Genomic DNA, 57,671 nt, shown 5'->3' with positions numbered 1-57,671 from the left:
GTAGTGGTGGCGGGTTCTGCGTTTAAAGCATTCACAAGGGTAGTAACTGACTTTCTTGAGAGCACAAATGATGAGCTAACACTAGTGGGCACTAGGCACAGTGCACGCAGGGGTGTGGGAGGCTCTTCAAAAGTGGAAAGTGGACGGAATTTTTTATGTACGAAAAATTATTGGTAATGGTTACCAAAACTGGATACTAGGTGAGAAAGCACACAAGTGCAAGGGTTGAACGAATAAATATTTATTGGTGGTGCGTGTTTTTAAGCTGGTAGGGGAGGGTAAAGCCGCATCGAACATGGGTTGATAAGGGCTATCTATCTGCAGGAATATTTTTAAGCTGATGGAAGTTTCTGGTTGGTATCGAGGGACTGGGCGCGGGGTTGAAATCAGACTCTGGCACGATAGAAAAAAATTTTGATGCTGCTACATTGGGCACGGAACGTCATTTTTTTATCCCCGTATTCACACAATCACGTTCGAATGCAGACGTTCACCGCCCAGAAACATTGATTGCTTTGAAGGAGCAGGCTTACAACACCATGACGACGCCACAACCTGAAACCAGCCCCGACTACCCACCAAAGTCTGCTGCACACACCCAACCGGGGTTTCCCCCGGCGCTTGAAGTGCAGGGTTTAAGTAAACGGTTTGGAAACAAGATCGCAGTCAATAACCTCCATCTGACTGTTCCCAAAGGCGTAATCTATGGAATCGTCGGGCCCAACGGTGCCGGTAAAACCACCATGCTGAACATGGCAACTGGGCTGCTGCGCCCCGATTATGGGCAGGCGTTTATCTGCGGGCACGATATGTGGAACGATCCTATCCCCGCGAAACAAGCCATGGGGCTACTCGCCGATGGACTGCCGGTATTCGACCGCCTTACCGGTGCGGAATATCTCGAATATTTAGGTGCACTGCGTGGCCTGGATGCTTCCGAAATCACCAGCCGCGCCAAAGATCTGTTGCGCGCGCTTGGACTCGAAGAAGCCTGGGATAAGAAAATCATGGACTACTCCGCGGGCATGACCAAGAAAATCCTGCTGGCTGGTGCACTCCAGCACAATCCTGAAGTGCTGATCCTCGACGAACCACTCGAAGCTGTCGACCCAGTGTCCGGTCGCATCATTCAGCAAATCCTCAAAACCTATGCCAGCAGCGGTGGCACTGTAATCTTAAGCTCCCATGTCATGGAACTGGTCGAAGGCCTCTGCGATCAAGTGGCCATCATCCACCAAGGAACAGTCCGCGTGGCAGGCCCTGTTGCCGAACTTCGCGGAACACAGGCGAATCTCACCGACCTTTTCATCTCCGTTGTTGGCGGTGGCGAACTCGCCGAAGGCAGCCTCGGCTGGCTGCACCAACACCACAGCACCAATGGTGAGAACACTCAGAGTCAGGACTGAGCGCATGGACACTAACGCACACAACAACCACTCAGCGATCACACCTTCGCTGTTCTCCAGCACGCCCACGCCCCCGCACGGGGCAGGCGGGGGCGTAGCGGCGTCGACAAGCACTGGAGCTACTCGCCCGAAATCGCTGACAAAAACACTGCTACGCCTACACCTCGTGCTCTGGCGACGCAGCTTGAGTAGCAACAAAGCCTCACTGTGGATGAATATTTTTATCCTCGTCTACTCCATGATCGGACTGCTCTCGTTTAGCGCCCTCATGTATTTCGAAATGACTGACGGGCGATTATCCGCACTCACAGGGGCAATCGCGGCGGGCACACTCGTCTACCTCATGGCAGCAATCATGATCCCCTCCGGGGAAGGGCAACTGCAACCAGAATCTTTCGCAGTATTGCCGCTGAGCGAAAAAGATATCATGCCCAGCTTGATGATCATGCAATTTCTGCAAACCCGCGGCTTTGTTGCACTGATCTGTACCACGGTGACCACCGTTGTTGCCCTGCTTGCGTTAAGCCAGCAGCAACTCCTGACACCCATCATTGTGCTGATCACCATCATCGCCATGGTGATGTCACTGGCCGTAGTGATCGTCATTGCCGAAACCGTGGCCATCATCCTCGCCCAAGGCTCAGTCGCGCTGGCAAAGAAAGACAAACGCGCCTACCTCGCCGCTGGTGTAATGATCTTAGGCTGGTTCGCCTACATGATGCTCATGAGCCAAAACCCTGTCGACGGGGCGCTGAGTGCCTACGGCAACTTCCTGCGCTGGACACCCATCGCCTCTGCCGGCGGGATGGTCACCACCGCTGCACAAGGGCACTGGGGATACTTCCTAGTAATGTTCGCCATCACAGCACTCACCATCGCCTGCGGTGCCTATGCGTGGGTCAAATCCACCAACAAACGCCTCATCGCCCCACTTGGCGACGGCGGTGCAGGCACCGGAAGCAAGAAAAACACCCAGGTTGAGAAAACACCTTTTAACACCCTCCTGCTTCCGCGACTGAGCCCCAGCCTCTTCAACTACATCTACTCCCGCGCACTGCGCTACCACCTGCGCGATTCCCGCCTCATCATCAACATCGCTTTCGCACCAGTGATGGCACTGTACTTTTTGTACATGGGATTTATTGGCAATTCCAGCTACCCATACGTCGGTGTCGCCGTCTTGGCCCTGGTATCAACTATGGGATCAACCAATATCTTCGGCTACGATGGGCCAGCCAACTGGACCCATCTAGTAGCAGGCGTTCCCGCTCGCACACTACTGGCCGGGCGCTACTTAGCTTCCGTCACACTCGAATTCTGCATGTTCATCATCTACACACTCATTGTGATCGCCTTGAAGCCAACCATGCTGACGTTCATGGTGGTCGGTCTTGCCATCGGCGGGCTCATGAGCATCATCGCCATCGCCATGACCCTGGCAGTACGCAACCCATTCCCCGTGGCAAAACCAGGAACTAACCCATGGCAAGATCGCTCCGGCTTTTCCGCCGCAGCATTCATCAGCGCATTCGCAGGATTCCTGCTTGTGTGGATCCCACTAGCACCCGGCCTAGCACTGGCAATTTTCGGCTATATCAACGAATCAATCCCCATCACCCTCGCAGGCATCGCACTGTCGTGGGCAATCGGCGCGGGCGTACTCATCCTCGCCATCCGCCGCAACACCGCCTACCTCGAACAACACTACGTGGAGATATTTAATAAAGTACGCAGCTACGTCTAAACAATACGCACCCACCACCACACCGTGACACACCCAACCCTGATTATTAACGCGCGCCGCGCTTGTGCGTGCAGGGTTGGGTTTGTTTTTGCTTGCTGGGCTTAAGCAGTGTGCGGTGGTGGTGGTAGGATTTGGGGGAAAGTGTGAGACGTGTGCACATTTGCTGTTAAGAATCTACCCTTCTTGTTGATTGCACAACTTTTTCTTCCACATCACTGAATTCCTCATGTTTGCTACTGCGCTCGTGCGCACGAGTAACGAGGTGTTGGGGGTGTGGGGGTCTCAACCTGTTTGAACGAATAAGGAGTAATCGTTTCCCGTGTCTAGCCCTATTGGTCTTGGTTTGCCCGATGCACCACTTCCTACCTTGGCGCCGCGTCGTAAGACTCGCCAGTTGATGGTGGGCAACGTGGGGGTGGGGTCCGATTACCCTGTCTCGGTGCAGTCGATGACGACTACGAAGACGCATGATGTGAACGCGACGTTGCAGCAGATTGCCCAGCTGACTGCTTCTGGTTGCGATATTGTGCGGGTGGCGTGCCCGAAAACTATCGACGCCGAAGCGTTGCCGATTATTGCGAAGAAGTCTCCGATTCCGGTGATTGCAGATATTCACTTCCAGCCGAAGTACATTTTTGCCGCTATTGATGCTGGTTGTGCCGCGGTGCGCGTGAATCCTGGCAATATTAAGGAATTTGATGGCCGTGTGAAGGAAGTGGCGAAGGCTGCTGGTGCGGCTGGTATCCCAATCCGCATTGGTGTGAATGCTGGTTCTTTGGATAAGCGGTTGATGGAAAAGTATGGTCGTGCAACCCCTGAAGCGTTGGTGGAGTCGGCCCTGTGGGAGGCTTCGCTGTTTGAGGAGCATGGTTTCGGCGATATTAAGATTTCGGTGAAGCACAATGATCCTGTGGTGATGGTGGAGGCGTACCGCCAGTTGGCTGCCCAGTGTGATTATCCGTTGCATTTGGGTGTGACTGAGGCGGGGCCTGCGTTCCAGGGCACGATTAAGTCGGCCGTGGCGTTTGGTGCTCTTTTGTCTGAGGGTATTGGCGATACGATTCGTGTGTCGTTGTCGGCTGATCCGAAGGAAGAGGTCAAGGTTGGCGACCAGATTTTGCAGTCGCTGAACCTGCGTGAGCGTGGCTTGGAAATTGTTTCTTGTCCTTCTTGTGGCCGCGCCCAGGTGGATGTGTATACCTTGGCTGAAGAGGTGACTGCTGCGCTTGATGGTATGAATATTCCGTTGCGTGTGGCTGTGATGGGCTGCGTTGTAAACGGCCCTGGTGAGGCTCGCGATGCTGATTTGGGTGTCGCTTCCGGTAATGGCAAGGGCCAGATTTTTGTCAAGGGCGAAGTGATTAAGACGGTGCCTGAATCCCAGATCGTGGAAACATTGATCGAAGAGGCGATGAAGATCGCTGAAGCCGAGGGCTTGGAAATCAAGGAAGGCGCACAGGCGAAGGTTTCTATCACCCGCTAACGCAGCGTACATCCCCCTGAAATTTATTGAGTTTTTCTCACCAGGGAAATGCGTATGAAACGCTGACCTGTGGTTTTGGAGGGGGTTGGTGGGTGTGTCGTAAGCGCGGCAATGCACAAAACAAAACCCCACAGCCAATTGACTGTGGGGTTCTCCTGCGTTGCCGGGAATCGAACCCGGCGAAATCACCAAATCAACGCGCTAATACTGGGCTAGATTTTCGAACTGCTCCTCATATGGATCGAAAACTTCCGCCGACTCCGCCCCCTCGACTCGACGCATATGCTCTAGCCCATCCTCGTAGTCTTCCAATCCTCCCCAGAAAAGCTCCACATCCCAATCTGTGTCGCGAATTATGCTGTCAAAGATTAAGGAAAGCAGCTTTATCTCTCGAACCTCAGAAGATTTAGACCCGCTGACATAAAACTCTCCGTACGCCCGTCTATCGTAATCCGGAACGTCAACAACGTATATGCAAAAAGGATCAAGACCTGATGCGTCCGCCACTTGACGCACTATGTGACGCGCCAGTGTTAAAGCGTCCTTTCGAACACCCGAGAGCTTACGAATAATCACGCAAGGATCAACGGACATATGACTCTCCTTCCCAGAAAAATAGGCTTTCTTTACCTACGGCTACGACTCTAGCCACTGTGTGACAATTATTGTGTGAGAAAAGGTGAGAGGAGGGGGAATTTTTCTGCCGTAGTCTCGACATGGCGCACATCAGTGAGCTCATCCAATATGAGCAAAAGCGTTGAGGGTTTGGTGGGTGGGGCGTGACTATCATCAAAACACCGCACTTTTCCTGGCTGTGTAGTGCTTGTGATGGGTAAGAGAAATATTAATTCGACATAGAGCAAGTGCTACATGTAAAACCGCAGGTCAATTTTTGCCCGGTTGGCTGAAAGTCGAATCAGTAATTTTGAATCAATCCCCATGTATTCATAGGTATGCTTTCGCCTTGCGTCATACCTAGAAACTTCGCTCATTCTTAAGGCGACTCTGCATTCCTTAGGTGATAACTCTGAGTAGATGCATTTTACTGGTGAGAAAACCTCACTGCATGAGATAGTGGAAGAAAACCGCTTGTAAAGGGATGGGAGCCCTGCGAAGTGGGGAGCGGATTTATATTTACGTAAATTCGGTTTCAATGTTGGTAAGCGCCATTGTCAGGCGCAAAGCAAATACTATTTTTCTGGTGCGTATGATACAAGGATGAACGGTTTATGACATCGGAATTTGCCACGCTCGTCACCACCTATTTTATTGAGCGCGAAGAAAATCTCCTCGCTGCTCAGCAGCGCTATATTGAACGGGTTGATGCAGTACGCGCACTCACAAAAGTGCTGTGGGTTTCTGAAAATATCACCCACGAGGATATTCCCATCATCAAGGAACATCTATTGGTTGACTTAAACGAAGATCGACGAGCCATTGGTCTCGAACCAGCAGATGAGCAGGAATGGGAACTATATAGCTTTGTCACAATTGTGGAACCGGTGGCAGAGCTTGCTGGGCCAGACGCCAGTGTTTCACGCTTGTGGTTCGACCTTCGCTTGGCAGACGAAGAAGAATACGCACGATCCTTTATTAGCTGGACGCGGCTCCAGGAACTTTCTTTAACAGGGCAAAAGCTCCCCAACGGAAGAATTGGGGGCTAAAAACCGATAGGGAAAAACTGGTGTTTAAAAAGGGAAGGGGTTAAGCGTTTTTGGGCCCGCATAACCCACGGGTCATTTGGTACTTGTGAAACAAGGGGTGAAATCATGGATAGTGAATGTGCAACTCTAGTGACTACGTATGTTCTCGCACGCGAAAAGGATATTGAAACAATACAAAGACACTACTATGAGCGTGTCGATTCCCTCAGGGATACCGCGCAAATACTGTGGGTAACCGAAGACTTCACCAGAGAATCCGAACAGCTCATGTCTCGCATTCTCTTCAGTGAACTGCAAGAAGCACTCACAACTGCCAGCTTTCCAAACTTCAATGACAATGAATGGGATCTGTACAGTTTTGCCACCCTGGTCAAAACCAGCACGGATGTTCACTGTCCTGATGCTTTCCCATCAACACTGAGCGCTCGTTTGTGTATTCACCACGAAGACGAAGCAGAACTGCCGATACCCAGCCGCACGAGAGTGCACATCCTTTCACGCACAGGAAACGTACTCCCCAACGGGAGTGTATTTCGCTCAACGAAATTCGGTGTGGTTCCCAAATCCGTAAGGCACTAAGTGTTAGTCTGTGCTGCATGAACAGAGCTTCGCTGCAGGTAATTGCGCTGGTGTTGGCGGCGTCGATAAGCATGCTTGTGCTCACAGCATGCACACCCAAACCAGCATCAGCAAAACCAGTAGTAGAAGAATTCTTCGCCCAACTCACGCAACAAGAATTTGGCAACGCCGCCCAATTCACCGACCAGCCACCCCAAGTCACCGCCATGCTCACCAAATCGTGGGAAGGGCTGCAAGCTGAAAGTGTCAACGCCGAAATCCTCGACATCGACACCAAAGAAACAATCGCCACCGCCACCTACAAACTCACCTGGAACCTCCCCAAAGAGCGCGAATTCAGCTACGAAACCCGCATGGTCTTAAACAAAATCAACGACCAATGGTCCATCCGCTGGCAACCCACCGCACTACACCCCACACTCGGCGCCAACCAACACCTCGAACTGCGCGCAATCAACGCCCAACGCGCCAGCGTCATTTCCTCCGATGGGGCAGAAGTTCTCGTCCCCGGCAGCGTCTACCGCATCCTCGTTGACCTCAACGAAACAGGCGACCGCACAGGAACCGCCTACGCCATCGCCGCAGCCCTAGAAAAAGCAAAAACACAATACGACAACGTACGCACCATCGACGCGACAAAACTCGCCGAAAACTTAAACAAAGCCCGCGGCATCTACTCCGTAACCACCGTGGACAAACTCCCCGGTGCGGAAGTCAAAGCCCAACTCGACGGCAAACCAGGAATCAGATTCAACGAAGAAGCCGCCATGGTCAGCACCGACCCCACCTTCGCCCCCGACATCATCAGCCGCGTCGCAGGACTCGTCAACGACAGCCTCGACGGGGCAAACGGGTGGCGAGTCGCTGCTGTCACCGACAACGGTGCACTCATCGACGACATCGTCTACCACGAACCTAAAGTCGCACCCGCCGTACGCATCAGCCTCGACCACAAAGTGCAACAAGCAGCCGAAGAAGCCGTGAACCTGCGGGCTGAAATGCAAGCCATGATCGTGGCCATGAAAGCATCCACCGGCGAAATCCTCGCAGTCGCCCAAACCGACAAAGCCGACGAACAAGGCGACGTCGCACTCTCCGGCCTCTACCCACCAGGCTCCACCTTCAAGATCATCACCGCCGCCGCAGGAATCCAAGACAAAGGCCTCAACCCCGGTTCCATCGTGCCCTGCCCCGGCTCCATGAACCTCTACGGGCGTACCGTAACCAACTACAACGGCTTCAGCCTCGGCAACGTCCCCCTCCAACAAGCCTTCGCCCGATCCTGCAACACCACCTTCGCCGAAATCTCCACCCACCTGGACAAAGGTGAACTCAAACGCATCGGCGCGGAATTCGGGCTTGGAATCGACTACGAAATTCCCGGACTCTCCACCATCACCGGCCAAATCCCCGAAGGGGAGACCGCATTAGATAAAACCGAAGCAGGCTACGGCCAGGGTTTAACCCTCGTCAGCCCCTTCGGCATGGCACTAGTATCGGCAACCGCAGCCCGCGGCTCCACCCCAACACCCACCCTGATCAGCGGTTTTGAAACAAAACAGAGCGCACAATCACCCGCCCCGCGCCCAGAAACCATCGAACAACTCCGGGCGCTGATGGGGGCTGTCACCGAACCAGGCGGCACCGCCAGCGGAATCAAAGCAGGCGGCAAAATCTTCGGCAAAACCGGTGAAGCCGAAATTAACCAAGGCTCCCACGCCTGGTTCACCGGATACCGCGACGACATAGCCTTTGCCACCCTCATCGTTCTCGGCGGGGGATCCGAATCCGCCGTGGCCATCACCGACCGCTTCTTCAGTCGCCTCGACGAACTTCACGCACCACCAGCACCCTAGCGTGTAAAAAACACGGACTCCCCCTTTCGGTACCAGCAGTGATCCACGTATAGTAGAAAATGTTTATATACAAACACAGATAAAGTGTGTAGGCATGCGCAGTGCTACGCCGTGATGGGAGGCGATGTGCAGCGATGGGCACGGGAAAAGGAGGCAACGATGCGCACAACTAATCCACGAACAAGCCAAACAATAGAAACAAAAACTACACGCAGGTTCGACACAGGCACTGAACTCAGCTACCCGCTGTGGGGTAAATTCACAGGAATTGAATTTGGTGCGGTGCCATTCATACTCGGCTACATCTACTACATGCTCGTGGGCAATGGGGATAAAGCTGTCAGCCAAGTCGTCCCCATTACCGTCCTGATCGCCTTTAACTCCACCTTCTGGCTCAGCTACTACTTCAAACGGAAAACCGGAGAGCTCACCAACGGCCAATGCGGTGTTTTGCTCATTACCCCCTTCCTTACTGGGGCAGCCGGATTCTGGGGATTATGCGCACTCGCAAACATCGTGTAGCAGCAGCAACGCAGTTGGTAACAGGGGAGTAGATGGGGGCGTCGACAAGCAAAAGGAGTGCACTTCTTAAGTAGCTGCACCGACGCGCTACGATAGAAAACATGTCTGTACGCACCCCACTGGTTCCAGGAACCCCAACCCCCATCCGCGAAGTCCCCCCACACATCGAACGCCCCGAATATGTGTGGAAGAAAAAAGTACACGAAAACTACGGCGAACCCTTCATCCAAACCCCCGAAACCATCGAAGCCATGCGCGAAGCCGGCAAAATTGCCGCCAATGCACTCAAAGAAGCAGGCAAAGCAGTACAACCTGGGGTCACCACAGACGAAATCGACCGCATTGCCCACGAATACATGCTCGACCACGGAGCCTACCCCTCCACCTTAGGCTACCTAGGTTTCCCGAAATCCTGCTGTGTGTCGCTCAACGAAATCATCTGCCACGGCATCCCCGATAGCACCGTGATCGAAGACGGCGACATCGTCAATATCGACGTCACCGCCTACAAAAACGGAGTACACGGCGACACCAACGCAACCTTCCTCGCCGGAAACGTCAGCGAAGAACACCGCCTCCTCGTTGAACGCACCAAAGAAGCCACCATGCGCGCCATCCGCGCAGCAAAACCTGGCCGCCAAATCAACGTGATCGGCCGCGTCATCGAATCCTACGCCAAGCGCTTCGGCTACAACGTTGTGCGCGACTTCACCGGGCATGGTGTGGGCCCCACCTTCCACAACGGACTTGTCGTGCTGCACTACGATTCCGACATGTACACCGACATCCTCGAACCCGGAATGACCTTAACCATTGAGCCAATGATCAACCTCGGATCGCTGGATTACACCATTTGGGAAGACGGCTGGACCGTCCAGAACAAAGACCGAAAGTTCACCGCCCAGTTTGAGCACACCCTCGTGATCACCGACAGCGGCAACGAAATCCTCACCCTGCCCGACGAGGACTAAACCGCCTTCCGCAGCACCGCGCAATCACCACCCCCACATAACCACGGCCTTTTCACGCTCACGACCGCGTGTTGTGCGCCAGGGTTGGGGGGTTGACGGGCGTGTTGGTTGAGGGCGCTCAGATGCGCGGATACTCGGGCGCAGCGGGCAGTGAGTATCGGGAATGTGCTGCTTGGGGCATTAGGAGCGGGGAAGTGCAACCTCAGCGCGCTTGGGGGTGCAGAGGTGTGGTTGATCGACAAAGTATAAAGAGAAAGCTGAATAATGGTCGCATTTCTTGTTGCTGGATGTACATCCGATGCCGGCAAGTCCGTTGTTGTGGCTGGACTCTGTCGCGCCTTCGCACGTCGCGGAATAGCCGTTGCCCCCTTTAAAGCACAAAATATGTCCAACAACTCCGCCGTCACCGCCGATGGTGGTGAGATCGGCCGCGCCCAAGCACTCCAAGCCTATGCCTGCGGGCTGGAACCGGACACCCGTTTCAACCCCATCCTGCTCAAACCCGGCTCAGACCGGCGCTCCCAGCTCGTTGTTCATGGCAAAGCTACTGGGGATGTGAGTGCACGCAGCTACATCCATCACCGCACCGAATTGCGACAGGTCGCAGCCCAAGCCCTAGCAGAGCTGGAAAAAGACTACGATCTTGTTATCTGCGAGGGCGCAGGCTCACCCGCGGAAATCAACCTCCGCGCCACCGATGTTGCAAACATGGGACTAGCGGAAGCAGCAGACCTTCCCGTCTACCTCGTCGGGGATATCGATCGTGGGGGAGTGCTCGCTCACTTCTTCGGCACTTACCACATCCTCGATCCGCAGGATCAAGCCCGCATCCGCGGCTTTATCGTGAACAAATTCCGTGGCGACACACGCATTCTCACCCCAGGCCTTGACGAACTTTTTCAGCGCACCGGCGTACCCACCTTAGCAGTGCTGCCCTTCATTAACGGGCTGTGGGTGGATGCTGAAGATTCCCTCCAATCCACCATTGGCAGCAGCATCGGCCCCTCAACACCGGCGCTGGGCAGCCAACGCATCCGGGTTGCCGCCATCAGGCTGCCGCGGGTATCCAACGCCACCGATGTGGAAGCGCTCGCCTGTGAACCTGGGGTGACGGTGAGCTGGAGTGTCGACCCTGACTATATTGCCGAAGCTGATCTTGTTGTCATCCCCGGCTCGAAAACCACCATCAGCGACCTTGCATGGCTGCGTAGCACCGGCATTGCCGAGGCGCTGATTCACCGTGCCGCCACACACCGTCCGATCCTGGGCATTTGCGGCGGCTTTCAGATGATGTGCACAACAATTACCGACCCAGTGGAGTCCGGCAGCACTCACCCTGTGCGTGGGCTGGAGCTTTTCGACGCCGACATCACCTTCCGCCCCACCAAAACGCTCATCCGCCACCCAGGTGGGGCCTACGAAGTCCATCACGGGCAAGTCACACGAAACGCCGAACAACCGTGGATAGGTGCGGAAGGCTGCACCACAAACGCACTGTTTGGAACTCACCGCCACGGACAGTTGGAAAATGATGAATTTCGCCGCGACTTCCTGTCACACATCGCGAAATTAAGTGGAAAAACAGGGTTTGTGTGCAGCCCGAATACCAGTTTCAGTGGGGAGAGGCTTCGTCAACTCGACTTAATCGCCGACGTAATCGAAAAAGAATGGGATCTTGACCAGTTATTAGCCGAGGTCGGTTACACAACCACGAGCACAGAGTAAAAACCATCAGCTGTGTAAACACTAGTCATAAGTGCTAACGAAACTAAGCATGAGTGCTGAGGATACTCAGCATGAATGCTGAAAATGCTAGAGCCCTGGGGTTTCTGTGGGGTGTGTTGGCCGATAGAATAGCCCCGCCCCCACGCCGAGGACAGCTGCGCTCATCACACCCCACAACAAGGCATGAGGAAGCGGTGGCAGCACCGTTAAAGCTGTAGCGGCCAAACCCGCCATCACCACAGACAACACCCCAGATGAACCAGCAGCAAAGACATGAGCAACTGTCTTGTCCTGCGCCCGCATGATGAACACGCACGCCACCGCAGCGGCAAGCGATACCGGAACCGCGCCTACTAGGCTCATCACTGTTGCATGCACCAAACTGTCATTCAATGTTGCCCACGTAGCCAGCAACGCTCCTCCCACCAATGCCGTTACCCAAGGCAAGAAACGAATTGGCAACTGGGCCAAACCGCCCAGTAAAGCTGCGGCAGCCGCCACCGGCATCGCAGTGGATACCGCCCCAATACTTAATGCATTCAACACTGTGGCATTACTCAACTTTGCTGAAGCAAGAACTATACCCACCAGCAAAATGACAAAACCCCCGCACACGCTAATCCACCGCGCCCATTTCTGATCCGACGGGTGACGCAGCATAGCAACCGACGTCGCAGCGCCCAAGGCCACACCCAGCGCCAACAACAACGCCGAAGCTCGGCTCGATACCAACAAATAGTTGGCAAAAACAGCAAGATAAATAGCCACAGCCGAAGCCAAACTCACAGTGGCCGAACGCGCAACACACCGCGAGGAAGCGGAACCAGAATTTTGAACAGGATCAGGATGAGCACACATAAAAGACAGTGGTGAACTTTGCACAAAGTAAAAGACGGCAAGGGACAAGGCACAACAATAAACGCAAAAACACCCACAGTACCCCCCCAAGCCCACAGCGCTGTGAGGACAACACCTTTTTCAAGACGCAACGGCAGGAGGTAACAATCGCAAGTGCCCCATTAAATCTACGCCACCAACACAGCGCAGTTTGTGCCCAACACGCACCAACCATAAAAGTGGGCGGCGCAGGCGCACAAGCACCGACACCGCCCAGAAAGAAAAAGCTGTGAACAGGCTAAACCCTGGAAAAGAAACGGTTGAACTGAACTTCAGCTTGAGGTTGGCTAAAACTCCAAACCGAGCAAAGCGTTTTCCGTCAACTCAGTGAGAGCAGGGTGAATCCAATACTGGCCACGCGCCAACGTGCGCACGTCCAAATCAAACGCCATCACCGTGATTAGCTGCTGGATCAGTGTTGCAGCCTGTGGGCCAATAAAATGCGCGCCCAACAACGTGCCGGTTCCACGATCTGCAATCAACTTCACAAAATGCTCGGTATCTTCCATCGCCCAACCATAAGCAACATCACCATAGTGTTGAATCTTGACAGTGATATCAAAACCTTGCTCCTCAGCCTGCTGTTGAGTCAGACCCACTGTCGCAATCTGTGGCTGTGTAAACACAGCTGCTGGCACATGCTCATGAGGCATGGCAACTAAATCATCAGGGTGAAGCAGATTGTGACGCACCGCGCGCGCCTCAGCATTAGCAACATGCTTTAACTGGTAGGGGGAAGATACATCACCACACGCCCACACGCCTTCAGCGGTCGTGCGACCAAACTCGTCGACTTTCACCCGCGCACCATCCATGGCGATACCCGCAGCTTCAAGATTCAGCTGATCCCCGTTTGGTATACGGCCGGTAGCAACCAACAAGACCTCGCCAGAGGCAGTCTCACCATTATCGAGGGTGATCGACACACCGGCGTCGGTTTGCTCCAACGTGGTGATGTTCACGCCCAACCGGGTATCCATTGCCTGTGCTGTCAGCTCAGTAATGCGCTGCGAAATATCCGCATCCAAGGTGCGCAGCAGGCGCGGGGAACGATTGATCAAGGTCACCTTCACGCCGAGGGAAGAAAATACGTGGGCGAACTCAAGCGCGATAAAACCACCACCGAGCACAACCATGGACTCTGGTAGTTGCTCGAGGCGCATAATATTTTCGTTGGTGTAGTACTTCACCCCGGACTCAAGGACCTGGCTGGGGATTTGCGGGCGCGCACCAGCGGCGATAATAATCTGATCACCCGTAATAATTTTTTCCTGCTCGCCTTGAGCAGTTTTGATAGTTTTAGGTGCAACGAAGCTAGCGTGGCCGTCGTACACATCAATATTTGGTGTTTCATCGCCACGGCGATAAGCCTCACCGCCACGCGCAATGGGGTCGATGCGCGCATCAAATACGCGGCTAACAATTGAGGGCCAATCAACGCCAAGGAATTTGGACGTGATCCCGTACTTTTCAGAGGTGCGCACAACGTGAGCAATCTCCGATGCGTACACAAACATCTTAGTCGGGATGCAACCGACATTTAAGCAGGTGCCACCGAAGGTGCCCTTTTCAATGATGGCAATCTTCTTGTCATCAAATTCAGGCCCAGGAATCGAGTTGCCTGAACCCGTGCCGATGATAATGAGATCGTAATGTGCCGAAACAGTCATAATCAGGAGAGATTCTTTCTATACCTTATAAATGCGAATATTCATGAAGTCCCGCATGCCCCACAGTGGTGCCTGTGGGGCACACAGCGGTGGTGCGGAGGGGTCGAAAAAAGTGTAATGGAAAGCATGCCTAAGAAAGCAACCGCACATGTACTTGTATGCCCCAACTGGTGTTATGAACACTTGGTGTTAAGCCAATGCGCTGCAACATCTAGCGCATGATTACGCACGGGTTCGGTAGATAAGAAGAGGTCGTGCATGCCGTCAGGAATTTGAATGATTGTGACATCTTGGGCGGTAAAAGGAGCCCACTTCTTAATCTGGTGCACATCCAACACAGTGTCTGACACATGCGATTCTGGGCTATAGGGCTTGGCGAGCCGCGACTTGTCAGAGCACAAGGTGAGCACCGGAACACCACAGTCAAACTCGTGGCGGTGTAAACGCTTCTGGCACTTGACTACAGCACGCATCCAACCGTAGTGCTTCTCGCAGCCACCCAGGGGTTTCATTTCAAGGTCGAAATCCCATTCCCCGTGATGGGACACATGTAACGTGGTGCCGTAGGTACCCAAATTGCCGGCACGCATTACCGTCTTCGGGCGTTTCTTGCCCACAAGATTCACGATGGGTGTCATTGCTTTGACCACCAATGCCGGTGCCATTATATCGAACCACGGGGAATTCAGTACCACAGCGTGGAATTTGCGGTGCAGGGAGGGATTAGTGCGACGAATATAGTCCATCCATTCCACCGCGATCAGGCCACCGGTGGAATGACCCATGAAGATCAGTGAATCGTGCTGGGTGGCAATGAGTTGGGCGATGCGATCGAGGTCGCGGTTGTACAGGTCGATATCGGAAATAAAGTGCCATGTTTGGCCTTCGGTGCGGGATCGCCCGCACTTGCGAAGATCTACTCCGTAGACGGTGTAGCCGTGATCGGCGAAGTATTCGGCAACGTGGCGGTGGAAAAAGTAGTCCGTCATGCCGTGGACATAAATAATGGCTGGCCTTGAGCCATCTTTACTGCTTGGCAGGTGCCGAACGATGGTTGTGCGAATATCAGTTTCCCCATCAGGGTCGGGCCCAAGATCGAGTGAGAGCATTTCAAAATCTTCGCCCAGCATGTCTGGCTGCCAGTCGGCTTCGGACAAGTGAAGAGGGGAGTGCTGATTATTGTGATTCATGAATCACAAGTGTAGCTGTGAATCCGACAGTATAGGAAAACCAAGTAAGTCCTTATATAACCACGTCAGATATAGTTTTGTGGTGAAACTCAAGACGGATAAAGCCGTGCCAACTTCTGCTGGAATCCTTGTGTGTTGTCTATGAATTAGCGGTGGTTTTTCTTATGGAGGTAAAAAGCTTCTCGTTTTTGTGGTGGTGTGGGGATCTTGCATATGTGGTGAGGTGGGGATCTTGCTTATGTGGTGCTGTGGGGATAGTTCGTGCATGCACATGTGAGCTCTGCTGGGGTTGGTGGGCTAATGGTGCCTGAATGCGGCGTTCGGGGTGCGATGGTGGGGGTGCGATGGTGGTGAAAAATTGCATTCTCGGCGTTGAAACTGTCAGGGTTATGAGGATCACGGGTGTAGTTGATTGGGGATGACTATGCAGGGGTGTGTACAGCATTTCAGCCATTTGGGGGTAATGGGCTGGGGTAGTTGACCAGCAGGTTTGTCACAGTGGTGGAATTAATGACAAAGAAGTTCGCCGATTTTAGTACCCCCGATTGAAACAGGCGTACACTCTAACGCTAACGGTGTGATTTGTTCACGCCTTTTTAAAGTTGCCTTTCCACTCAAAGCTACTTGGCTTTAATCGGTACCCCCTCACACGTGAATTGTGCGGATGTCGTTTGGGGCTTTGAGTTTTGGGCGAGAACGTGGAACTTTCTGAAGCCTCGCACGCGGCAATTTCCGTGCCGGTGTGGAGGGAAACAAAGCGGGAAAATAATTTAAGGGAAGTTTGAAATGTCAGATTCCACGACCAACGCGAAAATCGTTTCTGATGAGGTAGATGTAGCCCTCATCGGTGCGGGTGTGATGAGCGCAACCTTGGGTGCAATGCTACGAACCCTAGAGCCAAATTGGTCACAGGTGGTGTTCGAGCGCCTCGACGCACCAGCAGAGGAATCCTCCTCCCCGTGGAACAATGCAGGTACTGGCCACTCGGCACTGTGTGAGCTCAACTACACGCCTGAAGTCAATGGACGCATTGAAATTAGCAAGGCCATCGATGTTAATGAGAAGTTCCAGATATCCCGTCAGTTCTGGGCATATCAGGTAAAGCAGGGGGTTTTGTCGGACCCACGCGAGTTCATTAACCCAGTTCCTCACGTCTCCTTCGGTCAGGGTGAAGATCAGGTTGAGTACCTGCGCAAGCGCTTTAACGCACTGTCGAACCACCCACTGTTCCCCGGGATGGAATTCACGGAGGATCGCGCCCGCTTTGATGAAATGCTTCCACTGATGGGCGAGGGTCGTGCGGCAACAGACAAGGTTGCCATTTCGTGGATCGACAGCGGTACTGACATTAACTACGGTGCACTAACTAAGCAGTTCCTCGCTGACGCGCAGACTGAGGGCACTGAGATTCGTTACGGCCAAGAAGTGGTGAAGATTCGTCGCGACGGCAAGAAGTGGAAGCTGACCGTGAAGAATCGCCACACCGGGGATGTCTCCGTCTTCCGCGCAAACTTCGTCTTCGTCGGTGCAGGTGGCATGGCTTTGCCACTGCTGCAGAAAGCGGGCATTCCTGAGATTCGTGGTTTCGGTGGTTTCCCAGTGTCCGGTCAGTGGCTGCGCTGCACCAACCCAGAAATTGTGGAGCGTCACTCCGCGAAGGTCTATGGTAAGGCATCTGTGGGCGCGCCCCCAATGTCGGTTCCACACCTCGACACCCGCATTATCGACGGCGAAAAGGGTCTGCTGTTTGGCCCATACGCTGGCTGGACCCCGAAGTTCTTAAAGCAGGGCTCCTGGTTCGATCTGCTCAAGTCCGTGAAGGTCACCAACGTTGCTTCCCTGCTCAGCGTTGGCGTCAAGGAGTTGGGTCTGACCAAGTACCTCGTGACCGAGCTGCTGAAGGATCAGAACGCCAAGATGGAATCCTTGCGCGAGTACATGCCCAACGCCAAGGATGAGGACTGGGAGCTTGTGACCGCAGGCCAGCGCGTGCAGGTCATCCGCCCCGTTGTTGGCCCATCCTTCGGCTCCTTGGAGTTCGGTACCACCTTGATTAGCCACAACGATGGTTCCATCGCGGGCCTGCTGGGTGCGTCCCCAGGTGCGTCCATTGCGCCAGCTGCCATGATTGAGGTTCTGGAGCGTTGCTTCGGTGACCACATGGTGGAGTGGGGCGACAAGATCAAGGAAATGATGCCGTCCTACGGCGTGAAGCTTGCTACCGACAAGAAGCTGTTCACCGAAATGTGGGATTACACCCAAGACGTGCTCAAACTGAACTAAAGCGTATACCTGCGGTCATGAAGAATACTGTCCGCATCACGAGTTGATACCCCCGCACCACCGCTTGACGTTAATCTCAGGTTGTGGTTCGGGGGTTTTGCCTCAGCTACCCCCTGTAAAGTGTAGGCCCAGCCACATGGCGCCTACAATGAGGATTTTGCATCCGTTTTCGTGAAAGGTTGTGTTTGTGCGAAACACTCAAACAACGTCATTTCCCTTCTCCGCAGTGGTAGGTCAGGAGCGACTTCAACTGGCTTTGATCCTCACCGCGATCTCCCCGCGCATCAGTGGTGTGGTGATTAGGGGCGAGAAAGGAACCGCGAAAACAACGACAGTGCGTGCTTTTGCCAAGCTGCTGGGCGGTGCTCCTTTGGTGAATCTTCCCATTGGCGCCACAGAAGACCGTGTGGTTGGCGCACTTGACCTTGAAACCGTTTTGACCACCGGCAAAGCCACCTATCGACCGGGGCTTCTTGCCGAAGCTAATGGTGGCGTTTTATATGTGGATGAAGTGAATTTGTTAGCCGATCACCTCGTGGATGCGCTCCTCGATGCGGCAGCAACCGGCAAGGTCACGATTGAACGCGATGGTATTTCCCATTCCGCCGACGCCAATTTCGTATTGGTGGGCACCATGAATCCTGAGGAAGGGGAGTTGCGACCACAGCTGCTCGATCGTTTTGGTTTGTCGGTCGATGTTGCGGCGTCGAAAGATGTGGCGGTTCGTGCGGAGATTATCCGCCGTCGATTAGCGTTCGAAGCTAACCCGCAGCAGTTTAGTGAATCGTGGGTTACACAGGATGAGGAGATTGCGCAGCGTATCTCTCATGCCCAACAGTTGCTGCCGAAGGTTGAGCTCAGCGATACCGCGCTTGAGCGCATAGCCCACGTGTGCGCCGCATTTGAGGTGGATGGTATGCGTGCGGATCTGGTGATCGCACGTACCGCGAGTGCGCATGCAGCATGGCAGCAGCGCAGCACGGTGGAAGATGAAGATATTCGCGTGGCTGCGGAATTGGCGTTGCCGCACCGCAAGCGCCGCAACCCTTTCGATGAGCCGGGTTTGGATGAGCAGCAGCTCGATGAGGTGATGGAGGATGCGCAACAGCAGCACCCTGAACCTGAGAATGAGCCCGCCCCTCAAGAGCCGGAATTCTCAGACTCCCCGCAGCCAGAGCCTGAGAATGAACCTGATGCGGATGGGGAGGTGGGCGGTGCCGATCAAGGCGCCCCCTTTCCAGGTTCGTCAGCTGCGCCGCAGCGGCCGTAACGTACAGGAGGCAGCACCGGGGCGTCGTCAAGCGGCGTATACCCGGGTGGGGTCGGCGGTGCGTGCGAGCACAACGGGGCACGGATTTCACCTTGTGGGCACGCTGCGTGCCGCCGCCGACCGAGGTGCGCGCATTGAGAACGGGTGCGTCAAGTTCCAGCCTGAAGATGTGCGTGGCGCGGTGCGGCGCGGCAAAGAATCGAACCTGATCGTGTTTGTTGTTGATGCCTCCGGATCAATGGCTGCGCGTGATCGCCTGTCCGCAGTCACAGGTGCTGTGCACGCCTTGCTTGGCGACGCCTACCAGCGCCGCGATCGTGTTGCGGTGATCAGCGTGCGGGGCAGCCAGCCGGAGTTGCTGCTGCCGCCCACCTCCTCCATCGACATCGCACACCGGCGACTCAACCAAGTCAAGACTGGGGGACGGACTCCATTGCCCGAAGGGCTGCAGCTTGCCCATGAGGTGATCGAACGCGAACACCGCCGCGAGCCGGGCCGCCGCGCCATCATGGTAGTGCTCTCGGACGGTCGCGCCACCGGCAAATCTGGGGTGCAGCACCTGCGTCAAGTCGCGGACACAATCGCACGTCGCGGACTCACCGCAGCAGTGGTAATCGATTGTGAAAACACCGCGCGCATCAAACTAGGGCTTGCCAAAGAGCTTGCGCACAATCTCGGTGCGCCCTGTGTTGAGGTTGCCGAGCTCAACGCTGATGCGGTGACCGGAATCATCAGCGCATTCTAAAGGGCTGGATTAGACTATGAAAAAACCTGCACAAAGGAGAACACACTGATGCCTCGAGGACAAGTAGATCCAGCCAACATCCCCGACGATGGCCTGACCACAAGACAGCGTCGCATGCTCCCCATTACCGCCGTGCACACGGGGGAAGGTAAAGGGAAATCTACCGCAGCCTTTGGCATGGGGCTGCGTGCGTGGAACCAAGGGATGAATATTGGAGTGTTCCAGTTCGTGAAATCCGCGAAATGGAAAGTGGGCGAAGAAGCCGTTTTTAAACGCCTGAATCAGTTACACGAATTAACCGGCGAAGGTGGAGCTGTGGAATGGCACAAAATGGGGGAGGGCTGGTCCTGGTCGAAGAAAGCGGGAACGGAGGAAGATCACGCCCGCGATGCCGCTGAAGGCTGGCAGGAAATCAAACGCCGCATCAATGCGCAAGCACACGACATGTATATCCTTGACGAATTCACCTACCCCATTAAGTGGGGATGGATCGATGTGGACGATGTTGTCGACACTTTGAAAAACCGACCCGGCAAACAGCACATTGTGATGACAGGGCGCGACGCTGACCCCAAGCTTATCGAGGTCACAGACCTTGTCACTGAAATGACCAAGATTAAGCACCCCATGGATGCAGGCCGCAAAGGCCAAAAGGGTATTGAATGGTAACCACCACCGCTTAATGGGGTCGATTTTCATCTTTCCTCAAGGGGCTGGGCACACCGTAGTGTAGTTTCTATGACTTCCTCGCCCACCCCCGCTACACCGGGCTTGTGCATTGCTGCTACCGCATCTGGCACTGGTAAAACCACCATCGCCACGGGGCTCATCGCAGCTTTAGCTCGGCGCATGAACGTTGCCCCCTTTAAAGTTGGCCCCGACTATATTGACCCCGGTTACCACACATTAGCCGCTGGTCGGGTGGGGCGAAATCTCGATTCTGTGATGTGCGGCCCCGACCTGATCGGCCCGCTTTATGCCCACGGCTCCCGCGGGGCCGATATCGCGGTGGTTGAGGGTGTCATGGGGCTTTTCGACGGCCGCATTTCCGACGGTGCCGGCTCGACCGCCGATATCGCCCAGCAACTCGGGCTACCAGTCATCCTCGTGGTGGATGTGCGCGGCATGAGCCAATCAGCAGGCGCACTTGTTAAGGGATTTGCCACCGCCCGCGAAGGAGTGCGGGTAGCCGGTGCGATCATCAATATGGTGGGCACTGCGCGCCATGAACAAGTGTGCCGCGAAGCCATCGAAGCTGAAGGAATTCCCGTGGTGGGAGCGATTCCACGTCAAGATAAGGTGGAAGTCCCTTCCCGTCACCTCGGATTGATCACGGCAGCAGAACGCGGTGCCCAAGCAGTCGAAGCAGTTGCCATGATGGCAGATCTCATTGAACGCCACATCGATATGGACATGGTGTGCGCGCTCGCACGCTGCAGCTACACGGGGCCTGAGTGGGACCCGAAGCAGCAACTGCACCGTGTGGAGGGAAATCCCACCGTTGCCATTGCCGGTGGCCCAGCCTTTAGCTTCGCGTACGCTGAGCACCAAGAACTCCTCGAAGCAGCAGGAGCGAAGGTGCTTCGCTTCGATCCGCTACGCGACCCATTCCCTGCCTGCGATGGTCTGATCATCCCTGGTGGTTTCCCAGAAGAGCATGTGGAAAAGCTTTCGGCGCGTGCCGATCTGCGCGAAGCGATCACAGCACACGTTAGTGCGGGCAAGCCAATTCATGGCGAATGCGCTGGATTATTGTGGCTTCTGTCCAGCCTCGATGCACACCCTATGCTCGGAATCATCGGCACTCATGCCGCGATGGGGCGCAGGCTGACCTTGGGGTATCGCGAGGCGGTGGCGTTAACCGATAGCGTGTTATACCGCGTGGGCGAACGCATCACAGGGCATGAATTCCACCACACAGCGCTCACGGAAGAAACCGTTAATGGTTTTGATACTGCATGGGGTTGGCGGGGCTGGGATGGGGCAAAGAAGCTCGAAGGCTTTGTTTCCCCCACGGTTCACGCCTCTTACCTTCATATTCACCCTGCTGCAGCACCGCATGCTATTGAACGTTTCGTTCGCGCGTGTGTCGGTGATCGTGCCGTGCTGGCTTAAAGCCGGTTTTACGCACACGCGCAGCAAAGAAGACTGGAGATAAGCAGAAGGTTGGGGTTGAGTTGAAGAACTGTGGGGAGGGGGTACCCCCCTCCCCAGAAATTGTGAACCTATTAATGTCTATGGATTAATTCAAAAATAATAGTTAGAGTTTCAGCGACGCAGGCAAAAATTGACCTGCGATTTTACAGGTAGCAGTCGCTCTATCTCTAACTCATACGTATCCCTTGCCTCGGGCACGGGCCTGCCGTAGAAGTTTAAGTCCCACAGAAAGTGCGATGCGGCCCGAACTCTTCGGGAGTAGGTTGCTCAAACTCCACCCAGTTCGGGTTGCGCTGGTAGGGATTGCATACGACTTTAATCAGCTGGTCTAACAGATCGCGGTCCTGATGCCGAACATACTGCTCCAAAGCATGTTCAACCATGTGATTGCGCGGAATATACACGGGGTTGATTCCACGCATAAGTTCCTTATTGGGGTTAAGGCTTTCCCAGCGTAGGCGCCAGGCATCGAATTCTAAAGCGAAAGCACCGGCGTTGACCTCCTTATTCTCGCTGAGTGCACGCATCGATGTGGTGATATCCAACTGGGAGTGGTGTAAAAATGCGATCCAATCAGAAGATACTTCAGCAGATAGTGCTGGATCGGCGTGGCTGATCCCCAATGCCTGTGCAAGCTCATCCATCCACACGTCATGGTAGTTGGCACCAAAATTATTCATTTCTTTTTGTGCAAATTCCATACCAATCAAGGGCAGGAGGCATTCGGCCAAACGGGCTAGATTCCAGCCTACAATCGCAGGCTGGTTCCCAAACTGATAGCGACCTTGAGTATCAATGGAAGAAAACACCGCCTGCGGATTATATGTATCGGTGAAAGCGCAGGGGCCGAAATCAATCGTTTCCCCCGAAATCGTGGTGTTATCCGTGTTCATCACACCGTGGACAAACCCGAAGCGCATCCACTGCGCCACAGTTCGCATCTGCGCGCGCACCACCGCCTGGAAAAACTCCTGATAGTTCAACCCTGGGTAGTGGCGTGCAATTGCGTAGTCGCACAAGGCACGGACGTTGTCCTCGCCTTGGCGGGCAGCGAATTGGAAGGTGCCTACCCTGATGTGACTCGCAGCTGTGCGCACCAAGACAGCACCGTTTTCAGGAAGTTGCCGCTGAATTTTCTCACCGGTGGAATACACCGCAAGTGCCCTGGTGGTCGGTATCTGAAGATGGTGCAATGCTAAAGAATAAATCACTTCACGCCACATCGGTGCCAGCGGGGCTTTCCCATCCCCGCCACGGGAAAAGGGGGTGCGGCCTGACCCCTTGAGGTGGACGTCGATGAGCGTGCCGTCTGTGTGTGTCACCTCAGCGGCAAGCAGCGCGCGGCCGTCGCCAAGCATTGGCAAAAACTGGCCAAACTGATGCCCCGAATACGCCATCGCCCAGCCGGGTTGGGAAAGAAAATCAGCAACCTGTCCAGGAGTCAACCGAAGGTCGGATGCTACATCTGTTGCGAAAAACTCTTCCCGCAGCTCAGGAAACTGCGCTGGGCTCCAGTGCTGACACAAAAATGGAAGGTGCGTTGCAAACTCTGACTCTCGCTTCATTACTTCACTGTAGCTGTGACTATGCTTAAACACCATGACTGACAGCTTTGACGCACCGGCAACCCCCGTCGCCCTCGTTGGCGGTGGCCCCGGCGCCTGGGACCTCATCACACTGCGCGGCCTCAACCGGCTCAAAGACGCCGACGTGATCCTTGCCGACCACCTTGGCCCCACACCCGAACTCGATCGACTCTGCGACCTGCACACTAAAGAAGTCATCGACGTGTCAAAGCTGCCCTACGGCAAACAAGTTGCTCAAGAAAAGATCAACGAACTGCTGCTCGCTCATGCCCAAGCGGGTAAAAAGGTTGTGCGGCTCAAAGGCGGCGACCCCTATGTTTTCGGCCGCGGCTTCGAGGAGCTTCAATACCTCGCCGAACACGGTATCCCCGCCGAGGTTATTCCGGGTGTGACCAGCGCAATTTCGGTTCCCGCGCTTGCTGGGATTCCGGTTACGCAGCGTGGTGTCGTCCACAACTTCACCATTATTTCCGGGCATCTTCCCCCTGATCATCCCCACAGCTTGAATAATTGGCCAGCACTTGCCCGCACTGGTGGAACACTGGCAGTGATCATGGGTGTGAAAAATGCGCGTGCGATCACTCTCGCGCTTATCGACGCCGGACTTGCTGCACACACACCTGCCGCCGTGATCCAGGAAGGCAGCACCGAGACTCAGCGCACGTTCCCAGCGACGCTGGAAACGCTTGCTGATGTGATGGACGCCAACAGCATTCAACCCCCTGCTGTGTATATCATCGGGGAAGTTGCTGCGTTTTGCACCAGCTAAATGATGAAAAACACGCGCCTTGAGCACTCAGCTAAGGCGCGTTGCATTTTTCGTGCACCAGGTTGCGATGGTGCTCACTCTCGTAGGCTGTGCACACCTAGGGGGTGACAACGAGCGTGAGTTCACGGGTTCCGTTGTGTTCAATCACTAGACCCGCCTGCGTTGCAATGGTGCAGAGATCGTCAATCGTGTGTGCTTCCACAGGTGATTCGGCAAGTACACGGGCTAGGATGCCCTTGTAGTGCTTATTAAAGTGGCTGACTACCTTTCGGCTACCGTCTGGCTGAACGGATTCCACGCGAATAGTCACAGCATCGGCAATCTTGCCCAATTGCTGGTAGGTGCCAGAACGCATGTCGATAATCAAACCCTCATAGGCGCTCAGCGCCTCCGTGATCGCTTTGCCCCAACGCTTCTTCATCGTCGGAGCAGTAGCGGTGGAGTTGTGTTCCGGCAGCTTTGTGCCACCCGAGAGTCGATAATGAGGGATGAGATCGGTGGCCATCACAATCCCGAACAGCGCGTCGCCCACAGCAAGACGTGACCACGCATCGCGCGATAAAGAGTGCGCATCGAGGGCGTCGTAAAGCACCCCTGTAAAACGCAGAATCGCAGGCATTGTGGGGGAAGAAAAAAGTGCACGATTCGACTCAGCCTCTGCGCGCAACTTCTCCGAAATCCCAAGAACGTCAAGTGCCTGATCCACATCGAGCGCGGCAAGATCTGCAGCGATGCTGCGCCGGACTGGGTTAAGCGATGGGAAGCTTAACGTGTCAAAATCGAGCGGGGCTTCTAAGCCGCCATGTGCTTTCGTTTCGGAAGGGGGGAGGATGATCAACATAACGTACAACTTACAACGCACAGAGCACACACCACGAAAATAATGAATCACTTAACTGCGACTGATAATTCAGGGGCTGGCGGGAACTGGACTAGGCTAGTGAAGAACGTGACGAACAAGATGCGTCACAAGCAAAAACTTCTAAGTGGGGATTCTTAGTACTCGTGGGTACAACGCAAACAGAACAATCAAGGCGCATGAAACAGCCAGATGGCTTGATTCAACGCCGCGCACACAAACACACGCTCAGCACGCGCAGAACCAGTGCCGCAATCGCCGATCACATGCTGGCAGTGCGCCCGAAACCAGCCATCATGCATGCACAACCCGCATCAATGATGAATAAAGGCCTGCCGAAGATCGCCCAACATGTGTACTGTATGGCAAGGCGACCACGCACCAGATGCGGGTTTCCACTGTGCGTTGAATCTGTTGGTGCTAACCAGTTAAGGAGCGTTGCGTGAATAACCCCACGACCGTACAAGCAGATTTGGTCACACCTGTGCAGGTGGACACAGCAGAAACTGCGGCGGTAGCAACGCGTGAGCATCCAGCCGGAAACCAGGGGGCGCAGTCGCAGGTAGTCACACCGAAGCGGTATCGGATTCGACGAGTCCCCGCGATCGATGGGTTGCGTGGTCTTGCCGTGCTCGTGGTGGTGCTGTACCACTATTTTGGCGATTTCGCCCCCGGCGGATTCCTCGGTGTGGACATGTTCTTCGTGTTGTCCGGCTTTCTTATTACCTCCTTGCTGATCCGCGAGCACAGCGTCTTTGGTCGGGTCAACCTCAAACAATTCTGGGTTCGGCGCATCAGACGCATCCTGCCCGCCGCAGTGGTCGTGCTTGTTATAGGTACCGCGGTTTCTGGGCTCGTCGGTGGTGATCCCAGTGTGAAACTGGGCAGCCAGTTCTTTGGCACCTTATTTTTTGCCAACAACTGGGTCCAGATTGCTGGCAGTCAAAGTTACTTTGCTGATTCCGGGGTGCAAATTTTTGCCCACTATTGGTCGCTTGCCGTTGAGGAGCAGTTTTATGTGCTCTGGCCATTGATTTTTGTGGTTGTTGCGTGGGCGGCACGGGGAATTAACGCAGCGCTGAAGCTCGTCGTGCTGTTTGTCGGCGCGGGGTCGTTTGCAGCAATGCTGTGGATGTATGATCCGGCAGCTGATCCCACGCGCGTGTACTACGGCACTGATACGCACTCCTTTGGTCTGCTCATTGGTGTATCTGTGGCATTGTGGCTGACCACTACTGATCAGGATGAGCATGCTGATTCTTGGCCGGCGAAGTCGTCGGTTTTTTCCCGTCTCACCCCAACCTTGGGTGTGGTCGCACTGCTGGGCTTGTTGGTGATGGTGGGCTTCGTCCCCGACACCGCAGTATTTACCTACCGTGGCGGGTTGCTGTTGGCTTCCTTCTTGACCGCGGCGTTGTTGGTGACTGTTGTGCGCGAAGTCGGCCCAGCGCATTCCATCATGTCGGCTGCTGCTTTGCGGTGGATTGGTGAGCGTTCATTTTCCCTGTATCTGTGGCACTGGCCCGTGTTTGTTGTGTGTGCACAGTTGGTGCATCGTTGGCAGTGGGGCTGGGACGGGTGGCTGATTGGCGCTGTGTCCTGCGTGATCAGCTTTCCGCTCGCGCATCTCAGCTACATGTGGGTGGAGACACCCGTGCGCAGGCGCGGGTATGCGTCCGTGTGGCGTTCGCTTCCGCAGGCTCGTCGTAAGTTGCTGGGCATGGTGATGATCGTTGCGCTTGTGTTGGCGTCGGTGGCGATGCTGCGCTCACCGAAGCAGACGCAGCTTGAGAAGGAGCTCGAAGCGATCGCTGCGGCACGGAAGCTTCCGCCGATTACGGCCATTCCCGCCGCTGACTCTGATGATGTGGCAACGGCGAAGAATGGTCCGCAGCTGTTGCCGAAGGGTTCGCAGATTACTGCGATCGGTGATTCGGTGATGTTAGGTTCCAAGCCTGCGCTGGAAAAGCAGTTTGACGGCATTTACGTGGATGCGGCGGTGTCACGCAACTTGCTTGCGGCACCGCAGATTCTGCAGCAGCTTAACGACGCCGGGGTTCTCGACCCGTTCGTCGTTTTGGGTTTCGGGACTAACGCAGAGCTGAGCTTGTCGGCCTTGGAAACATCCATGAACATTATTGGTACTAAACGTGTGGTGGTGCTCATCATGCCGTTTGGCGATCGTTCGTGGATTCCTGGTTCGCATAAAAACATTAGAGAGGCTGTTAAGAAGTACCCGAACGTGTATGTGGCAAACTGGTGCGCTTTCGCGTCGAAGGATTCATCAATTCTGCATTCAGATCTGATTCACCCGAATGAGAAGGGCGTGAATAAGTATGCTGAGAGTATCCAATTGGCGCTCAAGCAGTGGGCTAATCACCGCAAGACGCCTATTGAAGGGTGTGTTTCTTAAATCGGGAGAATCAGGTGAGTGGTGTTGGTTCGGGTTGAAATCGCAGTCCAAGATCCTGTGGGGGCGCGTATCGCTGCGGATGCCGGCGCTGATCGTGTGGAGTTGTGTGCGGCTCTAGCGGCTACAGGTGGGTTAACGCCGTCGTTAAGCGTGGTGTCTGCCTGTGCGCGGGTGATCGAGTCGCATGTACTGGTGCGGCTGCGTCCCGGGGGTTTTGTGTACTCGGAGGAAGAGATTTCTTTGATGTGCGCGGATATTCGTTCCGTGGTTGCTGCGGGTGCTGCGGGGGTTGTTGTGGGCGCTGCCACCCGCGATGGAAAGCTGGATGAGGTAGCCCTCGCGCAGCTTATCGACGCCGCCCATGGGGTCGATGTGACCGTGCACCGTGTGTTTGACACAGTGGAGGATCAATTCTTCGCCCTAGACACCTGCGCACGCCTTGGAGTCAGGCGCGTGTTGACATCTGCTGGTGGAGCATGTGCAGCCGATGAAGCTGCGGGTTTGACAGCTTTAGTGCGCCACGCGAGTGGGGTGGAAATCATGGCTGGTGGGGGCGTGAACCCACATAATGTGGATCACGTGAAAGGCATTGGGCTTGCTGCCGTGCACGGGTCTTGTTCGACCTTTATCGATTGTGGTCCAACTGGTCCTGGTGGGAAGTCGCGTGATCAAGCCGTGAACACCGCTGATGCGGTTCAAATAACCCACCCGGGTGCTGTTGCTGCGTTGGTTGCGAAAGTTCGTGCGTGGGGTTAAAGCTACTGAAACTTATCTCTTTAGTGTCGATCTACGAGGCCACCGAACCTGCCGTGGGTGGGATTGGGTTGGCCGAGAAGGCGGCGTCGTAAAGCAAGCATGTGTGGCCTGATTGTTTGGTGCGGGTGTGCGCAGATGTGCGAAGCGGATAGGTGGGGTTGTTGCTGCTAAACTAACCAACCATGATTACTCGTCTTTCCTCATTGTTCCTGCGCACTTTGCGCGAGGACCCAGCTGATGCTGAAGTACCAAGCCACAAGTTGCTCGTGCGAGCAGGCTATATTCGCCGCGCCGCACCAGGTGTGTACACGTGGCTGCCGCTAGGCTTGCGTACTCTGCGCAAGATTGAGGGCGTGGTTCGGGAGGAAATGAACGCAATTGGTGCCCAGGAGCTGCTGTTTCCTGCGCTTCTTCCTCGTGATCCTTACGAGCAGACCAACCGTTGGACCGAGTACGGCGATTCCCTGTTCCGCTTAAAGGATCGCAAGGGTGCCGATATGCTGTTGGGCCCCACCCACGAGGAAATGTTCACGGCTCAGGTGAAGGATCTCTATTCTTCGTACAAGGATTTCCCTGTCACCTTGTATCAGATCCAAACTAAGTACCGTGATGAGGAGCGCCCCCGCGCCGGTATTTTGCGTGGTCGGGAGTTTGTGATGAAGGATTCCTACTCCTTTGACATGACCGACGAAGGCTTGGATGCCTCTTATGCGGCGCACCGCCAGGCTTATCAGGCAATTTTTGATCGTTTGGGTGTGGAGTACGCCATTTGCAAGGCAACGTCGGGTGCCATGGGCGGATCGGCTTCGGAGGAGTTCTTGGCAGTATCTCCCAATGGTGAAGACACCTTTGTTCGTGCCACCGAAGGTGACTACGCAGCCAACGTTGAAGCTGTGGTGACTCAGCCTGCTGTTGAGCGCCCCATCGAAGGCCAGCCTGAGGCGGTTGTGCATGACACCCCGCAGGCAGAAACCATTGAAGCTTTGGTCGAGTGGGCTAATACTGCCGGTATTGAGGTTGAAGGCCGTGCGGTTACCGCTGCCGATACCCTCAAGTGCTTGGTGGTTAAGGTGCGCACCCCAGGCTCCGATGAATGGGAGCTGACCGGTATCGTTCTTCCTGGTGATCGCGAAGTCGACGAAAAGCGCCTTGAGGCTGCTTTTGAGCCCGCTGAGGTTGTAATGGCTTCGGAGGAAGATTTTGCCAAGAACCCATTCTTGGTCAAGGGTTATGTTGGTCCGAAGTCCCTGATCGCCAATGGTGTGAAGGTTCTGGCTGATCCTCGTGTTGTTTCCGGTACCTCGTGGATTACTGGTGCGGACGAAAACCAGAAGCATGTGGTGGGCATGGTTGCCGGCCGCGATTTCGTGGTCGATGGTTTCGTTGAGGCCGCTGAGATTCGTGAAGGCGATCCTGCTCCTGAGGGCCAGGGTGTGTTGACCCTTGCCCGCGGCATTGAGATTGGCCATATTTTCCAGCTGGGTCGTAAGTACACTGAGGCTTTCGATGTGCAGATCCTGGATGAGAATGGCAAGCGTGCGATCCCCACGATGGGTTCGTATGGTATTGGTGTGTCTCGTTTGATGGCTGTGCTTGCTGAGCAGCGCCATGATGAGAAGGGTTTGAACTGGCCAATGGAGGTCGCCCCATTCCAGGTGCATGTGGTTGTGGCCAATAAGGATGCTGCGGCGCTGACCGCTGGCGAGGATATTGCTGCGAAGTTGGATGCTGCTGGCGTTGAGGTGCTCTTTGATGATCGCGCAAAGGTAAGCCCTGGTGTGAAGTTTAAGGATGCTGAGCTGTTGGGCATGCCTTTGACGGTTGTTCTGGGTCGTTCTTTCGCTGATGGGATTGTTGAGCTTCGTGTTCGCGGCGGTGAAACCACCGAGGTTGCGGCTGAGGCGATTGTTTCTACTGTTTACGATGCCATTAAGGCTTAAGTATTTCTTTAAGCCTGATTCACGATTTCAGCCGTGAAATGACAAAGCCACCGGTCTTCTTGTGAAGGAAGAATTCCGGTGGCTTTGTGCTGTCGTGAGCACTATGACTGGCTACCGCGCTGCTTGGGTGAAAATGTGGTGCTCGTGTTATTCGGTGGAAAGATATCCGGTGATCACCAGTGCGGCGGTGCGCCATTGCGGTGTTGTGGCCTGTGCTGCGGTGTTTTTCCAGAACTGTGCGTTATTGTCGGTGAGTTCTTTCACCGTGGCACGTGCTGATTCAGCGTTTGTTGGCTGGGTGGAGGTTTTCAGATCATAGCCTGGTGCGGCAGTGGGGGCGTAGGCATCTTTTTCCAACAGTTGCTCTAAGGTGTCAATTACTTTTTGGTGTGATTCAATGAGCTTTTCGGTGCGTGCCTGTGTTTCACTATCGGTGAAAGCCATGGTGACGCCGAGGGCATAGATGTGGGCGTATTCTTCGGCTAATGCGGCTTCTGCGCCGCGAATATCATCAGCGCCAGGCGCAGTTACGGTGGGGGTGGGTGCTGGGGTTTTTTCGGTATGTGTGGTGGTGAAGGCAGTGGGAATGGTTAAAGCTTCGAAGTTGAAGGTGTTCTTGTTATCGAAAGTGGCGATCACCTCCTGAAGTGGGTATTTCAAGAATTGCTCGATGATAATCGGCATGGATTCTTGGGGGATTTCGGCAAGAACTGCGAGAATGCCTTCCGCGCCAGGTGCGAGGGGTTCGGGCGCAGGTGTTTTGGGAGTGGGGAAGTTGCCGTGTGCATCCGCCTTGCAGCTGTCGGGGGTTTTTCCGTCGTGCGTGTGCCCGCATAGTCGGGTGATTTCTGCGGCAAGTTGCTGCTTATTGTCGCCTTCAGCACTGTGGTGCAGGCGCAGGAGTGCGCTGTTCGGAGTGGGGTTTGCGCAGCTGGCGAGGGTTAATGCGAGTGCGGGTACTGCAATGAGTGCGAGTGCGCGGTGTGCAAGGGTCAGGCGGGGCAAAGTGCGGTTCATTCGGTTTATTGTACTAGCATGGCGGTCATGGCTTTCCCTAGTGTTGAAACGTTGACTGATCTTGTTCGCCCTCTTGCTGCTGGTTTTGGCATGGATGTTGAGGGGGTGAAGATCTCCCGTGCGGGGAAGAAGTCTGTTGTGGCGATTGCGCTTGATTCGGATCAGCGTCCTACTTCCGATCAGCTTGAGGTGATCACAAATGAGATTTCTTCGCTTTTCGACGCCGAGGAAGAAGCCGGAAATCTCCAGTTTGGTCCCGGCTATACGTTGGAGGTGGGCACCCCTGGTGTGGATGCGCCTTTGACTTTGCCGCGCCATTGGCGCCGGAATCGGGGTCGTTTGGTGGTGTTGGCGGTAGATGGTGCCAAGGAAGTTGTGCGCATTGGTGCGTTGAGTGAGGATGAAACTTCTGTGATTGCTATCGCACGTGAGGGCAAAACTGCTCGTGCGCGGGCGATCCGATTGGCGGATTACCCTCAGGCAGTGGTAGAAATTGAGTTCGCAAAACCTGCGGCTGACGAATTGGAGTTGGCTGCGCTTGATTTCGATGCGGCTCTTGACGTTTAGGCAAACTCAAGTAGGCTGTGCGTTGTAGATTTTGCGGTTTCATCAGCACGTGTGTGTTTGGTGTTTGATAGTGCTTAACCCACCTTTTAGGAAGGAATATTCCACAAGTGAATATCGATGTACATGCTCTTAGGGCCATTGAAGCTGAGAAGGGAATTCCCGTTCGCGAGTTGGTGGAAACCATTGCGAATGCTTTGATGTTCGCCTACCGCGAATACAAGGCTGTTCCGGCGGATTCCACTCAGAAGACTAGGGTCGATATCGATGTTCACACCGGTTCCGTCGCCGTGATCGTTTCTGATCTGGATGAGAACGGTGAGGTGGAGTCTGAGTACGACGATACCCCAATGAACTTTGACCGCATTGGTGCTGCTGCTGTGCGTGATGCGATTGTGCGTCGTTTGCGTGAGGCAGAAACCCGCCAAGCGTATGATGCATATTCTGAGTATGAGGGCCGTGTTGTCAGCGGTATTGTTCAGGCTGATGCGATGGCTAATGAGCGTGGCATTATCGTGGTTCATTTGGGTACTGAGGCTGATGGCCAGGACGGTATCTTGTTGCCTGCGGAGCAGATCCCAGGTGAGAAGCTTAAGCACGGTGATCGTGTCAAGAGCTACGTTGTGGGCGTGGCGCATAATCAGCGTTCCTTGAATATCAACTTGTCGCGTACTCACCCTGAGCTGGTTCGCCGCCTGTTTGAGCTGGAAGTTCCTGAGGTTGCTGACGGCAGTGTGCAGATTGTGTCTATTGCCCGTGAGGCTGGACACCGCTCCAAGGTTGCGGTGAAGGCAACTGTGAAGGGCTTGAACGCGAAGGGTGCTTGTATTGGTCCTCGTGGTCAGCGCGTGAGCAATATTATGAAGGAACTCGGTGGTGAGAAGATTGACATCATCGATTTTTCTGAAGATCCAGCCACCTATGTGGGTAACGCGTTGGCCCCATCGAAGGTTGTTAACGTTGAGGTCACTGATCTTGAGGCGCAGACCGCTCGGGTGACCGTGCCGGACTACCAGCTGTCTTTGGCTATTGGTAAGGAAGGCCAGAACGCTCGTCTTGCAGCACGTTTGACTGGTTGGAAGATCGATATCCGCTCGGACGCTTCCTAAAGCAGAGAGCTTCTTAATGCAGTGAGTTTCCTTGAGGTTTCTTGCCTCCTGCTGGAAACCTGCGAAGGCGTAGCCCAGAATTAAAAACGTTGAAGCTGCGTACTCCCTTACCTACATGATTGATGATCGTGTAGGTGAGGGAGTTTTGTGTATGAACAGTCGGGCAGCTTATCGATAAACGCTTAGTAGGGCAATGAGATACAGCTAGTCAGTGCTGATTGACGAGGAGCTGGCACTAGAGATTCTCCCTTGCATCACGAAGCTACTGCCTTGCATCACGGGTGCGGAATTGTAATCATAGCGAGGATCGCTTGACCGAAGGTGCTGATTCGAAGGTGCTGATTCATTGCGCTCAAGGGCAGACAAGAGGGAAAAGAAAATTTCGGTTTTCTCAACAGGAGACTGCATTGTGAAAAGAAGGCTCAGGAGCCGACAAGGTGCTGAAGTGGGCTCGCTATGAAGAGCTAAAGAAAAGCCCTGCACACCGCGACCAAAAGCATACCTATGAATACGTGGGGATTGATTCAAAAATACTGATTCGACTTTCAGCCAACCGGGCAAAAATTGACCTGCGGTTTTGTAGGTAGCACTTGCTCTATGTCGAATTAATATTTCTCTTATATATCCTAAGGCTCCCATTCCTTGACCGAGAACTGTGCCACCAATGCGCACCGAAAAATAGATACGCGCAACGCCATGCGCTTGAGCGATAGTCCAACGTCCGTGCCCAATGGAAGAAATAAAGAGAGTGAAAGGAAAAGAAGGAGGAGAAAAGAGTGAAAGGAAAAGAAGGAGGAAAAAGAGTGAAAGGAAGGGAAACGGAGCGGGAAATTCAAGGGAAAGATCAGAGGGTGGATGGGTGCTAAAGAATGGGTACTGACGATGGTTCGCGCGTAATTCAGTTTGGATGCTGAAGATGGTGTGCACTGGGCGTCGAAGAAAAGTGCGCACGTGCTCTGGGGCAGGGGTAAGGTCGTGTGAGAATGCAGCAACGAGGTGGGGCCGATACGTGTGTGGGGTGTGGAAGAGTGCGTTGACTCAATGCGTGGGGCCGAAATGGTAGCGAACTTAACTTTTCCCCATTCTTCGACTACTATCAGAAAAGGCCTTAGTCTTTTGCGAGCACCGCAGGGTGTGAATCTTTTTCCCAGTACGCATTCAAACTTCAGCTACACCGCTACCTGAGCCCAACAATAGGTACGCCCCAGCACACACTGCTGCGGTAAAGCGTGTGCATAGTGAAGTCGTGAATTGGGGAGTGTGAGATTCACTAAGGTCAAAAGTGATCCTTAACAATGGACACCAGTTTTGGTCAAGCAATGCAACGTCAGGAGTTCAAGATTTTCGTGAAGTCAGCGGTTCATTCGACGTCGAAAAGCGAAAGAACAGCCACCCACGACATCCGAATCCGCACCTGCATCGCAACCCGGCAACAACGAAGCGACAAACAGTTGCTCCGCATCGTCGCCGGGGAGGGAACACCCACCAAACTAATCCCAGACCCCCATCGACGCCTCCCCGGGCGTGGATGCTGGATCACCCCCAGCCTCGAAGCTGTGGAACAAGCAGAAAAGCGCAAAGCCTTCAGCAGAGCGCTTCGGGTATCTGCAGCAGTAGATACCGGTCCAGTACGGAAGTACCTCGCAACACTGCAGGACCTGACAAAGAATGAAGAAAGAGACCGAACACTGATGAGCACACGATGAAGCATCAGCGATGAACGTCATAGCAAACAAGGTAGAAACCTGCATCTGACTTTAACCCTCGCACGCACCGGCGCAGCACAAAGCCGCTTCGAACTACACAGTACTGTGGGCGTTAAAGAACAACGATGCTTTTCTACCGCAACACAAGGAGAAAAGTGCCCGGAAAGCTACGTGTACATGAGTTGGCAAAACAGCTCGGTGTAACAAGCAAGGAACTACTCGCCACCCTGAAAGACAAAGGCGAGTTCGTTAAAACCGCATCTTCCACCATCGAACCACCAGTCGTGAAGAAGATGAAGGAGCACTACGCGTCCCTCGGCATCACCGCTGAAGGCGACGCTGGTAAAGCAACCCCCAAGGCTGAAGCACAAGCACCAGCCGCACCCAAAGCTGCCCCAGAAGCAAAGGCTGCACCCAAGCCCGGTGCGCCAAAGCCAGCAGCGAAACCAGCTGCGCCAAAGCCAGCAGCGGCAAAACCAGCAGCTCCTAAGCCAGCCGCGCCAAAGGCCCCAGAAGCCAAGCCAGCTGCGCCAAAGCCAGCCGCTGCAAAACCAGGCACCCCAGGTGCAAAGCCAGGCGTGACCAAGGCCGCAGAGCCAACCTTCACCCAGCCTGCCGCACAAAGCCCAGCAAAGGCAGCACCAACCCCAGGTGCAATGCCACGCCCACAAGCAAAGCCCGGCCCGAAGCCAGGTGCTCGTGCACCACGCGTAGCAAACAACCCATTCTCCACCGGTTCTTCCAGCTCCGAGCGCCCAGGGCCACGCCCAGGTGGCCGCTCCGGTGGTCGCCCAGGTCAAGGCCAGGGTGGACAAGGTGGCGGCGAGCGTTCGCCACGCCCACCACGCGGCGGTCAGGGGGGACCACGTCAAGACCGTTCCGATCGTTCCCCACGCCCACAGGGTGGCGGCCAGGGCGGTCAAGGTGGTCAGGAGCGTCAAGGTGGTGGACGTCGTCCATCGCCAGCAATGATGCCTAACCACCCATCGCCAGGCGCAATGCCTTCGCGTGCAGGTGCAGCCGGTGGCCGTGGTGGACGCGGTGGATCCGGTGAAGGCCAAGGCGGCGGCTTCAACCGCGGTGGCGCCGGTGGCGGTGGCGGCGCAGGTCGCGGCGGTCGTCGCGGCGGTACCGCTGGTGCATTCGGACGCCCAGGTGGCGCACCACGCAAGGGTCGTAAGTCGAAGCGTCAGAAGCGCAACGAGTACGAAGCAATGCAGGCACCAAATGTTATTGGTGGCGTACGCTTGCCAGACGGCCGTGGCGAAACTGTTCGCCTGGCCCGTGGCGCATCCCTGTCCGACTTCGCAGAGAAGATTGGTGCAGAAGCATCGGCATTGGTGCAGGCACTGTTCAACCTGGGCGAAATGGTCACCGCAACCGCATCCGTTTCCGAAGAAACCTTGATGCTGCTTGGCGACGAAATGAACTACGTCGTTGAGGTTGTTTCCCCAGAAGACGAAGACCGCGAGCTGCTGCAGTCCTTCGACTTGCAGTTCGGTGAAGACGCGGGCACCGAAGCCGATCTGGCTTCCCGCCCACCAGTGGTCACCGTCATGGGTCACGTCGACCACGGTAAGACCCGCCTGCTGGACACCATCCGTAAGGCAAATGTTGGTTCCGGCGAAGCTGGCGGTATTACCCAGGGTATTGGTGCATACCAGGTCAAGGTCAATGTTGCGGATGATTCCCGCAAGATCACCTTCCTGGATACCCCAGGCCACGAAGCCTTCACGGCCATGCGTGCCCGTGGCGCTAAGTCCACCGACATCGCTGTGCTGGTTGTTGCAGCTGACGACGGCGTGATGCCACAGACCATCGAAGCAATCAACCACGCAAAGGCAGCCGATGTGCCAATCGTGGTTGCTGTGAACAAGATCGATAAGCCAGGTGCTTCACCAGAGAAGATTCGTGGCCAGCTCACCGAGTACGGTCTCGTTCCGGAAGAATACGGTGGCGACACCATGTTCGTGGATATCTCCGCAAAGCAGAACATCAACATCGACGGTCTGCTGGAAGCGGTGCTTCTGACCGCAGATGCTTCCTTGGATCTGCGCGCAAACCCAGACATGGATGCTCAAGGTGTTGCTATCGAAGCTCACCTCGACCGTGGCCGTGGCCCAGTGGCAACCGTTATCGTCCAGCGCGGTACGCTGCGCGTGGGTGATTCCATCGTGGTCGGCGACACTTACGGTCGCGTCCGCCGCATGGTTGATGAGTATGGCAACGACGTCGACGAGGCCGGCCCATCCCGCCCAGTCCAGGTTCAGGGTCTTAACGGCGTCCCAGGCGCCGGCGACAACCTGCTGGTTGTGGAAGACGACCGCGTTGCACGTCAGATTGCTAACCAGCGTAACGCCCGCAAGCGTAACGCCTTGGCTGCGAAGACCCGCAAGCGCGTCTCCCTGGAGGATCTGGATGCTGTGTTGAAGGAACACTCCACCCTCAACCTCATCCTCAAGGGCGACAATGCTGGTTCCGTGGAAGCACTGGAAGAGGCGCTGCTCAAGATCGAGGTCGACGACGAGGTTCAGCTGAACATCATCGACCGCGGTGTCGGTGCTGTTACCCAGACCAACGTGTCCTTGGCTGCAGCATCCAACGCTGTGATCATTGCGTTCAATGTGCGCGCCGAAGGCAAGGCTACCGAGGAGGCCAACTCCGAGGGCGTCGATATTCGCTACTACACGATTATTTACCGTGCACTGGAGGAGATCGAAGCAGCTCTGCGCGGCATGCTCAAGCCTGTCTACGAGGAGCGTGAGGTTGGTCGCGCCGAGATCCGTGCACTGTTCAAGGCTTCCGCAATTGGTCTGATCGCTGGTTGTAAGGTGGAAGAGGGCAAGGTTCGCCGTGGCGCGTCTATCCGCCTGGTTCGCGATGGCAATGTTGTGGCTTCTGATGCAACCATTAACTCTCTGCGCCGCGAAAAGGATGACGCGACTGAGGTTACCGCTGGTTACGAGTGCGGTATGGTTCTGTCTTACCCTGACATCCAGGTCGGTGACATCATTGAGGTGTTCGAGCAGGTCGAGGTTCCACGAACCTAATCGGCTTTGCCAACACTGAGGCTGTTCTGCCCCCCCTGCCGAATTGGGTTGGGGCAGAGCAGGCTCATGTTCATGCACAGCCCGGGCTTGTATCCTTCCTTAACTAAGGGGAGGGATGGTGGGTCCGGGCTTTTGCTATCGGCACAGTTGTTCCGGGTAAGGGTTTCGTGCTCGGGCTGTGCTGGCTTTATACTTATTTTTTCGAAGGCGTGGGCGCACAGTGCTTGCTTGTCGACGCCGTGGTCTGTGCCTTCGTGAAACCTCCCTCGTGCTTTGTGCTTCAGGTGCAAGGCATGCGACTGGCCTGTGCGTACGTTGCCTCTTGTGGTGTTGATCGGGATGATTGCAGCACAAACGTAGGTGGTGCGGTATGCCTGTGGTGTGGGGGAGGGTGACTTTATTGAATGTGAAGGAGAATCACAGATGGTTGATAATGCACGTGCTCAGCGTATGGCGAAGCGCATTTTGCATATTGTGGCCAGCGCGATTGAGCGTGAGATCAAAGATCCTCGGCTTGAGTTTGTCACGATCACCGATGCGCGCGTAACCGGTGATCTTCATGATGCAACTGTTTTTTACACTGTGCGTGGCAAGTCCATTTCGGATGAGCCGGACACAGAATCGGCTGCTGAGGGTTTGAATCGTGCGAAAGGTCAGCTGCGCAAGATTGTTGGCGACCAGCTTTCGGTACGTTTCACTCCTACCTTGAGTTTCGAGTTGGATACGGTGCCGGAGACGTCGGCGCGTATGGAGGATTTGTTGGCGCGGGCACGTAAGCGTGACGCTGAGCTTGCTGAGCTGCGTAAGAATGCAACTCCTGCTGGTGATGCGGACCCTTATAAGGAGTAGCTTTGAGCCTGTGATCGGCGATCCGATACATTAGTGTTGGGTACACACTACGTTCCTGTTGTGTGAAAACACATGCGTGATGGTAGATACCACACATTTTCGTGTGGGGTCCGGAGTAGTGTGGTCGGTAGTTGTTTTCATAACCGATGAATGACCGACAAGTTGTCTCGATGAAAGGGTTTAAGGATATGTCTTTTCCTTCCGCTTTGGGTGCGCTTGACGCGCGTGGTCATCAGCGCGTGAGCGGTGAACCTGATTGGGAGGAAGCGACACGTCGCACTCTTGCATCGAGGCGCTTTTGTGTCGTGGGGCATAGGCATCCGGATGCTGATGCAATCGGATCGGTCTGTGCCTTGCTGCATATTTTAGATCAGCTGGGCAAGGACGCGGTGGGCATTATTGGCCAGTCTGAGCCTATTGATCCGGCTCTTTTGACGATCCCTGGGGCGGATCGGATTCAGTTGGCCGACTCTTTGCCTGAGTGCGATGTCATTTTTGTGGTTGATTGTGGTTCTTCTTCCCGCATGGGGTTGGTGGAAGATGCTGTGATGGCCCGTGAGCAGGATGTTATTTTAATTGATCACCACGCCAGTAACTCCGGCTGTAGGGGTATTAATCTGATTGATTATGAGGCGGAGTCGACGACGACGGTGATTTGGCAGTGGTTGGATCATCTTGGGGTGAGTATTGACCAGCCCATGGCGCACGCGTTGTATGTGGGTTTGTTAACTGATACGCATGGTTTCCGGTGGGGGCGGCCGTCGATGCACAGCATGGCTAAAGAGCTTGTCGATACCGGTTTGGATATTCGTACCATTGGGAATCAGATGTTTTCTGGTTTTAGCATCGCGGATTTAAAGGTGATGGGCACTGTTTTGTCGCAGCTTAGTATCGTGCGTTCGCAGTGTCATGATATTGCCGTGGCTGTGGTGGATTATTCCATGGTCAGTCAAGCATCACCGAGTGCGGTGGAAGCATTGGCTGATTATATTAAGGGTGTTCAGGATACTGATTTCGCTGTTGTGATCAAGGAATATGAGCCCGGATTGCACGGTATTAGCTTGCGTTCTGACACGGTGGATGTGTCGCAGCTGGCACGTAATCTTGGGGGCGGGGGACACTTGCGTTCGGCTGGTTTTAAGGTGGTGGCACCGGTCGATGAGATTATTGCGGCTATCATTGAACAAGCTTCGCGTTCGTGCGTGGTGCTCAGAAAAAATCAGGAAACCCCTTTGGTGGTTCATTAATTTCCCCTTGCGTGATGTGTCTTCTTTCAGTACTTATCAAGTGATGTTCACACACGTGGGCCGCATTGAGGTGTGTGCCAAAGTAAAATCGACATGTGTGGAGAAGACCAGTTGGAAAAGTCATCGCAGCACCAGCACAAACATGACCGCGGTGTGCATGAGCATCCCCAGTTGAATGAAGATGCATATCCCTTGCCCACGGCAGCGGGCATTCTTGGGTTAGCACTACCCGCATTGGGTGTTTTGCTGGCCACTCCTGTGTTTTTGCTGTTGGATACGGCGGTGGTCGGCCATGTGGGTGGCGCAGTGATGTTGGCGGCTTTAGCCGCAGGCACCACATTGTATGGGATTGTAACTACCCAGTTGACGTTTCTTTCCTACGGTACGACGGCGCGTTCGGCGCGCTTTTTTGGTCAAGGAAATACAGCGCAGGCGATTGCTGAGGGGGTTCAGGCAACGTGGCTTGCTGTTGGCATTGGCCTGATTTTAGCGCTGTGCATGTTTGTTGGTGCGCCGTGGTTTACGCTGTGGCTCAGTGCTGATGAGCAGGTGTCGGCGTTGGCAACCTCGTGGCTGAGGGTGGCGTGCATGGGTATTCCGCTGGTGTTGATTCAGATGGCTGGTAATGGCTGGCTGCGGGGGATTCAAAATACGAAAGCCCCGCTGGTGTTTACGTTGGCTGGTGTGATTCCGGGTGCGGCGTTGATTCCTGTGTTGGTGATTCGTATGGGCATTGTGGGTTCGGCGTGGGCAACTGTGGCTGGTACTGCGATTGAGGCGTGTTGTTTTCTCACAGCGCTTGTTCGCGCCCAGGGTGCTCATGGCGGTCGTTGGCGGCCGCAACCGAAGGTGATGCGCCAGCAGTTGGTGTTGGGGCGGGATTTGATTGTGCGTTCGTTGTCGTTTCAGATTGCGTTCGTGTCGGCGGCCGCGGTGGCGGGGCGTATGGGTGCGTCGTCGTTGGCTGCACACCAAGTGTTGTTGCAGTTGTGGAACTTTTTGTCGTTGGCCTTAGATTCGTTGGCTATTGCTGCGCAGTCGCTGGTGGGTGCGGCTTTGGGCGCAGGTAGTGTACGTGCGGCGAAGAAGGTGGGGCAGAAGGTTGTGTGGTATTCGGCGCTGTTTTCTGCGGTGTTGGCTGTAGTTTTGGGTGCTGGTTTTCAGGTTATTCCGCGGTTGTTTACTGTTGATGTGTCTGTGTTGTCGGCTTTGGCGGGGCCGTGGTGGCAGTTGGTGGGGATGATTGTTGTTGGTGGTGTGGTGTTTGCGCTTGATGGGGTGTTGTTGGGTGCGGCGGATGCTGCTTTCTTGCGCACGGTGACTGTGTGTGCGGTGTTGTGTGGGTTTTTGCCTGGTGTGTGGCTGGCGCTGGTGTTTGGTACGGGTCTTGTTGGTGTGTGGTGGGGGATTGTGGCTTTCATGGTGATTCGTTTGGCGGGGGTTGTGTTTCGTTTCGGGTCGATGAAGTGGGCGCAGGTAGCACAGTTATAGTGTGTGGCGGAGGGGGGTTAGTGTTGGGGTTAGTGTTGGGGTTTGTGGTGGTGTTGTCTTGGGTGGTTATGGGTGCTGGCGGTTAAACTGAGTGCACGAACTGTAGGCATGTTCAGGTTGCGAGTGAAGGTGGTCAGATATGGTCCAAACGTTGTGGGCTGTTGCTGATTTGCATGCTGCAGTGAAGACGAATCGGTCGATGATTGATCGGATTGTGCCGCGTGATCCGTCGGATTGGTTGATTGTGGCGGGTGATGTTGCGGAGCGTACTGAGCTGGTTATAGAGATTTTGCATACGTTGCGTCGTCGTTTTGCGCAGGTTGTGTGGGTTCCTGGTAATCATGAGTTGTTTTCGCGTTCGACTGATCGGTGTCAGGGGCGGGAGAAGTACGCGGAGTTGGTGGAGTATTGTCGCAAGATTGATGTGTTGACGCCGGAGGACCCGTACCCGGTTTTTCATGGGGTGACGATTGTTCCGCTGTTTACTTTGTATGATTATTCCTTCCGCCCGCAGGGGTTGTCGGTGGAGCAGGCGATCCAGGCTGCCCGCGATAAGGGGATTATGCTCACCGATGAGTATGCGATTGCGCCGTTTGTGGATATTCGTGGGTGGTGTTGGGACCGGCTCGCGTATTCGATTAAGCGCTTGAGTCGGATTGAGGGTCCGACTATTTTGGTCAATCACTGGCCGTTGGTGGTGGAGCCGGTGAATCGCCTGCTGTATCGCGAGATTGGGTTGTGGTGCGGTACGCGCCATACCCGCACCTGGGCGCAGCGTTACGACGCCCAAGCGGTGATTTATGGTCATTTGCACGCGCCCAGTGTGCTTGAGGTTGATGGGGTTAAGCATATCGAGGTGTCGTTGGGTTATCCCCGTGAGTGGCAGGCGGCGGGGCATTTGATGCAGTGGCCGTATCCGGTGATGGAGGTGGATGTTGAGCGTGCTTGAGCATGATCTGTTTCCACCATCGGCGAAGTTTTGTGATGTTGTGGTGGATTCCGGGTCGACAGATTTGACGAATTTTCATGCGTTGCACCCCTTGGAGCGGGCATTGGTGGCGCATGCAGTTGATGTGCGAAAGGCGGAGTTTGGGGATGCGCGTTGGTGTGCCCGCCAAGCGTTGAAGGCGTTGGATCGTGATTCGAAGAACCCGATTTTGCGCGGTGAGCGGGGTATGCCGTTGTGGCCAGCGTCTGTGTCGGGGTCGTTGACGCATACCGATGGTTATCGTGCTGCGGTGGTTGCGCCACGCCTCCTCGTGCGTTCCATGGGGTTGGATGCTGAGGTGGCGCAACCGCTTCCGGATGGTGTAATTGATTCGATTGCACGCGAAAGTGAATTGCCGCAGCTGGAACGGTTGCATTCGGCAGGTGTTACGTGCGCAGATCGGTTACTTTTTTGTGCGAAGGAGGCCACCTATAAGGCGTGGTTCCCGTTGACGCATCGGTGGTTGGGTTTTGAGCAGGCGGAGATTGATGTGCGCGACGACGGCACCTTTGTGTCCTATTTATTGGTGCGTCCGACTCCTGTTCCTTTTATTGAGGGGCGGTGGCGAATCAAGGATGGCTACATTATTGCGGCCACGGCTGTGCACTAAACCAGCACGGTAGATGAGTGCACGCTTTGTAAAAAGCAAAAATTATTGGTGAATGAAATAAGGAATTCGTTATTTGGGTGGTTTTTGCTCAATTTTGGGGGTGTTGGGCCTTTTCCGCTGGTCTAGGGGTCTAAGATGGGAAAGGAAATTTTTTCGATTCCTTTAGTGATAACCACTCGTTTTTCGCTTCCCTAGTGTGTTGTGATGGTTGTGGCGTGTGGTAGGAAAGGCTGATACATTCATGGCAGTTTTGATTACTGGTGGTGCTGGGTTCATTGGTTCCACTATCGCAACCCGTTGCAAGGATCAAGGCATTGAACCAGTGATCGTGGATGATTTGTCCACTGGGCTCAAGCAGTTCACCAATGGCCGTACCTTCTACCAAGGCCAGGTGGGGGATCGGGAATTGCTGAGGAAGATTTTAGCTGAGAATGATATTGAGGCAATCATTCACTGCGCAGCCAAGATTGTGGTTCCAGAATCGACGCAGCAGCCTTTGAGCTACTACGAGAACAATATTTCACAGGGTATCGTTTTGCTGGAAGAAGCAATCGCTGCTGGTGTGAAAGCGTTTGTGTTCTCTTCCTCGGGCTCGATTTATTCTGCTGAGGATGGCTACGAGTTCAATGAGGATACCAAGGTTGATCCTCATAGCCCATACTCGCAAACAAAGGCTGATTTTGAGCGTTTGCTCAAGGCAGTAGCGGCGTCTTCGGATCTGCAGGTTGTGTCGTTGCGCTACTTCAACCCTATTGGTTGTGACCCGCAGTACCGTACTGGTTTGCAGATCGAGCATCCTTCGCATGTTTTGGGCAAGATTTTGGAGAAAGCTGCGGATAAGACAACGTTCACGGTCACTGGTGTTGATTGGCCAACCCGTGACGGTTCGGGTGTGCGCGACTATATTCACGTGTGGGATTTGGCTGCGGCTCACCTAGCGGTGCTGGATAATCTTTCTGATATCCGCGAGGAAGATGGAACATTCAGTGTGATCAATGTGGGTACTGGTGACGGCACCACGGTGCGCGAACTAGTTGATATTGCCAATACTGTGCTTCCAGAACCTATTGAATCCCAGGACGGCCCAGCGCGTCCCGGTGATGTCGTGGGTGGTTTTGCCAACGTGGATAAGTCGAAGCGACTGTTGAAGTGGGAAGCAAAGCTATCGATCCAGCAGGGTGTTGCCGATTCTTTGGAGTGGTCGAAACGACTAGCTTCAGTACTCGCCGACGAAAACTACGCCCCTGATCTAGTTGCGCGTTAAAAAGCCTTCCACAGCATTGTGCCCTTCTTCATTGCTTTATGAGGAAGGGCATTGGTGTTTCTAGCCCGCCATAACAACTGTGAGGTGGGTAATCTTCACCAGCATGGTTGACGATGGCGGATTGGGAAGAAGCCACACGATACGGGGTGGAAAAATCGGCAGGTAGCGTGTGGCAACGGTGGTTACAGTGTGGAGGGGCGGGCAACGAAAACGCTGGCGAGGCGCTTGCCTTGTTCTTTGACTAATGCAATGGCCTGCCCATTGGGGGCGACAGCAGCATGCACACCTGTGAGCTTGCGGGGTTGAAGCCACTGGCCCTTGGCCAAATCGGCGGCTTCAGCTTCGGTGATCTCAAGGGTGGGGTAGCAGCGGATCAAGGATTCGTCGAGCGAAAGGCTCAGCACTGGGTTTTCTTCCAGTGCATCTAATGGCAGGGCATCGTCGAGAGTAAACGGGCCAACCGCTGTGCGACGCAGCTGTGTGAGATGCCCACCCACATTCAGGTGTTCCCCAAGGTCACGGGCAAGGGAACGGATATAGGTGCCGGAGGAGCAATCCACCTCCACATCAATATCAATGAATCCAACCTCGTCTGCTGGGGCGGGAGGAATCTCATCGGAGTACTCAACTGGTACTGCGGTATCGGTGCCACGGCGAATCTCAAGGATCTCAAAGCGCATGATTTCCACTGGGCGGGCGGGGATTACTACATCTTCACCCGCGCGAACACGTTCGTGGGCGCGTTTGCCATTAATTTTGATGGCCGACACCTTTGCGGGACGCTGCATGATCTGCCCCCGAAAGTGTGTGAGTGCGTCGTGGATGGCGGCGTCGTCAAGCTGCGCAAGCACATTCGCATCAGCACAGGATATGCGTGTGCCTTCTTTGTCATCAGTCGTGGTTGCTTGCCCTAAACGGATCGTGGCGGAATACGACTTCGTGGAAGCCACCATGTGCGCAAGAAACTTCGTGCCCCGCTCAAGACCCACAATCAAAACACCTGTTGCCATCGGATCAAGGGTGCCAGCATGGCCGACGCGACGAGTCGAGAATGCGCGGCGCAATTTCCCCACAACATCGTGCGAAGTCATGCCCGCGGGCTTGTCCACAATAACGAGGCCGGAGGAGGAAAGGAGATCTTTGGGGGGAATGGTCATGGCGCCAAGTTTAGAACCACCCTACCCTTTTGACCATTCAGGGCAAGTATCACGTAGTGTTAGCTAGGTGAATATTTGGCGAGGATTCGATGAAATACCATCCGAGTTGCGGGCAAGTGTGGTCACGATCGGTGTTTTTGACGGTATGCACCGCGGACACAAAACACTACTTGACACCGCTGTTGGTCACGGCAAAAAACTAGGAGTACCCACGGTACTGCTCACGTTTGATCCCCATCCGCTGGCGGTTTTGCGCCCCGATCGGATCCCACCAATGCTCGCCACTGTGGCGCAGCGTGCGAAGCTGGCTGAAGCAGAAGGCATTGACCACATGTTGGCAATGAGCTTTAGCGCGGACATGGCGCGACTTAGCCCCGAAGAGTTTTTCACTCAAGTTATTGTCAATTCCTTGCAAGCGAAAGCTGTGGTTGTCGGTTCGAATTTCACCTTCGGGTACAAGGCTGCAGGCACCACCGACACTCTCCAGGAGCTGGGGGAAAAGTACGGGGTTGAGGTGTTCGTCTTAAACTTGTTGGAGGAAGAAGACGAGATTATTTGCTCCACCATGATTCGTGGGCTGCTTGCCCAAGGCGATGTTGCGCGCGCAAACTGGGCGTTGGGGCGCACCTTTAGCGTCAGTGGGGAAGTCGTGCGCGGCGCTGGTCGTGGCGGCAAAGAGCTGGGATTCCCTACCGCGAACTTGTATTTCCCTGATTCCGTGGCGTTGCCGAAAGACGGCGTGTATGCCGGCTGGTTGCGCATTGTCTCGACCGCGCCGGTCGAGGGCGATATGCAGCCGGGTGTGCGCTATCCTGCGGCGATTTCGGTCGGCGATAATCCCACTTTCGGTGATGCCCGCCGAAGTGTTGAAAGTTATGTGATTAATCAGGACGCTGACTTGTACGGGCACACTGTTGAGGTGGAGTTTGTTGATTTCGTGCGTGACATGCTTACTTTCAGTAGCGTTGAGGAATTAGTGGAAACAATTAAGGGTGATGTGCGCACCACGCTTGAGATTGTTCAGCGTGACGACGTCACCTTCAACTCCCAGTAAAAGTAGAGGTGAATATTGTGGTTGATGGAGCAAAGAAAAAGCTCATTTTAGATCTCGATACCGGCATTGATGATGCTTTGGCCTTGGCCTACGCCCTTGGCAGTGAAGAGTTTGAGTTGATTGGTATCACCGCCACCTACGGCAACGTGTTGGTGGAAACTGGTGTGCGCAATGATCTAGCGTTGCTTGAGCTGTTTGGGCGTCCTGATGTTCCAGTGTTTGCGGGTGTGGAGCATGCGCGTGCAAAGGATAGTTTCGAGGTGTTGGAAATCTCGGCGTTCATCCATGGACGTAACGGTATTGGTGAGGTGGAGGTTGCTGAGCCGAAGGCAACTGTGCAGACCAAGAGTGCGGTAGATTTTCTTATCGAGTCCGTAGCCACCTACGGTGAGGATTTGGTGATTGTTCCAACTGGCGCAATGACCAATATTGCTGCGGCTATGGAAAAGGATCCTTCCTTTGCTGCGAATGCGCATATTGTGTTCATGGGTGGCGCACTAACTGTGCCTGGCAATGTCAGCCCTTGGGCGGAGGCGAATATCAACCAGGACCCTGAAGCTGCCGACATGATGGTGCGTGGCTGCGCCGATATTACAATGATTGGCTTGGACGTGACTCTTCAAACGTTGCTGACGTATGAAGAGACGAAGAAGTGGCGTGCTTTGGGCACGAAGGCCGGTGCCTTCTTGGCCGATGCTACTGACTATTACATCAAGGCTTATGACACCACTGCACCTCATTTGGGTGGTTGTGGCCTGCACGACCCGCTGGCAGTAGGTGTTGCTGTTGATCCTTCATTAGTGCAATTGTTGCCGATCAACTTGAAGGTTGACACTGAAGGGGCGACCCGTGGCCGCACCATTGGTGATGAGACTCGCCTGAATGATCCAGTGAAGAATGCCAAGGTTGCTACCGGCGTTGATGTTGAGCGCTTCTTGAAGGAGTTTATGGCGCGCGTGGGCAAGGTTGCTGCTGGGGCGAATGTGTCCGCCTAGGCTTTTTGTGTGCTATAGTTCTTAAGGTTCTTTTACTGCGGTCCGCAGCAGTTTAAGTTTCACCGGTAAATCCCATGCTCTTGTATGGGTGTGGGTTGTCGGTTTTGTTTTATGTGGACTGAAATATATCTGAGGAGTATTCCTATGGCTCTGAACGCTGAGCAGAAGAAGGCAATCCTGGCTGAGTACGGCCTGCACGAGACCGACACCGGTTCTCCTGAGGCTCAGGTTGCTTTGCTGACCAACCGCATCAACACCCTGACCGAGCACCTGAAGTTCCACAAGCACGATCACCACTCTCGTCGTGGTCTGCTGCTTCTGGTTGGTCGTCGTCGTGGCCTGCTGAAGTACCTGGCTGACAACAACATCGATCGTTACCGCGATCTGATTGCTCGCCTGGGTCTGCGCCGCTAATTTTTTAGCAGCTTTGCCTTTTTCATTCAAGGAATAATTCCTTGCGTGTCAAACCCGCCGTGATTGTCGCTCTTTGAGCGATGGCAACGGCGGGTTTTGTTGTGCTCTCTCTACGCCGACGAATACTAATGCCCTAATTTGGGGGTCGGGTCCGGCTGCTTCATAAAGCCAGCGCAGCAGCATGATTGCCTGTACCCAACGAGTCGCAGCCCGTTGATGTGAGCGAAGGTTATGGTGTTTGCGGTGGGTGTGTCGCCAAGCTCTGAAGGTACGTTCAATAGAAATTGTGATAAAAGAGTGACAGAAACGCACGCACGCGGGAGTTCCACTCGTAATTGTTTACTTTTCACAAATCATTCTGGGTAAGAGCCCTGCGCGGTTTCGTTGCGGCATACCCACCAAACCACAGGTCAGCGTTTCCTACGCATTTCGCTGGTGAGAAAACTTCAGTTTAGTTGTCCGATTTATTGGCGAGGTTTGATTCGATTTTGTGCCAGAGTTCGTCGTAGGAGTTAGCGATAAGTATTTCCTTGTCGCATTCCATATCGACACAGATGAGTGCGCCCATGGGGTAGTTGGGGTTTGAGAGGTTCAGCAAAATGGGGGTGTGGATTTCTCCTTCAGCTTGGCCGATGAAGTATCCCCAGGAGGGCATTTCCCAGATGTGCATGAGCTGCATTGCGTAGCCATCAAGATCATAGTCAGTAATTTTTCCGGGTGGTTTCCCATTGCCAAATAGCATATAAAGGCGACAGCCTAACTCATCGTCGTCGCGCATTCGATCAATATCTGGATCAAGAATACCCCCGCCGCATCCGCGGATTATTTCTTGGTATTTTTTGGGCAGTTCGAAGCGGATTCGTGTGTGAATCGCATCAATCCGCGCTTGATCGCAGGGCTGTCCAGTTTTGAGAAAAATCTGATCCCACATGTTAATTCCAAACTATTTAAATGTCCGATTTATTGGCGAGGTTTGATTCGATTTTGTGCCAGAGTTCGTCGAAGGAGTTAGCGATGAGTACTTCCTTGTCGCATTCCATATCGACACAGATGAGTGCGCCCATGGGGTAGTTGGGGTTTGAGAGGTTCAGCAAAATGGGGGTGTGGATTTCTCCTTCAGCTTGGCCGATGAAGTATCCCTAGGAGGGCATTTCCCAGATGTGCATGAGCTGCATTGCGTAGCCATCAAGATCATAGCCAGGATCATCCTCAGCTGGTTTCCCATTGCCAAATAGCATGTCAAGGCAGCAGCCTAATTCACTGTCGTCACGCAATTGATAAACACTCGATTTCAGTACGCCCCCGCCGCAGCCACGGATTATTTCTTGGTATTTTGCGGGGAGTTCGAAGCGGATTCGTGAGTGAATCTCCTCAATTCGTGCTTGATCGCAGGGCTGTCCAGTTTTGAGAAAAATCTGATCCCACATGTTAATTCCAAACTATTTAAATGTCCGATTTATTGGCGAGGTTTGATTCGATTTTGCGCCAGAGTTCCTCGAAGGAGTTAGCGATGAGTACTTCCTTGTCGCATTCCATATCGACACAGATGAGTGCGCCCATGGGGTAGTTGGGGTTTGAAAGGTTCAACAAAATAGGGGTGTGGATTTCTCCTTCGGCTTCACCGATGAAGTATCCCCACGATGGCATTTCCCAGATGTGCATGAGTTGCATTGCGTAGCCATCAAGATCATAGCCAGGATCATCCTCAGCTGGTTTCCCATTGCCAAATAGCATGTCAAGGCAGCAGCCTAATTCACTGTCGTCACGCAATTGATAAACACTCGATTTCAGTACGCCCCCGCCGCAGCCACGGATTATTTCTTGGTATTTTGCGGGGAGTTCGAAGCGGATTCGTGAGTGAATCTCCTCAATTCGTGCTTGATCGCAGGGCTGTCCAGTTTTGAGAAAAATCTGATCCCACATGTTAATTCCAAACTATTTAAATGTCCGATTTATTGGCGAGGTTTGATTCGATTTTGCGCCAGAGTTCCTCGAAGGAGTTAGCGATAAGGACTTCCTTGTCGCATTCCATATCGACACAGATGAGTGCGCCCATGGGGTAGTTGGGGTTTGAAAGGTTCAACAAAATAGGGGTGTGGATTTCTCCTTCGGCTTCACCGATGAAGTATCCCCACGATGGCATTTCCCAAATGTGCATGAGCTGCATTGCATAGCCATCAAGATCATATCCGGGATCATCCTCAGCTGTTTTCCCATTGCCAAATAGCATATAAAGGCGACAGCCTAACTCATCGTCGTCGCGCATTCGATCAATATCTGGATCAAGAATACCCCCGCCGCATCCGCAGATTACTTCTTGGTATTTTTCGGGGAGTTCGAAGCGGATTCGTGTGTGAATCGCATCAATCCGCGCTTGATCGCAGGGCTGTCCAGTTTTGAGAAAAATCTGATCCCACATGTTAATTCCAAACAGTTTAATTGTCCGATTTATTGGCAAGGTTGGATTCGATTTTGTGCCAGAGTTCCTCGAAGGAGTTAGCGATCAGGACTTCCTTGTTGCATTCCATATCGACACAGATGAGTGCGCCCATGGGGTAGTTGGGGTTTGAAAGATTCAGCAGGATGGGGGTGTGGATTTCTCCTTCAGCTTGGCCGATGAAGTATCCCCAGGAAGGCATTTCCCAAATGTGCATTAGCTGCATTGCGTAGCCATCAAGATCATAGTCAGTAATTTTTCCGGGTGGTTTCCCATTGCCGTACAATATACGAAGGCGACAGCCTAATTCATCGTCGTCTCGTAGTTGATCAATACCCCGTCTAAGCATTCCCCCGCCGCATCCGCGGATTACTTCTTGGTATTTTTCGGGCAGTTCGAAGCGGATTCGTGTGTGAATCGCATCAATCCGCGCTTGATCACACGGCTGTCCTTGCTCGAAAAAAAGGTCATTCCACACGTATTAAACCTTCCTTGTATTTATGGTGTACTTTTGCCCCAAATAGCAAAGCCGCCTGTGAGTTTCACTGGGCCATGGAACTTTGTAGGTACAAGTTGCATTCGTCCTTTATCCTGATGATGCTGCCACGTTAATGTATGATTACGAGGATATCTTTCGGTGACGCCCATCTGTTTATCACAGTACCGGTAATGGCTTTCGCGTGTGGTGCCAGCTTTCGTCCAATCCATCACTAGATCAGCGGGCGTGCCAGCTATTCCACGCACAAATTCATCAAAAATAGGAAACCCTCCATAGGTAAATTTAACGGTTTCACCATAGGTTTCATGCAAATTCTTGGGAAGAGCATTGAGGTTTTCTCACCATCGTATTTTGTAGCTGAGGTATAAGACGGCTAAAGCGGTTTTGCGATGCTCTTAATCCATAGCGTGACGCTTCGAAAGTGCTTTGAGCATGGCGTTTGCTCGTTCTGCTGCGGTGTCTCCCCCTGCTACACCACACCCACACAAGGCTTAACGCACCTACTTGGCACAGTCTGTCACAGGAAGAACATGCTCTTTCCTCCTACAACCGCCACATCTACACACCGACCACTCTGATGTAACGGGCTTCCACTTTACTTGCAGCCCCACCCAGACCAACGCGCCTTTATATGATTCGTGTGTCTCGGTGCAGAATTTCGCTTGAAGTTTTCTCCCCACAGCACCTCAGATGCTGCATAAGAACAAACCCATGCTGGGCGAACACACGAAAGCGGGGAGAATCAATGCTGATCCTCCCCGCTTAGTACTTCATTAGTTCAAGCGCTTAGACAAACGGAAAGCAATCACTCCCAGACAACTCAGCAGAAGAGACACACCCAAACAAAGAAGGGTGAAAATACCCTTTCCGCCAGTGAACGGAAGCTCACCCGAAGCAACATTCGCAACCTCAATAATCCACGGCATCTTCCCAGAAGCCGGAATCAAGGAAACCAAACCAGAATCACGGGCTTTATCTGAAAGCTCAATAGTCACATCGCCAGAACCACCAGCATTAGTCGCCAGAACATCAAAACGCCACGGCGACGGAAGCAACGCACTATCCACACCAGACTGGGTCTCCACCAGGAAATAACTACCCGGGCGCAAACGCGTGGCAAACTCATTCGTCGAACCAGTATTAAGCACCGGCACCACAGGATTTCCTGCCATCTTTCCAGTCTCATCAGCGGCATAAATTGCGAACTTCGCTCCCGAGACAACACCGCCTTCAGGGTTTACCTTGCGCACCATCACCACACCATCGGTGCGGTATACACTGTGGAATACCAAGGCACCAGAATTACGCCCATCCAAGACAAAACCCTCATCCGTTAAAGGAATGCGTACAGCACCACCGGTGTGGGCGTCAGGATGCTCCAGCGGTTTATTTGAGTCAGGAACATCAGCCACAGGGTGAACATAATTCAACTCCAAGCGACGATTCTTCTCAACCAAACGCTCCGCAATCGCAGGATCAATAGGGCGAGCATACACCTTGCACGACGAGCCATCGGGAACTTTCGGCGAAATCCAGTTGTCGCCCAAACGAACCTCAAACGAACCCTTCACACCGCGCACACCTTGCTCAGACACAAAGACTTCGGAACCAGGCCAAGGCGAAAGCTCCTGAGCAGGCAACAACATAGGCATCACGCACTCATAGTCATAAACAAAATTCGTGGTGAGCTTAAAAAACTGGTGGTCATCATCGCCCTCAACAAAAGGACTCAACCACAAAAGTCGCTGTTCAACCCAATACGTGGAAGTGAAATCAACAGCCATAGGGCCAGACTTCGGCACCACAACATCAGCAACCAACGAGCCCGTCAGCTGGTGCATCGGCGTGGAATCAGCAGTCACAACCACACGATTCAAACTCTGAACCCAAGGATGATCTTCCTTCGCAGCCATCTCCGGCGGAATAAAACCATCTGTATCCTGGCCAAACACGCAACGAGTACCAACCGGCAAGTCTTTACCATCAGCAGTGGTGACCCGAATCAGCTCAGCAGCATCGGCCACAGTGACCTGATCCTGGTACTTCCTCTTCGTCACAGGGTCAGCGCACGTCCACGCCACAGTGAAGTCCTTCTTCAACAGGTAAGGATTCACCGTATCCTTATGATCGACAAAACGGGCAGACACATTCACCGGAGTACGGGCACGCGTGTAATCATCAATCACCGTGATCTTCTTTGTACGGAAAACACCCGGATCAGGCTCAACAACAAATCGAGCAACGGGAACCTGAGGATCATCCTGATCCGCACCGCGGAATGAGGTGGCTACAGTCGCATCATAAGTAGGGGCATCCTGGCGGGTCACCTGGCAGGAATACCCCACGGGGATAGAAGTGGGGAAATCCACAAAACCAAAACCAGTCTTTGTCACCTGAGTGCGCACCGAAGGATCAGACATCTGCGCCTTCTTATCCGCATGCAGGCCCTCCCAGCCAGGAGGAACACAGGTCATGGTGAATTCGAAGTCATCATTTTCTGCCAGCTCAGGCCCATCGCCTTCTAAAATATGCTCAAGCTTGATGCTCATACGCTCGTATGCGTAGTTATTCCACAGCACCACCGTGCCCTGGAAAAAGTTGCTGTCCAAAGCCTTGCCTTTTTCAATCATGCGCAGTGCTGCGCCATTCGGCACAATCTTAGGCGTTGGCAGGGGCTGCCCATCAGCATCTAATTCAGCAATTGGGTTAGGTTGAGTGCTGAAGGTAGAACAATTCGCCGCATACTCACACTGCTGCTCAGGGCCTTCCCAGCCGGTTGGTCCGTCGGTCAGTGTCCAGTTTGCCTTCCATTGCGCACGCGGCTCCGAAGCACTATCGGGATCTTCAATGATGCGACACGTTGCGCCTAAAGGCAGGCCGGTCACGGCAGCAGATTGCGCGCTATCGTAGCGGCTGATATTCAACTCACCTTGGGTGAGAGACACCCCACCAAGCGTGCACTCATAAGTGAAACGGAACTTTCGGTCGCTAGTGATGGTGTGTACGCCATCACCGCCCACCTTCTTCTTCACATTGAAGGATGCAGACTGTGCGTGATACGTGGACTCCGAGACGACGTCGTAAGGCTTTGCGGGGTGCTGACGCACCTCAATCTGGGTGTGATCGCCCTGCGTTGGGTTCGGGTTCACGCTGGTTGTCCACGCATTATCCGGCCCCTCAGTGTTCAGCAGAAGGGTGGGGGTTTCGGTGACTTCACAGGTGGTGCCAATGGGGGCATCGATTGTGGTGCTTTCGTTGTTTTTCAGCACGGTGGAACCGGAAAGGATGTCGCGTCCGTCGACGCTGCACCGATAGCTGAGGGTGTAGTTCGTATCGTTGATGCCTAGCGCGTTTTCGAGGTCGCGCACGTTGAGGTGCTTGAGCGAATCGGGGACAGCGAGCGTAGCTTTTTTGTGTAGTGTCAGCGGCGTTGTGCTGCGGGTATAGGTGTTGGCAAGGTTGACGATCATGCCGATTCCGTCGGTGGGGAAGGTCATGGTGAAGGTATTGCCTTCGCCACTAAACCCTGCGGCTTTCCACTTGGTGCTGCGCTTAAGCTCGGGTACGTCGGTGATTTCCTCGGTGAAGGTGCACTGCTGTCCGGCAACGGCGCTGAGGTCGGGGCTGGTTGCGGTCCAGCCGCCGGCTTCGTTGATATCGAGGGTGCCGGTGTTGGCACCGCACTGGTAGTGCACGCGTAACGACGTCGGCACGAGGTTTCGTGCATGCTCATCGAGGGCAGTGGTATCGGTTGCCTTGATCACTTTGAGATCACCGGTGGCGGTGCTTAATGTGTTGGTCAAGGTCACGTCGTGGCCATCGGTGGAAGAAACTTCCACGGATTGTGGATTGAACTTAGCAACCATGTCCACGCCTTCAGGTGCTGGAGTGGTTTCTTCAAAGCCACAGTGGGTGCCGAAGGGGAAAGTGCCAACAGTCCAGGTTTCGTTGTCGCGAATATCGTGGGTGAAGACTTCCCAGTCGCGGTTTTTGCTGCGGCATCGAGCAATCACGGTGAATGTCATTTCAGCGACGCGTTGGCGGGTAGCTTCGTCCACGATGCCTGTGGCATCGACATTTTTGCTGAGGCGAATTTCACCCATCTTGGGCTCAAGGTGGTTAATAATGTCCACGTTGTTGTCGTGGGGATCTTCGTTGATGGTAATAGTCTGCTCAGCAGGCTGGGTGATATCTACCTGTGGGTGCGTACTGGGTTGCTCAGTGATGGTACATTTCGAGCCCACGGGGATGCCCTCGATGAGGTTGCGGGAACCGCCGGGCACGTGCAGGCCGGTGTGGCTAAAGCTTTGTTTGTGACCGTCTTGACAGGTGATGTCGAAAAGATAGGGAGTACCTAAACCAAGCTGCGCGGCTTTACCTTCCAGCTTTTTGGACACGCTTAAGCTGGTGGTTTTTCTTGTGTAGGTATTGGTCACGCTTAGATCATGCTTACCTTCGGAAGCTAAACGCACAATGTTGGAGGTACACTGCTTGCCTTTTTCGCCACATAATGTTGATGACCAGCTGGTGGTGAGGTCATAGTTTTCAACTGCGGGATCGCCGTGGCCGTTGGCTAATGCTTTTTCGTTCAAAATGCACTGGGTGCCAACGGGGTAGGGGCCAAGTTCGAGGATTCCCGAACGCATCAAGATGGCGTCGCCAGTAGCTACTTCGTAGAGGGATGGAGCGTTGTGTGCCTCCGGCATTGCCTTAGGGTTGGGTACATAGCGGCAGGAGTAGGTGATGCCGTAGCCAAAGGGGGCTTCGTTGAATGGAAGCTGGTTTTCGGCTGAGAATTCTTTGCTCAAGCGCAACGTTGCCAGTTTTGCGGTGTAGGTATTAACCGCACGAAGAGTGGAGCCGTTGGTGTGGTAGGCGTTGCCGTTCGCGCGAACTTTCACCGTTAGACCATCGGGTGAGACGTCGAGAATATCCAGATTGGTACCGAACCAGTTTACGTCCACGTTAATGCGGTTGCGGTCAAAGGGGCTGAGTTTTTGAGTCACGGTGCACTCGGTGCCGATGGGCAGCGTGCCCAAATCTTCTTTGTTCAGTTCGGTCATTGACTTTAAGCCTTGACGCTCACCTTTAATGGTGCGTTCTGCAGGGTGGGTGCAGGTGAAGGTGAAGTCGTCGGCCTTTGAGTTGAGTTCCTGCTGAAGCTGTGGGGTGCGGATAATGTCAGTTTTTTGCAGTGCCAGTGGAGCAGAAGGTTCGTTATTAAATTCGCAGGACACGATTTCCGTAGCGCTGGCTTGAACTTTGATGCCATTTTTTCCGACGTTGGTGACCGGAAGTATCACTTGTCCTTGCCCCGCGCGAAACGCCTTACATGTGGCAAGGGAACCGTCTGTGTTGGGGACGAGTCGAAAGCCTGGTGCGGTGCGTTGCGTGATGGTGATCTGTACTGAGCCGTTACCGAAGTCTTTGGCAGAAAAATGGGCGCTACCTTGATCGGAGGTGGTCACCGATTGTGGGATTCGTGCTCGTCCTGATGCATCTAGCCCGTAGGTCCAGTCGGGGGCATGGTGGATGACTTTTCCTGTGCCGTCAACAATGTTGTTGACCACGTACATGCAGCCAGTAACCACATTGCGGGCTAGATCATTGGGCAGTTCGGAGTAGTCGCGAACATAAATGGCGTTCTGGCCCCGGCCTGTGATTTTCTCAAGCATGGCGCGTGGGGTTTGAGATTCGCGGCTTCCCCAACCATATTGGTAGCCGCGGAACCAGCCGTTGGAATCATAGATTGGCCAATTCCCCAGTTCGAAGATGGGGCGAGGTGCGTTGGTACTAATATCGTGCCCCACACCTACGGGAATCACTTTGGAGTGGAAGCGGTTTTCGAACTCTTCTTTCGCTGCGATGGCGTCGTAGAGTTCGTTTTTTTCGGTGGAGTTACCTGCCCTGTTGGAACCGTTTTCGGCGAAGGTGGGGGAGCCGTCGGTGATGAAGTAGACGGTATCGTAGCGGTTGCCAAGGGCGGCATCTTCGCTCAGGCGCCGGAATGCGCCTTCCCAGTTGGTGCCACCGTTGGGGCCACCGGGCAGGTGGAGTCGGTCCACTGCGGCCAGAAGTGGCTCGGTATCTTTGGAGTTAAAGATGTTTGTACCCATGAGATTCGGGTTTCCGTATGCCGGCGCGGTGGAGGCGAAGGTGTAGAGGGCAAATGTGTAGGGTGCGCCACTGAGGTTACGAATAAGCTGTTTAACGGCAATTTTTGCGTTGTATACGTCGGTGGCATTCAGTGAGTTGGAGAGGTCGAAGACAAGTGCCACGGAGCTGCCACACGTTCCGGTGTCGGCGTCAGCGACTGTGCCTGTGGCGCGGGGTGGTGTTTGTGCGTGGGCGGTTGCCGCAGGCTGGGTGGGGTTGACGACTACTGGTGCTAGGCCCACTGTGAGAACTGTGCTCAAAGTGAGTGCGGCGAGTCGGGCTAGTCGGGCGCGTGTGCGTCTTGGTGGTGATGGTGGTGTGCGCCGTGGCCACGAAATCTTCATGGTGCTCTCCGTTTCTTTTTCGAGTTCCTACAGGCTGGGTTCTTGGGATGTATTGGGGTGGTTGCGGTATCGGCGCAGGAAGAGAAGGAGTCCGCAGGCAAGCAGCACGATGCCTATCAGTGCAAGCCACACTGTGTTGGCACCGGTGTGTGCAAGGCTGAGTGCCCACTGCGTTGATCCGTGAGCTTTGTCCGGTGTGGCTGGTGGGGTCGCGTGCACGCTGGTGGTTGGTATT

The 57,671-nt window shown here is 54.2% G+C and carries 51 protein-coding genes (2 of these 51 only partly in view); 31 read left to right on the top strand and 20 right to left on the bottom strand.

The features are described from left to right. Nucleotides 1-35, bottom strand: partial view of an ATP-binding cassette domain-containing protein gene (locus CFELI_RS08135; protein WP_277103559.1) — the 5' end (the start) only. Its footprint begins 652 nt before the window's first position; 35 of the gene's 687 nt are visible here — the first part of the coding sequence; it begins with the start codon at nucleotides 33-35; its stop codon lies beyond the left edge, outside the window. 504 nt (nucleotides 36-539) lie between these two features. Here CFELI_RS08135 and CFELI_RS08130 point away from each other — a divergent pair. The 3 genes from CFELI_RS08130 to ispG all read left to right on the top strand — a co-directional run bounded on the left by CFELI_RS08130 (nucleotide 540) and on the right by ispG (nucleotide 4,633). Further along, nucleotides 540-1,406 (top strand): ABC transporter ATP-binding protein, encoded by an 867-nt coding sequence (locus CFELI_RS08130; RefSeq protein WP_310129139.1) that lies wholly within the window; start codon nucleotides 540-542, stop codon nucleotides 1,404-1,406. A gap of 4 nt (nucleotides 1,407-1,410) precedes the next feature. Continuing rightward, entirely contained in the window at nucleotides 1,411-3,150 is a 1,740-nt protein-coding gene (locus CFELI_RS08125; RefSeq protein WP_277103561.1) for a hypothetical protein, read from the top strand. A gap of 319 nt (nucleotides 3,151-3,469) precedes the next feature. Beyond that, a complete protein-coding gene (gene ispG, locus CFELI_RS08120) occupies nucleotides 3,470-4,633 on the top strand; it encodes a flavodoxin-dependent (E)-4-hydroxy-3-methylbut-2-enyl-diphosphate synthase (RefSeq protein WP_277103562.1) in 1,164 nt (387 codons plus the stop codon). A 201-nt stretch (nucleotides 4,634-4,834) separates the two neighbouring features. Here the strand turns inward: ispG and CFELI_RS08115 are convergent, their stop codons facing one another. Next, nucleotides 4,835-5,227 (bottom strand): hypothetical protein, encoded by a 393-nt coding sequence (locus CFELI_RS08115; protein WP_277103563.1) that lies wholly within the window; start codon nucleotides 5,225-5,227, stop codon nucleotides 4,835-4,837. Nucleotides 5,228-5,862: 635 nt separating this feature from the next. Here CFELI_RS08115 and CFELI_RS08110 point away from each other — a divergent pair. The 6 genes from CFELI_RS08110 (at nucleotide 5,863) to CFELI_RS08085 (ending at nucleotide 11,950) form a co-directional block, all read left to right on the top strand. Then, on the top strand, nucleotides 5,863-6,297 hold the full coding sequence (locus CFELI_RS08110; RefSeq protein WP_277103564.1) for a hypothetical protein: 435 nt from the start codon (nucleotides 5,863-5,865) through the stop codon (nucleotides 6,295-6,297). 129 nt (nucleotides 6,298-6,426) lie between these two features. Next, a complete protein-coding gene (locus tag CFELI_RS08105; protein ID WP_277103565.1) occupies nucleotides 6,427-6,876 on the top strand; it encodes a hypothetical protein in 450 nt (149 codons plus the stop codon). Nucleotides 6,877-6,893: 17 nt separating this feature from the next. Then, a complete protein-coding gene (locus CFELI_RS08100) occupies nucleotides 6,894-8,732 on the top strand; it encodes a penicillin-binding transpeptidase domain-containing protein (protein WP_374724736.1) in 1,839 nt (612 codons plus the stop codon). Between the two features lie 159 nt (nucleotides 8,733-8,891). Beyond that, the gene (locus tag CFELI_RS08095; RefSeq protein ID WP_277103566.1) at nucleotides 8,892-9,254 is read left to right on the top strand and encodes a hypothetical protein; all 363 of its coding nucleotides are present in this window, start codon (nucleotides 8,892-8,894) and stop codon (nucleotides 9,252-9,254) included. 101 nt (nucleotides 9,255-9,355) lie between these two features. Further along, a complete protein-coding gene (gene map / locus CFELI_RS08090) occupies nucleotides 9,356-10,225 on the top strand; it encodes a type I methionyl aminopeptidase (protein WP_277103567.1) in 870 nt (289 codons plus the stop codon). 264 nt (nucleotides 10,226-10,489) lie between these two features. Next, entirely contained in the window at nucleotides 10,490-11,950 is a 1,461-nt protein-coding gene (locus tag CFELI_RS08085) for a cobyric acid synthase (protein WP_277103568.1), read from the top strand. Nucleotides 11,951-12,037: 87 nt separating this feature from the next. On the opposite strand, the gene CFELI_RS08080 is transcribed toward CFELI_RS08085, so the two are convergent. The 3 genes from CFELI_RS08080 to CFELI_RS08070 form a co-directional block, all read right to left on the bottom strand. Further along, on the bottom strand, nucleotides 12,038-12,808 hold the full coding sequence (locus CFELI_RS08080) for a hypothetical protein (RefSeq protein ID WP_277103569.1): 771 nt from the start codon (nucleotides 12,806-12,808) through the stop codon (nucleotides 12,038-12,040). 326 nt (nucleotides 12,809-13,134) lie between these two features. Then, entirely contained in the window at nucleotides 13,135-14,517 is a 1,383-nt protein-coding gene (gene mtr / locus CFELI_RS08075; RefSeq protein WP_277103570.1) for a mycothione reductase, read from the bottom strand. A 173-nt stretch (nucleotides 14,518-14,690) separates the two neighbouring features. Next, a complete protein-coding gene (locus CFELI_RS08070; protein ID WP_277103571.1) occupies nucleotides 14,691-15,707 on the bottom strand; it encodes an alpha/beta hydrolase in 1,017 nt (338 codons plus the stop codon). Nucleotides 15,708-16,493: 786 nt separating this feature from the next. Between CFELI_RS08070 and mqo the strand changes: the two genes are divergently transcribed. The 5 genes from mqo to CFELI_RS08045 all read left to right on the top strand — a co-directional run bounded on the left by mqo (nucleotide 16,494) and on the right by CFELI_RS08045 (nucleotide 22,120). After that, on the top strand, nucleotides 16,494-17,990 hold the full coding sequence (gene mqo, locus CFELI_RS08065) for a malate dehydrogenase (quinone) (protein WP_277103572.1): 1,497 nt from the start codon (nucleotides 16,494-16,496) through the stop codon (nucleotides 17,988-17,990). 187 nt (nucleotides 17,991-18,177) lie between these two features. Then, a complete protein-coding gene (locus tag CFELI_RS08060) occupies nucleotides 18,178-19,260 on the top strand; it encodes an AAA family ATPase (RefSeq protein WP_277103573.1) in 1,083 nt (360 codons plus the stop codon). Next, nucleotides 19,190-20,005, top strand: coding sequence for a vWA domain-containing protein (locus tag CFELI_RS08055; RefSeq protein WP_277103620.1), 816 nt, complete (start codon nucleotides 19,190-19,192; stop codon nucleotides 20,003-20,005). The genes CFELI_RS08060 and CFELI_RS08055 overlap by 71 nt, the downstream gene beginning before the upstream one ends. A gap of 48 nt (nucleotides 20,006-20,053) precedes the next feature. Continuing rightward, on the top strand, nucleotides 20,054-20,674 hold the full coding sequence (gene cobO / locus CFELI_RS08050; RefSeq protein WP_277103574.1) for a cob(I)yrinic acid a,c-diamide adenosyltransferase: 621 nt from the start codon (nucleotides 20,054-20,056) through the stop codon (nucleotides 20,672-20,674). A 69-nt stretch (nucleotides 20,675-20,743) separates the two neighbouring features. Further along, nucleotides 20,744-22,120, top strand: a complete 1,377-nt coding sequence (locus CFELI_RS08045; protein ID WP_277103575.1) for a cobyrinic acid a,c-diamide synthase CobB — start codon at nucleotides 20,744-20,746, stop codon at nucleotides 22,118-22,120. A 257-nt stretch (nucleotides 22,121-22,377) separates the two neighbouring features. Here CFELI_RS08045 and CFELI_RS08040 read toward each other — a convergent pair whose 3' ends face one another. After that, nucleotides 22,378-23,727 (bottom strand): protein adenylyltransferase SelO, encoded by a 1,350-nt coding sequence (locus CFELI_RS08040; protein WP_277103576.1) that lies wholly within the window; start codon nucleotides 23,725-23,727, stop codon nucleotides 22,378-22,380. 34 nt (nucleotides 23,728-23,761) lie between these two features. On the opposite strand from CFELI_RS08040, the gene cobA reads away from it, so the two are divergent. Then, the gene (gene cobA, locus CFELI_RS08035) at nucleotides 23,762-24,517 is read left to right on the top strand and encodes a uroporphyrinogen-III C-methyltransferase (protein WP_277103577.1); all 756 of its coding nucleotides are present in this window, start codon (nucleotides 23,762-23,764) and stop codon (nucleotides 24,515-24,517) included. Nucleotides 24,518-24,614: 97 nt separating this feature from the next. Here the strand turns inward: cobA and yaaA are convergent, their stop codons facing one another. Together yaaA and CFELI_RS08025 are read right to left on the bottom strand one after the other, a co-directional pair. After that, a complete protein-coding gene (gene yaaA, locus CFELI_RS08030) occupies nucleotides 24,615-25,358 on the bottom strand; it encodes a peroxide stress protein YaaA (RefSeq protein ID WP_277103578.1) in 744 nt (247 codons plus the stop codon). A gap of 188 nt (nucleotides 25,359-25,546) precedes the next feature. Continuing rightward, complete coding sequence (locus tag CFELI_RS08025; protein ID WP_290258962.1) at nucleotides 25,547-25,678, bottom strand: hypothetical protein; 132 nt, start codon at nucleotides 25,676-25,678, stop codon at nucleotides 25,547-25,549. Nucleotides 25,679-25,818: 140 nt separating this feature from the next. Here CFELI_RS08025 and CFELI_RS08020 point away from each other — a divergent pair, with 140 nt between their 5' ends. The 3 genes from CFELI_RS08020 (at nucleotide 25,819) to CFELI_RS08010 (ending at nucleotide 30,485) form a co-directional block, all read left to right on the top strand. Beyond that, a complete protein-coding gene (locus CFELI_RS08020; RefSeq protein WP_277103580.1) occupies nucleotides 25,819-27,789 on the top strand; it encodes an acyltransferase family protein in 1,971 nt (656 codons plus the stop codon). 21 nt (nucleotides 27,790-27,810) lie between these two features. Continuing rightward, nucleotides 27,811-28,545, top strand: a complete 735-nt coding sequence (locus tag CFELI_RS08015) for a copper homeostasis protein CutC (RefSeq protein ID WP_290258961.1) — start codon at nucleotides 27,811-27,813, stop codon at nucleotides 28,543-28,545. 182 nt (nucleotides 28,546-28,727) lie between these two features. Continuing rightward, on the top strand, nucleotides 28,728-30,485 hold the full coding sequence (locus CFELI_RS08010) for a proline--tRNA ligase (RefSeq protein ID WP_277103582.1): 1,758 nt from the start codon (nucleotides 28,728-28,730) through the stop codon (nucleotides 30,483-30,485). 147 nt (nucleotides 30,486-30,632) lie between these two features. Here the strand turns inward: CFELI_RS08010 and CFELI_RS08005 are convergent, their stop codons facing one another. Next, nucleotides 30,633-31,502, bottom strand: coding sequence for a DUF4439 domain-containing protein (locus CFELI_RS08005; RefSeq protein WP_277103583.1), 870 nt, complete (start codon nucleotides 31,500-31,502; stop codon nucleotides 30,633-30,635). Between the two features lie 27 nt (nucleotides 31,503-31,529). Between CFELI_RS08005 and rimP the strand changes: the two genes are divergently transcribed. Together rimP and nusA are read left to right on the top strand one after the other, a co-directional pair. Further along, entirely contained in the window at nucleotides 31,530-32,069 is a 540-nt protein-coding gene (rimP, locus tag CFELI_RS08000; RefSeq protein ID WP_277103584.1) for a ribosome maturation factor RimP, read from the top strand. Between the two features lie 107 nt (nucleotides 32,070-32,176). Then, nucleotides 32,177-33,175, top strand: coding sequence for a transcription termination factor NusA (gene nusA, locus CFELI_RS07995; RefSeq protein ID WP_277103585.1), 999 nt, complete (start codon nucleotides 32,177-32,179; stop codon nucleotides 33,173-33,175). Nucleotides 33,176-33,379: 204 nt separating this feature from the next. Here the strand turns inward: nusA and CFELI_RS07990 are convergent, their stop codons facing one another. Then, nucleotides 33,380-34,102 (bottom strand): hypothetical protein, encoded by a 723-nt coding sequence (locus tag CFELI_RS07990; protein WP_277103586.1) that lies wholly within the window; start codon nucleotides 34,100-34,102, stop codon nucleotides 33,380-33,382. A 413-nt stretch (nucleotides 34,103-34,515) separates the two neighbouring features. Between CFELI_RS07990 and CFELI_RS07985 the strand changes: the two genes are divergently transcribed. From CFELI_RS07985 to galE, 8 genes are all read left to right on the top strand, one after another. Beyond that, entirely contained in the window at nucleotides 34,516-34,881 is a 366-nt protein-coding gene (locus CFELI_RS07985; protein WP_374724778.1) for a YlxR family protein, read from the top strand. A gap of 155 nt (nucleotides 34,882-35,036) precedes the next feature. Next, on the top strand, nucleotides 35,037-37,931 hold the full coding sequence (gene infB, locus CFELI_RS07980) for a translation initiation factor IF-2 (protein ID WP_277103587.1): 2,895 nt from the start codon (nucleotides 35,037-35,039) through the stop codon (nucleotides 37,929-37,931). Between the two features lie 423 nt (nucleotides 37,932-38,354). Then, nucleotides 38,355-38,780, top strand: a complete 426-nt coding sequence (rbfA, locus tag CFELI_RS07975) for a 30S ribosome-binding factor RbfA (protein ID WP_277103588.1) — start codon at nucleotides 38,355-38,357, stop codon at nucleotides 38,778-38,780. Between the two features lie 188 nt (nucleotides 38,781-38,968). Next, nucleotides 38,969-40,027 carry a DHH family phosphoesterase gene (locus CFELI_RS07970; RefSeq protein WP_277103589.1) on the top strand — a complete coding sequence of 353 codons (1,059 nt, stop codon included), beginning with the start codon at nucleotides 38,969-38,971 and terminating at the stop codon, nucleotides 40,025-40,027. Nucleotides 40,028-40,120: 93 nt separating this feature from the next. After that, nucleotides 40,121-41,518 (top strand): MATE family efflux transporter, encoded by a 1,398-nt coding sequence (locus CFELI_RS07965; protein WP_277103590.1) that lies wholly within the window; start codon nucleotides 40,121-40,123, stop codon nucleotides 41,516-41,518. Between the two features lie 139 nt (nucleotides 41,519-41,657). After that, nucleotides 41,658-42,467, top strand: a complete 810-nt coding sequence (locus CFELI_RS07960; RefSeq protein WP_277103591.1) for a metallophosphoesterase family protein — start codon at nucleotides 41,658-41,660, stop codon at nucleotides 42,465-42,467. Next, nucleotides 42,460-43,116, top strand: a complete 657-nt coding sequence (locus CFELI_RS07955) for a 4'-phosphopantetheinyl transferase family protein (protein WP_374724735.1) — start codon at nucleotides 42,460-42,462, stop codon at nucleotides 43,114-43,116. Before CFELI_RS07960 ends, CFELI_RS07955 begins: the two co-directional genes overlap by 8 nt. A 241-nt stretch (nucleotides 43,117-43,357) precedes the next feature. Then, nucleotides 43,358-44,380, top strand: coding sequence for a UDP-glucose 4-epimerase GalE (galE, locus tag CFELI_RS07950; RefSeq protein ID WP_277103593.1), 1,023 nt, complete (start codon nucleotides 43,358-43,360; stop codon nucleotides 44,378-44,380). Nucleotides 44,381-44,562: 182 nt separating this feature from the next. On the opposite strand, the gene truB is transcribed toward galE, so the two are convergent. Continuing rightward, the gene (gene truB, locus CFELI_RS07945) at nucleotides 44,563-45,537 is read right to left on the bottom strand and encodes a tRNA pseudouridine(55) synthase TruB (protein ID WP_277103594.1); all 975 of its coding nucleotides are present in this window, start codon (nucleotides 45,535-45,537) and stop codon (nucleotides 44,563-44,565) included. A 67-nt stretch (nucleotides 45,538-45,604) separates the two neighbouring features. Here truB and CFELI_RS07940 point away from each other — a divergent pair, with 67 nt between their 5' ends. From CFELI_RS07940 to rpsO, 3 genes are all read left to right on the top strand, one after another. After that, nucleotides 45,605-46,591 (top strand): bifunctional riboflavin kinase/FAD synthetase, encoded by a 987-nt coding sequence (locus tag CFELI_RS07940; protein WP_277103595.1) that lies wholly within the window; start codon nucleotides 45,605-45,607, stop codon nucleotides 46,589-46,591. Nucleotides 46,592-46,608: 17 nt separating this feature from the next. Next, a complete protein-coding gene (locus CFELI_RS07935; RefSeq protein WP_277103622.1) occupies nucleotides 46,609-47,586 on the top strand; it encodes a nucleoside hydrolase in 978 nt (325 codons plus the stop codon). Between the two features lie 144 nt (nucleotides 47,587-47,730). Further along, on the top strand, nucleotides 47,731-48,000 hold the full coding sequence (gene rpsO, locus CFELI_RS07930) for a 30S ribosomal protein S15 (protein WP_277103596.1): 270 nt from the start codon (nucleotides 47,731-47,733) through the stop codon (nucleotides 47,998-48,000). 451 nt (nucleotides 48,001-48,451) lie between these two features. On the opposite strand, the gene CFELI_RS07925 is transcribed toward rpsO, so the two are convergent. The 9 genes from CFELI_RS07925 to CFELI_RS07885 all read right to left on the bottom strand — a co-directional run. Then, a complete protein-coding gene (locus CFELI_RS07925; RefSeq protein ID WP_277103597.1) occupies nucleotides 48,452-48,931 on the bottom strand; it encodes a hypothetical protein in 480 nt (159 codons plus the stop codon). 16 nt (nucleotides 48,932-48,947) lie between these two features. Then, nucleotides 48,948-49,094 (bottom strand): hypothetical protein, encoded by a 147-nt coding sequence (locus CFELI_RS07920; protein WP_277103598.1) that lies wholly within the window; start codon nucleotides 49,092-49,094, stop codon nucleotides 48,948-48,950. A 45-nt stretch (nucleotides 49,095-49,139) separates the two neighbouring features. Further along, on the bottom strand, nucleotides 49,140-49,427 hold the full coding sequence (locus CFELI_RS07915) for a hypothetical protein (protein WP_277103599.1): 288 nt from the start codon (nucleotides 49,425-49,427) through the stop codon (nucleotides 49,140-49,142). Nucleotides 49,428-49,443: 16 nt separating this feature from the next. Further along, nucleotides 49,444-49,923 (bottom strand): SMI1/KNR4 family protein, encoded by a 480-nt coding sequence (locus CFELI_RS07910; RefSeq protein WP_277103600.1) that lies wholly within the window; start codon nucleotides 49,921-49,923, stop codon nucleotides 49,444-49,446. 16 nt (nucleotides 49,924-49,939) lie between these two features. Further along, nucleotides 49,940-50,419, bottom strand: coding sequence for an SMI1/KNR4 family protein (locus CFELI_RS07905; RefSeq protein ID WP_277103601.1), 480 nt, complete (start codon nucleotides 50,417-50,419; stop codon nucleotides 49,940-49,942). Between the two features lie 16 nt (nucleotides 50,420-50,435). Next, nucleotides 50,436-50,915, bottom strand: coding sequence for an SMI1/KNR4 family protein (locus tag CFELI_RS07900; protein WP_277103602.1), 480 nt, complete (start codon nucleotides 50,913-50,915; stop codon nucleotides 50,436-50,438). A 20-nt stretch (nucleotides 50,916-50,935) separates the two neighbouring features. Next, nucleotides 50,936-51,247 carry an HNH endonuclease gene (locus CFELI_RS07895; protein ID WP_277103603.1) on the bottom strand — a complete coding sequence of 104 codons (312 nt, stop codon included), beginning with the start codon at nucleotides 51,245-51,247 and terminating at the stop codon, nucleotides 50,936-50,938. A 462-nt stretch (nucleotides 51,248-51,709) separates the two neighbouring features. Continuing rightward, nucleotides 51,710-57,436, bottom strand: a complete 5,727-nt coding sequence (locus tag CFELI_RS07890; RefSeq protein ID WP_277103604.1) for a DUF5979 domain-containing protein — start codon at nucleotides 57,434-57,436, stop codon at nucleotides 51,710-51,712. Nucleotides 57,437-57,463: 27 nt separating this feature from the next. Further along, nucleotides 57,464-57,671 carry the final stretch of a prealbumin-like fold domain-containing protein gene (locus CFELI_RS07885; RefSeq protein WP_277103605.1) on the bottom strand. 569 nt of this gene lie beyond the right edge of the window, so the window shows 208 of its 777 coding nt (coding positions 570-777); its start codon lies off the right edge, out of view — the gene reads right to left on this strand; the stop codon is at nucleotides 57,464-57,466.

Origin of the sequence: Corynebacterium felinum (genome assembly GCF_030408755.1) — a bacterium.
Taxonomy (GTDB): Bacteria; Actinomycetota; Actinomycetes; order Mycobacteriales; family Mycobacteriaceae; genus Corynebacterium; species Corynebacterium felinum.
This window is presented reverse-complemented; position numbering and strand designations above follow the sequence as displayed.

What these genes read in the sequence shown, in the direction of transcription:
- CFELI_RS08130 (WP_310129139.1), top strand. Translation starts at nt 540, where the DNA reads ATGACGACGCCACAACCTGAAACCAGCCCCGACTACCCACCAAAGTCT.
- CFELI_RS08125 (WP_277103561.1), top strand. Translation starts at nt 1,411, where the DNA reads ATGGACACTAACGCACACAACAACCACTCAGCGATCACACCTTCGCTG.
- CFELI_RS08115 (WP_277103563.1), bottom strand. Translation starts at nt 5,227, where the DNA reads ATGTCCGTTGATCCTTGCGTGATTATTCGTAAGCTCTCGGGTGTTCGA.
- CFELI_RS08110 (WP_277103564.1), top strand. Translation starts at nt 5,863, where the DNA reads ATGACATCGGAATTTGCCACGCTCGTCACCACCTATTTTATTGAGCGC.
- CFELI_RS08100 (WP_374724736.1), top strand. Translation starts at nt 6,894, where the DNA reads ATGAACAGAGCTTCGCTGCAGGTAATTGCGCTGGTGTTGGCGGCGTCG.
- CFELI_RS08095 (WP_277103566.1), top strand. Translation starts at nt 8,892, where the DNA reads ATGCGCACAACTAATCCACGAACAAGCCAAACAATAGAAACAAAAACT.
- map (WP_277103567.1), top strand. Translation starts at nt 9,356, where the DNA reads ATGTCTGTACGCACCCCACTGGTTCCAGGAACCCCAACCCCCATCCGC.
- CFELI_RS08085 (WP_277103568.1), top strand. Translation starts at nt 10,490, where the DNA reads ATGGTCGCATTTCTTGTTGCTGGATGTACATCCGATGCCGGCAAGTCC.
- CFELI_RS08080 (WP_277103569.1), bottom strand. Translation starts at nt 12,808, where the DNA reads ATGTGTGCTCATCCTGATCCTGTTCAAAATTCTGGTTCCGCTTCCTCG.
- mtr (WP_277103570.1), bottom strand. Translation starts at nt 14,517, where the DNA reads ATGACTGTTTCGGCACATTACGATCTCATTATCATCGGCACGGGTTCA.
- CFELI_RS08070 (WP_277103571.1), bottom strand. Translation starts at nt 15,707, where the DNA reads ATGAATCACAATAATCAGCACTCCCCTCTTCACTTGTCCGAAGCCGAC.
- mqo (WP_277103572.1), top strand. Translation starts at nt 16,494, where the DNA reads ATGTCAGATTCCACGACCAACGCGAAAATCGTTTCTGATGAGGTAGAT.
- CFELI_RS08055 (WP_277103620.1), top strand. Translation starts at nt 19,190, where the DNA reads ATGGGGAGGTGGGCGGTGCCGATCAAGGCGCCCCCTTTCCAGGTTCGT.
- cobO (WP_277103574.1), top strand. Translation starts at nt 20,054, where the DNA reads ATGCCTCGAGGACAAGTAGATCCAGCCAACATCCCCGACGATGGCCTG.
- CFELI_RS08045 (WP_277103575.1), top strand. Translation starts at nt 20,744, where the DNA reads ATGACTTCCTCGCCCACCCCCGCTACACCGGGCTTGTGCATTGCTGCT.
- CFELI_RS08040 (WP_277103576.1), bottom strand. Translation starts at nt 23,727, where the DNA reads ATGAAGCGAGAGTCAGAGTTTGCAACGCACCTTCCATTTTTGTGTCAG.
- cobA (WP_277103577.1), top strand. Translation starts at nt 23,762, where the DNA reads ATGACTGACAGCTTTGACGCACCGGCAACCCCCGTCGCCCTCGTTGGC.
- yaaA (WP_277103578.1), bottom strand. Translation starts at nt 25,358, where the DNA reads ATGTTGATCATCCTCCCCCCTTCCGAAACGAAAGCACATGGCGGCTTA.
- CFELI_RS08025 (WP_290258962.1), bottom strand. Translation starts at nt 25,678, where the DNA reads ATGCATGATGGCTGGTTTCGGGCGCACTGCCAGCATGTGATCGGCGAT.
- CFELI_RS08010 (WP_277103582.1), top strand. Translation starts at nt 28,728, where the DNA reads ATGATTACTCGTCTTTCCTCATTGTTCCTGCGCACTTTGCGCGAGGAC.
- CFELI_RS08005 (WP_277103583.1), bottom strand. Translation starts at nt 31,502, where the DNA reads ATGAACCGCACTTTGCCCCGCCTGACCCTTGCACACCGCGCACTCGCA.
- rimP (WP_277103584.1), top strand. Translation starts at nt 31,530, where the DNA reads ATGGCTTTCCCTAGTGTTGAAACGTTGACTGATCTTGTTCGCCCTCTT.
- rbfA (WP_277103588.1), top strand. Translation starts at nt 38,355, where the DNA reads ATGGTTGATAATGCACGTGCTCAGCGTATGGCGAAGCGCATTTTGCAT.
- CFELI_RS07970 (WP_277103589.1), top strand. Translation starts at nt 38,969, where the DNA reads ATGTCTTTTCCTTCCGCTTTGGGTGCGCTTGACGCGCGTGGTCATCAG.
- CFELI_RS07965 (WP_277103590.1), top strand. Translation starts at nt 40,121, where the DNA reads ATGTGTGGAGAAGACCAGTTGGAAAAGTCATCGCAGCACCAGCACAAA.
- CFELI_RS07960 (WP_277103591.1), top strand. Translation starts at nt 41,658, where the DNA reads ATGGTCCAAACGTTGTGGGCTGTTGCTGATTTGCATGCTGCAGTGAAG.
- galE (WP_277103593.1), top strand. Translation starts at nt 43,358, where the DNA reads ATGGCAGTTTTGATTACTGGTGGTGCTGGGTTCATTGGTTCCACTATC.
- truB (WP_277103594.1), bottom strand. Translation starts at nt 45,537, where the DNA reads ATGACCATTCCCCCCAAAGATCTCCTTTCCTCCTCCGGCCTCGTTATT.
- rpsO (WP_277103596.1), top strand. Translation starts at nt 47,731, where the DNA reads ATGGCTCTGAACGCTGAGCAGAAGAAGGCAATCCTGGCTGAGTACGGC.
- CFELI_RS07925 (WP_277103597.1), bottom strand. Translation starts at nt 48,931, where the DNA reads ATGTGGGATCAGATTTTTCTCAAAACTGGACAGCCCTGCGATCAAGCG.
- CFELI_RS07915 (WP_277103599.1), bottom strand. Translation starts at nt 49,427, where the DNA reads ATGTGGGATCAGATTTTTCTCAAAACTGGACAGCCCTGCGATCAAGCA.
- CFELI_RS07910 (WP_277103600.1), bottom strand. Translation starts at nt 49,923, where the DNA reads ATGTGGGATCAGATTTTTCTCAAAACTGGACAGCCCTGCGATCAAGCA.
- CFELI_RS07905 (WP_277103601.1), bottom strand. Translation starts at nt 50,419, where the DNA reads ATGTGGGATCAGATTTTTCTCAAAACTGGACAGCCCTGCGATCAAGCG.
- CFELI_RS07890 (WP_277103604.1), bottom strand. Translation starts at nt 57,436, where the DNA reads ATGAAGATTTCGTGGCCACGGCGCACACCACCATCACCACCAAGACGC.